We start from the raw sequence: 57,671 nt of genomic DNA on the forward strand, positions 1-57,671 counted from the left end.
AAGCGGCCTCGTGCCGCGATGGGCCGCATAGCGGCCCCAACTACCGCGCCCGAGTGACCCGATCCACCAGATACACCAACCCGTGATAATCGATGCCACTGTGGGTCGACAAGCCAATTTCACAGGTGCGGCTGGTGGAGATACCTTCGCCGCAGTACTGCACGGCATCCTTGAGGCTGCGCAAGGCATGGGCATTGAGCTCCGGGGTGGTGAAGCCCTTGTCGCCGGCAAACCCGCAGCAATGAATCCCTTCAGGTATCACCACCTGCGTGCTGCACCGCCGCGCCAGGTCGATCAGCGCCTGGCTTTCGCCCAGGTGCTGCGTACTGCAGGTCACATGCACGGCGACCGGTTCATCCTGCGGAGTGAAGGTGAGCCGATCGACCAGGTGCGTACGGATGAAACGCACCGGGTCGTACAGGTCCAAACGGGTATCCCCCAGGTCCTGGACCAGGCGCAGGGTGCAGGGGCTGGTGTCGCAATAGATCGGGTCCAGACCGCCCCGGCTGGCGTGCAGCAGGGCATTGATCAGCTCCTGGCGCTTGTGTTCAGCCTGCTCAGGGTAGCCTTTGGAGGCGAAGGGCTGGCCGCAGCACAGGCTTTCGGCATTGTCAGGGAAGACCACCTGATACCCTGCCTTCTCCAGCAGGCTGCGGGTCTTGTCCAGCAACGAGCTCTGCTCGCGATCGGCATACGCCGGGCCCATGACCTTGGACACGCAGGCAGCCAGGTAAACCACGCGAGGGCGCGGGTCGTTGCTCGCCTCACCCACGCGCACAGGGCGCACAGGCTGGGGCATGGCCGGGGTCCAGCGGGGCATGCGCCCTTTGCTGGTCTTGCTCAGGGCGGCGCTCAAGCGGTTCAGGCGCGGCGCGCCCAGCAGCTTGCGGGCGGTATTGGCGGCGGTCAGGGACAGGCGCGCGCCGCCCATGGCCGTCTTGAAGTGTTCGGCCAACCAGTCGGCGGCCTTGCCATGTTCGGCCGCCTGGGCGCGCAGCTTCTTGACCAGCTCGCCGGTGTTGATGCCCACCGGGCAGCGCTGGGCACACAGCCCCGTGGCGGCGCAGGTATCCATGCCCTGGTACTGGAAGGTGTCGCGCAGCGTGCGGGTGTCCTGGCCGTCGCGCTCCCTGGCCTGGATATCCCGCCACATGACGATGCGCTGGCGCGGGCTGAGGGTCAGCCCCTTGGATGGGCACACCGGTTCGCAGAACCCGCATTCGATGCATTTGTCGACGATCGCGTCGGCAGCCGGCAGCGGCTTGAGGTGCTTGAGGTGGATGGCCGGGTCTTCGCTGAGCACCACATCGGGGTTGAGAATGCCGTTGGGGTCGAGCAGGCGCTTGAGCTGCCACATCAGCTGGTAGGCATCCTGGCCCCATTCGAGCGCTACGAAGGGCGCCATGTTGCGGCCGGTGCCGTGCTCGGCCTTGAGCGAGCCGCCGAACTCCACGGCCACCAACTGCGCCACGTCGTCCATGAAGGCCTGGTAGCGCGCCACTTCCTCGGCGCTGTTGAAACCCTGGGTGAAGACGAAGTGCAGGTTGCCTTCCAGCGCATGGCCGAAAATGATTGCCTCGTCGTAGCGGTGCTGGTCGAACAGCTGGATCAGCCGGTTGACGCCTTCGGCCAGTTGCTCGACGGGGAAGGTGACGTCTTCGATGATGACCGTGGTGCCGGTCTGGCGCACGGCGCCCACGGCGGGGAAGGTGTCCTTGCGGATCTTCCACAACTGGTTGTACACCACCGGGTCTTCGCTGAAATCCACTTGCTGTTCCAGGGGGAACTCGGCAATCGAGGCCATCACCTGGTGCATTTGCTCGTGCAGCAGGGTCTGGCTGGCGGCGCGGGATTCGATCAACAGGGCGCAGGCGTTGGCCGACAGGCCCTTGACCCACACCGGCATGCCGGCCATGTCCTGCACCGAGCGCAGGCTGCGCCGGTCCAGCAACTCCACGGCCGATACGGGCTGGCGCTTGAGGATCGGCACGGCGCGGCAGCAGCTTTCGACACTGGGGAACACCAGCAGGGCGCTGGCCTTGTGCGGGTGGTCGGGCACGGTGTCGTAGGTCACCGCGCTGATGAAGCCCAGGGTGCCCTCGGAGCCGACCAGCAGGTGCTGCAGGATATCGAGCGGCTGGTCGAAATCCACCAGGGCATTGAGCGACAGGCCGGTGGTGTTCTTGAGCCGGTACTTGTGCCGGATGCGCTCGGCCAGGGCCGTATTGGCGCGGGTCTCCCGACCCAGGCGGGCGAGGGCGTCGAGCAAGGGGGCGTGGCTGTTCTGGAAGGCCGCGACGCTGGCCGGGTCCTCGCTGTCCAGGCAGGTGCCGTCGGCCAGCACCAGGCGCAGGCCGGCCAGGGTGTGGTAGGTGTTCTGCGCCGTGCCGCAGCACATGCCGCTGGCGTTGTTGGCGACGATACCGCCAATCTTGCAGGCATTGATCGAGGCAGGGTCGGGGCCGATCTTGCGCCCGAACGGCGCCAGCCAGGCGTTGGCCTGGGCGCCGATGACACCCGGCTGCAGCCTGATCTGTTCGCCCTGGCCGCGCACCTCGCGCCCGTTCCAGTTATCGCCCAGCACGATCAGGACCGAATCGCTGATGGCCTGGCCGGACAAGCTGGTGCCGGCGGCGCGGAAGGTGATGGGCACCCGCTCGCGCTGGGCCAGCTTGATCAGCCCGACCACCTCGTCCTCGGACTCCACCCGCACCACCAGCTTGGGGATCAGGCGATAGAAGCTGGCATCGGTGCCGAAGGCCAGGGTAGAGGTCGGGTCGTCGAAGCGACGCTCGGCAGGTATCAGGCGCTCGGCATCGCGCAGAAACGCAGCAGGCAGGCTCATGCAGTCTCCTCGCGGGGCCGCGGCGTCTGGTGCGGCGCGTGCCCCGGTAATCAGGCGGTGTTTCAGGCAGGCGCTCAGGCGCCGAGTTCGCGTACCAGCGAGTCGCGGGTGATCTCGCCGATGGACTTGGTGCCGGTCAGCACCATGGCCACGCGCATTTCTTTCTCGAACAGCTCCAGCAGGTTCTTCACCCCGGCCTGGCCATGAACGGCCAGGGCATACAGGAAGGCCCGGCCGATCAGCACGGTGTCGGCGCCCAGGGCGATCATGCGCACCACGTCCAGGCCGCTGCGAATGCCCGAGTCGGCCAGGATCTTCAGGTCGCCCTTCACCGCGTCGGCAATCGCCGGCAAGGCGCGGGCGCTGGACAGCACGCCGTCGAGCTGGCGGCCACCGTGGTTGGACACGACGATACCGTCGGCGCCGAACTTGACCGCATCGCGGGCATCGTCGGCATCGAGGATGCCCTTGATGATCATCGGGCCGTCCCAGAATTCGCGGATCCACTCCAGGTCGCGCCAGGAAATGGACGGGTCGAAATTGTTGGCCAGCCAGCCGATGTAGTCGGCCAGGCCCGTAGGGTTGCCCCGGTAGGTGGAGATGTTGCCCAGATCGTGCGGGCGGCCCATGACGCCCACGTCCCATGCCCACTGCGGGTGGGTCATGGCTTGCAGCATACGCCGCAGCGGGCCGTTCCTGCCGCTCATGCCCGAGTGGGCATCGCGGTAGCGGGCGCCGGGGGTGGGCATGTCGACGGTGAACACCAGGGTACGAACGCCGGCAGCCTTGGCGCGCTCCAGGGCATTGCGCATGAAGCCGCGGTCCTTGAGCACGTACAGCTGGAACCACATCGGCCGGTCGATGGCCGGGGCCACTTCTTCGATGGGGCAGACCGAAACGGTGGACATGGTGAACGGGATGCCGTGGGCAGCAGCCGCACGCGCCGCCTGCACTTCGCCACGGCGGGCGTACATGCCGGTCAGGCCGACCGGGGCCAGGGCCACAGGCATGCTCAGGGTTTCACCGAACAGCTCGGTCTGCAGGCTGAGTTCGGACATGTTCTTCAGCACGCGCTGGCGCAGGGCGATGCTGGCCAGGTCCGAAACGTTATGGCGCAGGGTGTGCTCGGCGTAGGCGCCGCCATCGGCATAGTGGAACAGAAAGGGCGGCAACTTGCGTTGGGCGGCGGCGCGGTAATCGGTAGAGGCAGAAATGATCATGGGCTCTCGCAGCTTGGCAGGTGAGTAAGGCCGGGCGATGTGGGCTGCCCGGCCCCTTTCACTTTAGTGATGAACCAGCATGCCGGTCAGCCAGTAGGCCTGCACCAAGGTGATCAGGCCGACGATGGTGGCGAAGAACAGGCTGTGCTTGACGGTGAAGCGGAACAGGTCGGACTCCTTGCCCACAAGGCCGGTGGCGGCGCACGCCACGGCGATCGACTGCGGCGAAATCATCTTGCCGGTCACGCCGCCGCTGGTGTTGGCGGCAACCAGCAGGGTGTCGTTCACGCCGATCTGGTGCGCGGTGGTGGCTTGCAACGAGCTGAACAGGGCGTTGGAGGAGGTGTCCGAACCGGTCAGGAACACCCCCAGCCAGCCCAGGAACGGCGAGAAGAACGGGAACGCCGCGCCGGTGCCGGCCAGTACCAGGGCCATGGTCGAGGACATGCCGGAATAGTTGGTCACGAAGGCGAAGGCCAGCACCATGCCGATGGACAGAATGGGCCAGCGCAGCTCGAAGAGTGTTTCCTTGAAAGTGGTCAGACCAGTCTTGACGTTGATCTTGAGCACGGCCATGGAGATCAGTGCCGACAGGAAGATCGCGGTGCCCGTGGCAGAAATCGGGTCGAGCTTGAACACGGCCGGCATGGCCGTAGGTGCAGCCACGATGGGGGCCGTTTTGATCACCAGTTGGTCGAGGTGCGGGATGGCGAAGTTGAACACGAAGTTGTACATCGCACCGCCCGGGGCGAACGCGGCCTTGAAGGGCTTGAGGGTCCAGATCGTCACCAGCACCGTGAGAATCAGGAACGGCGACCAGGCTTTGAAGATTTCACCCAGGCTGTAGGGGCTTGGCTGGCTGCCACCGGTTTGCACCATGGCCGCGCCGACGCTGCCGGTGGCCGCCGCGAACGAACGCTTGGGCTGCCACACTTTCAGGAACAAGGTCAGGGCGATCAGGCTGGCCAGGGCCGAGGTGATGTCAGGGAGTTCCGGGCCGATGAAGTTCGAGGTGAAGTACTGGGTGACGGCGAAGCTCAGGCCGGCCACCAGGGCCGCAGGCCAGGTTTCCTTCACGCCGCGCAGGCCGTCCATCATGAACACCAGCCAGAACGGCACGAACAGTGACAGCAACGGCAGCTGGCGACCGGTCATGGCGCCGATGTGGAAGGCGTCGATGCCGGTGACCTGGCCTGCCACGATGATCGGGATGCCCAGCGCGCCGAAGGCGACCGGTGCGGTGTTGGCGATCAGGCACAGGCCTGCGGCGTACAGCGGGTTGAAGCCAAGGCCCACCAGCAGCGCGGCGGTGATCGCCACCGGTGCACCAAAGCCGGCCGCCCCTTCCAGGAAGGCGCCGAAGCAGAAGCCGATCAGCAACACCTGCAGGCGCTGGTCGTCGGTGATCGACAGCACCGAACTGCGGATCACCTCGAACTGGCCGCTCTTGACCGTGAGTTTGTACAGGAACACGGCCGCGACGATGATCCAGGCGATGGGCCACAGACCATAGAGGAAGCCGTAGCCGGCAGCCGCCAGGGCCATGTCGACAGGCATCTGGAAAGCGAAGATCGCCACCAGGATCGACAAGCCCAAGGTGATGCTGCCGGCGACATGGCCCTTGAGACGGAAGACGGCCAGGGCCAGGAAGAAGAAGACGATGGGGATGACTGCCGCCAGTGCGGACAGGCCGAGACTGCCCAGCGGGCTGTAGAGTTGTTGCCAGGTTTGCATATGGGGTGGCCCCTAATTGTTGTTGGTCATGCGCCGGCCCTGGATAATTGGTAAGACCAATTTACAATGGCTCGCCGCTAGGTTAAAAGCGCACACGGGGGTGTGTCAATTTGTCCGAGGCAGCACTTTGGTCGAATGCCGATGAGCGGGCAGGTGATGTGGCGTGAAAATCGAGCGCTGGTGGGTGTCGGCCGGCTGTGGATCGGCGAGAATGGATGCCCCGGATATCAGCCGGGATTCGTGGAGAGCGTGTGATGGTTTTTGATCAGGTCCGCCAGCGGCGCCTGTCCGACGACATTGTCGATCGGTTGGAAGGGATGATTCTGGAAGGCACGTTGACGTCGGGCCAGCGGCTGCCAGCCGAACGCGTGCTGGCCGAGCAGTTTGGGGTATCACGCCCGTCGTTGCGCGAAGCGATCCAGAAGCTGGTGGCCAAGGGGTTGCTGGTCAGCAAGCAAGGCGGCGGCAACTATGTGGCGCAGTCGCTGGGCTCCACGTTCAGTGACCCGTTGTTGCAACTGCTCGAACACAGCCCTCAGGCGCAACACGACCTGCTGGAGTTTCGCCATACCCTGGAGGCGTCTTGTGCCTACTACGCGGCCCAGCGCGCCACCGCACCCGACCGGGCTCGCTTGAAGGAGGCGTTCGACGTGCTGCAGGACTGCTACGCACGGGTGGGGGAAGTCACGCGGGCCGAAGAAGGCGCCGCCGATGCGCGCTTTCACCTGGCCATTGCCGAGGCCAGTCACAATGCCGTGCTGCTGCACACCATTCGTGGCTTGTTCGACCTGCTCAAGCGCAACGTGGTCACCAACATCGGTGGCATGTACCAGCAACGCAGCGAAACGCGCGACATGCTGATCAGCCAGCACCGGGAGTTGTACCTGGCGATTGTCGAAGGCAGGGCCGAGGATGCGCGTGAGGTGTCCAGCCGGCACATTCTGTACGTGCAGGAGGTGCTCGAAGAGGCGCATGAAGAGGCGCAGCGGGTCGCACGGGCGGAGCGGCGCAACGGGCACTGAGGGTATGTGTGCGGGCGAGTGTACGCATGAACAGGTGGCCGCTGTGGGCGGCGCGCTGTTCACGGCAGGTAAGCTTCCCCTTGATGAAACGATCGGGCAACTAGTTGCCCGTATCATCACTCGGCGGGGAAGAGGGGCAAGCGCTAGTCTTCCTTGCCCTTGTTGCGCACGGCCCGCTGCAGCTCGCGGTTGGAATCGCGTTCGCGCACGGTATCGCGCTTGTCGTATTCCTTCTTGCCCTTACCCAGTGCGATTTCGCACTTGATCAGGTGCTTGCTCCAATACAGCGCCAATGCCACGCAGGTATAACCCTTTTGCGCCACGGCCGCTTCGAGCCGCTCGAGCTCACGCTTGTTGAGCAGCAGCTTGCGGGTGCGGATGGGGTCTGCGATGACGTGGGTGCTGGCGGTGGTCAGCGGGGTGATGTGGCTGCCGAACAGCCAGGCCTCACCGTCCTTGAGCAGCACGTAGCTGTCAACGAGGTGCGCCTTGCCGGCTCGCAGGCTTTTTACTTCCCAGCCGGACAGGACCAGCCCGGCCTCGAACTTGTGTTCGATGAAGTAATCGTGTCGCGCTTTCTTGTTCTGCGCGATGGTCCCGGTCGGATGTTTTTTTTGCTTAGCCATAGGGTCGGCATTATAGGCAAGTCCGCGCGTCGTCCGCTATGGGATTTCTGCGTGCTTGAGCCACTGGAATGAATACCGGACAATGCAGGCACTGTCATAGGTACAGAACCTGTAATCGGAATGCTGCGAAGCACCGCCACCCAGCCTAGGAAGTGACGCCTGGATGACTACCCATATTCAACGCTCCGCCCTGCTGCCGTATCCTGCCCAGGCCTTGTACGACCTGGTAAACGATGTAGCCAGCTACCCGGACTTCTTGCCCTGGTGTTCCGACTCGACGGTGCTCGAAGCCAGCGAAACCCACATGCGCGCCAAGCTCGAGGTGGCCAAAGGCGGTATCAGCCAGCACTTCGTTACCCGCAATGTGCTGGTGCCGGGGGAATCCATCGAGATGAACCTGGAGGAGGGGCCGTTCACCCAGTTGCATGGCATCTGGGTGTTCAAGCCGCTGGGCGAGAAGGCCTGCAAGATCAGCTTGGACCTGTCGTTCGACTATGCCGGCTCATTGGTGCGCGCCACGCTGGGGCCGCTGTTCAATCAGGCAGCCAATACCCTGGTGGATGCGTTCTGCGAGCGTGCCAAGCAGTTGTACGCTGCTTCGTAAGGTCTGCAATCGAGGTATCGCCACGCGCCTCCAGTGGCAGGAGGCGGTGACGTTTGATTGGCAGCGTTTATTGCAGCAATGAAAAAGCCCGGACACTGTCCGGGCTTTTTTGTATCAGCGCGTTTAGCGCGTTTCCAGCGGTGCCGGTGTCGGCACGGGCGTGGTTTCGATGGTGTCGATCTCGCGCTGGATGGATTCCTCGACCGAGCCTGGTTTGGCCGGTTTTTCTTCCGGCTGGGCTGCCGGCTGCTCGCCGTTGGCGCCTGGGCTGACCGTGGTGTCACCGCTGCCACCGAGGATTTCCTGGTCGCGGCTGACGCCCGGCATGAAGTCGCCAGACAGGCTTACCAGCTGGTCGCTTTCATTGAAGAAAATGCTCATGCGTTCCTGTTGGCGCTGACCGCCACCAGGTTGCAGGCTGTAGAGGTAATCCCACCGGTTGGTGTGGAACGTATCCTGAATCAGAGGGTTACCCATGATAAACCGCACTTGCCGCCGGGTCATTCCCGGACGCAATTGGTCTATCATGTCTTGCGTGACGACATTGCCCTGCTGGATGTCGATTTTGTAAACCCCGGGAAACGAGCAACCGGCGAGTGCGAGCAGTCCCACGAAGGTGAGGCTGGTTAGCAAGAGCTTGGTGTTTTGCATCGGTGGGCGACTTCCACTATCTTGGCTGGACAACGTAAACACCGATCATACCCGTATTAAGAGAAGCTGCGAAGCAGCATCGGCGAGAAAGCTGACCATGGTTGAAAATAGCGAATTGCGCAAAGCCGGTCTCAAGGTGACCCTGCCTCGAGTCAAGATCCTTCAAATGCTCGACTCTGCCGAGCAGCGTCACATGAGCGCCGAAGATGTGTACAAGGCCCTCATGGAGGCAGGCGAGGATGTTGGCCTGGCCACCGTGTACCGTGTACTGACCCAGTTCGAAGCAGCAGGTCTGGTGGTTCGCCACAACTTCGACGGCGGTCATGCGGTGTTTGAACTGGCCGATGGCGGTCACCACGACCATATGGTCAACGTGGATACCAGTGAAGTCATCGAGTTCATGGACGCCGAGATCGAGAAGCGTCAGCGTGAAATTGTCGAAGAGCACGGTTTCGAGCTGGTGGACCACAACCTGGTCCTTTATGTGCGTAAGAAGAAGTAACGATTACTTCGTTCTTAAACAGCAAAGGCGACCCTAGGGTCGCCTTTGTTTTTTCTGCAAGCGGTGGTGTTGGCCGTTACCCCGGCCCTTTGCCGAATGACTTCAGGCCTTGCCGCTGACCACCATCTTGCGCGCATGGGCCAGCGATTCCTTGGTCAGGTCGATGCCACCCAGCATGCGCGCCACTTCCTCGACCCGCTCGCGTTTGCCAAGGCTGGCCACAGCCGTGTGCGTGGTATCGCTCTCGCGGGCCTTGTGCACGAACAGGTGATGATGGCCTTGAGCGGCCACCTGGGGCAGGTGGGTGACGGTCAACACCTGGCCGCGCTCGCCCAGGCGACGCAACAGTTGGCCCACGATTTCCGCCGTCGGCCCGCCGATGCCTACGTCCACTTCGTCGAACACCAGGGTAGGGATGCGCGAGGTCTGGGCCGTGATGACCTGGATCGCCAGGCTGATCCGGGACAGTTCGCCGCCCGAGGCGACTTTGGACAGCGCCTTGAGGGGTTGGCCGGGGTTGGCGCTGACCAGCAATTCGATCTGCTCGAGCCCATTGGGTGAAAGGTCGGCCGTCTCATTGGGCGTGAGCTGAATGCAGAAGCGACCGCCGGGCATGCCCAGGCGCTGGATTTCCTGCTCGACAGCCTCTGCCAGCTGCTTGGCGGCATGCTGACGCAGCCCGCTCAGTTCGCGGGCCTTCTCTTTATAGTGCTGAGCGAATGCAGCCATCTCTTCGCCCAGGCGTTCCAGCGATTCGTCGCTGGCGTTGAGCCCTTCGAGTTCCTCCATCAACTGCTGCTGCAGGTGGGGTAGCTCTGTGGGGTGCACCCGGTGCTTGCGCGCCAGGGTATAGATGGTGTCGAGGCGTTCTTCCAGGGCCTGCAGCCGCATGGGGTCGGCATCGAAGTTGTCGAGGAAACGGTTGAGCTCGCCCACGGCTTCTTCCACCTGAATCTGCGCGCTGGCAATCAGGTTGGCCGCTTCCGACAGTGCCTTGGGGGCATTGCTGGCAGCGCCCAACCGGTTGAGGCTGGAGGTGAGCGCGCCAAGCACATTGCCCGAATCGCTTTCACTGCACTGGTCGATGACCTGGCGGCAAATGCCGAACAGGGCCTCAGCGCTGGTGAGATTCTTGTGCTCCTGCTCCAGGTGCTCCAGCTCGTTTTCGCCCAGGCCCAGGTTGTCCAGCTCTTCGAGCTGGTAGCTGAGCAGCTGGTGACGGGCCCGCTGTTCGTCGCCGGAATTGGACAGGCGCTCCAGTTCGAGTCGCGTCTGGTTCCAGCGCTTGGCCGCCATTTGCACCTGCCGGGCCAGGTCGATGGCCCCGGCGTACTCGTCGAGCAGGCGCCGGTGGGTGTCGGCCTTGAGCAGGGACTGGTGCTCATGCTGGCTGTGGATGTCTATCAGCAGCTCGCCCAGGGCCTTGAGGTCGCCGAGCGGGCAGGGCGTGCCGTTGATGTAGCCACGGCTGCGGCCTTCGGCAGTGATGACACGCCGCAGGATGCACAGCCCGTCGCTGGCGAGGTCGCGTTCGGCCAGCCAGGTGTGGGCTTCGGGAATGTCAACCAGGTCGAACGTGGCGAGGATGTCGGCCTTGTCGGTGCCGGGGCGTACCACACCGCTGTCGGCGCGGTCGCCCAGGGCCAGGCCCAGGGCATCGAGCATGATCGACTTGCCCGCACCTGTCTCGCCCGTGATCACGGACATGCCGCGGGCGATTTCCAGGTCGAGGTGTTCGACGATGGCGTAGTTGTGAATGGACAGGTGCACCAGCATGAGGGCGACTCCAGAAAGTCATGTCTGGTTATTTATACAGTAGTTTTTTCCAGCCTGCCAATGCCCTTTTGGCGCAAACGCTTGAAGGCGTAAAAACCGGGTTGCCCCTTGAAGCTGTATTTTCCGGCCCCATATACGCCACATCACCGGCGAGCCTGGCTCGCAGTCCACCAAATTGCGCAGGAGATATCCCATGGCTGATGAGCAGCTGAACGAGAAAGACCTCAACGTCGAGCAAACCGGTGCCGACAACGCAGCTGATGCCCGCGTGCTGGAACTCGAAGAACAGCTGGCCGCGGCCAAGGACCAGTCGCTGCGTACCGTGGCCGAACTGCAGAACATCCGCCGTCGTGCCGAGCAGGATGTGGAAAAGGCGCACAAGTTCGCCCTGGAAAAATTCTCCACCGACCTGCTGCCTGTGATCGACAGCCTGGAACTGGCCCTGGCTCACTCCAGCGCCCAGGACGAACACGTCAAGCAGATCCGCGAAGGCGTCGAGCTGACCCTGAAGATGTTCCAGGACACCCTCAAGCGCTACAACCTCGAAGCCATCGACCCGCACGGCCAGCCGTTCAACCCTGAGCATCATCAGGCCATGGCCATGCAGGAAAACGCCGAGGTCGAACCCAACAGCGTATTGAACGTGTTCCAGAAGGGCTACCTGCTCAACGGCCGCCTGCTGCGCCCCGCCATGGTGGTGGTCAGCAAGGCGCCGAGCGCAGCGCAACCTTCTATCGATGAAAAGGCTTGAAATCCTTCCGGGCATCCCCATCTAGGTGTCAAGCCTTCAAGTATTACCGCAGTTGGCCACAGTAGCCGCTGCTACCTCATTCAAGTTTCGGGAGAGTTAACATGGGCAAGATCATCGGTATCGACCTGGGGACCACCAACTCGTGCGTCTCTGTGCTGGAAAACGGTAACGTCAAAGTCATCGAGAACGCCGAGGGTGCGCGTACCACCCCCTCGATCGTGGCCTACGCCAACGACGGCGAAATCCTGGTCGGCCAGTCGGCCAAGCGCCAGGCCGTGACCAACCCGCACAACACGCTGTTTGCCGTCAAGCGCCTGATCGGCCGTCGCTTCGAAGAAGACGTCGTGCAGAAAGACATCAAGCTGGTGCCTTACAAGATCGTCAAGGCCAACAACGGCGACGCCTGGGTTCAGGCCAGCGGCAAAGACATGGCGCCGCCGCAGATCAGCGCTGAAGTGCTGAAGAAAATGAAGAAGACCGCCGAAGACTACCTCGGCGAGCCTGTGACCGAAGCGGTCATCACTGTGCCGGCCTACTTCAACGACAGCCAGCGTCAGGCCACCAAGGACGCCGGCCGCATCGCCGGTCTGGACGTCAAGCGCATCATCAACGAGCCGACCGCCGCTGCACTGGCCTACGGCATGGACAAGGCCAAGGGCGACCACACTGTCATCGTCTATGACCTGGGTGGTGGTACCTTCGACGTATCGGTCATCGAAATTGCCGAAGTCGACGGCGAGCATCAGTTCGAAGTACTGGCCACCAACGGCGACACCTTCCTGGGTGGCGAAGACTTCGACATGCGCCTGATCGACTACCTCGTCGACGAGTTCAAGAAAGAGTCCGGCATGGACCTGAAGAACGACCCGCTGGCCCTGCAGCGCCTGAAGGAAGCTGCTGAAAAGGCCAAGATCGAGCTGTCCTCGGCCCAGTCGACCGACGTCAACCTGCCGTACATCACTGCAGATGCAACCGGTCCGAAGCACTTGAACGTGAAGATTTCCCGCGCCAAGCTGGAATCGCTGGTCGAAGACCTGGTCAGCCGCACCATCGAGCCTTGCCGCATTGCGCTCAAGGACGCCGGTATCGACGCCAGCAAGATCGACGACGTGATCCTGGTCGGTGGCCAGACCCGTATGCCGCTGGTTCAGAAAGCCGTTGCCGACTTCTTCGGCAAGGAAGCGCGCAAGGACGTGAACCCGGACGAAGCCGTTGCCATGGGTGCCGCCATCCAGGGCGCAGTATTGGCCGGTGACGTGAAGGACGTTCTGCTGCTGGACGTCAGCCCGCTGACCCTGGGTATCGAAACCATGGGCGGCGTGATGACCTCGCTGATCGAGAAGAACACCACCATCCCGACCAAGAAGTCGCAGGTGTTCTCGACGGCCGACGACAACCAGGGCGCCGTGACCATTCACGTGCTGCAAGGCGAGCGCAAGCAGGCGGCACAGAACAAGTCGCTGGGCAAGTTCGACCTGGCTGACATTCCGCCAGCACCACGTGGCGTGCCGCAGATCGAAGTGACCTTCGACATCGACGCCAACGGCATCCTGCACGTCAGCGCCAAAGACAAGGCCACTGGCAAGTCGCAGTCCATCGTCATCAAGGCCAACTCCGGCCTGTCGGACGACGAAATCGAGCGCATGGTGCGTGACGCCGAGGCCAACGCCGAGGAAGACCGCAAGTTCGAAGAGCTGGCCGCTGCCCGTAACCAGGGTGATGCACTGGTTCACTCGACCCGCAAGATGGTCGCCGACGCGGGTGACAAGGTCACCGCCGAAGAAAAGACTGCCATCGAAGCGGCCGTGGTCGCCCTGGAAACCGCCGTCAAAGGCGACGACAAGGCTGCCATCGACGCCAAGGTCGAAGAGCTGTCCAAGGTCTCTGCACCGGTTGCCCAGAAGATGTACGCCGAGCAGTCGGCTGAACAGCCTCAGGGCGGCGCGCAGCAGGCCGAGCCGGAAGCCAAGCACGATGACGTGGTGGACGCCGAGTTCGAAGAAGTGAAAGACAACAACAAGCAGTAATTCCTGCAAGTTGTCGGCCAGTGCACCGCCGTTTGGCGGTGAACTGGTAGGATGTCGCCGCGCGGGGGCTTGCTCCCGCGTTGACGTATCTGGAATTCGAGAATTTTTGCAGCATTTGTCAGCCCCTCATGGGGAGCAGGTGCTGACGGCGCGGCGCAGATGCCGGACGCCCAACAAGGTGCAAATGACCTATGTCCAAGCGTGATTATTATGAGGTCCTGGGTGTCGAGCGCGGCGCCACGGATGCTGACCTCAAGAAAGCCTATCGCCGGTTGGCGATGAAGTACCACCCTGACCGCAACCCGGGTGACAAAGAGTCCGAAGACAAATTCAAGGAAGCCAACGAGGCCTACGAGGTCCTGTCGGACGCCAGCAAGCGCGCAGCGTTCGACCAGTATGGCCATGCCGGTGTCGACCCGAGCATGGGTGGCGGCGGGGCCGGTTTCGGGGGCGCCAACTTCTCCGATATCTTCGGTGATGTGTTCAGCGATTTCTTCGGCGGCGGCCGGGGTGGTGGGCGCGGTGGCGCCCAGCGCGGCAGCGACCTGCGCTACACCCTGGAGCTGAACCTGGAAGAAGCCGTACGCGGCACCACGGTCAGCATTCGCGTGCCGACGCTGGTCAACTGCCAGCCGTGCGATGGCAGCGGTGCGAAGAAAGGCTCCACTCCGTCGACGTGCCCGACCTGCGGCGGCATCGGCCAGGTGCGCATGCAGCAGGGCTTCTTCTCGGTGCAGCAGACCTGCCCGCGCTGCCATGGCCAGGGCAAGATCATCACCGACCCTTGTGGCGCCTGCCATGGCGAAGGCCGCGTCGAGGAATACAAGACCCTGTCGGTCAAGGTGCCAGCAGGCGTCGACACCGGTGATCGCATACGCCTGTCGGGCGAGGGCGAAGCCGGCGCGCACGGTGGGCCGACCGGTGACCTGTACGTGGTGATCAACGTGCGTGAGCACGAGATCTTCCAGCGTGATGGCAAGCACTTGTACTGCGAAGTGCCGATCAGCTTCACCGATGCTGCGCTCGGTGGCGAACTCGAGGTGCCAACCCTCGACGGTCGGGTCAAGCTGCGCATTCCCGAAGGCACCCAGACCGGCAAGCAGTTCCGCCTGCGTGGCAAGGGCGTGGCGCCTGTGCGCGGTGGTGGTGCGGGCGATCTACTGTGCCGCGTGGCGGTGGAGACGCCGGTCAACCTCAGCCGTCGCCAGCGCGAGCTGCTTGAAGAGCTGCGTGATTCGCTCGAAGGCGACAGCTCCCATTCGCCCAAGGCCAATGGCTGGTTCGATGGCGTGAAGCGCTTCTTCGGCGATCTCTGACAAGGAAAAGGCTATGCGACGTATTGCAGTGATGGGCGCGGCAGGGCGAATGGGCAAGACCCTCGTCGAAGCCGTGCAGCAAACCGCAGGTGCCGGACTTACGGCTGCCATCGACCGCCCGGACAGCACGCTGGTGGGTGCGGATGCAGGCGAGTTGGCGGCCCTGGGGCGCATTGGCGTGCTGCTGTCAGACGACCTGGCCAAGGTTGCCGATGACTTCGACGTGCTGATCGACTTCACCCATCCATCGGTCACCCTGAAGAACCTGGCGTTCTGCCGCAAGCATGGCAAGGCCATGGTCATCGGCACCACCGGGTTCACCGTGGAAGAAAAGCACCTGCTGGCCGAAGCGGGCAAAGACATCCCGATCGTGTTCGCGGCCAACTTCAGTGTGGGCGTCAACCTCAGCCTCAAGCTGCTGGACATCGCGGCGCGTGTGCTGGGCGATGACGTCGATATCGAGATCCTCGAGGCGCATCACCGCCATAAGGTCGATGCGCCTTCGGGCACCGCGCTGCGCATGGGTGAAGTGGTGGCCAATGCGCTGGGGCGCGACCTGCAGGAAGTGGCGGTGTATGGCCGCGAAGGGCAGACCGGTGCGCGTGATCGCAAGACCATCGGCTTTGCCACGGTGCGCGCCGGCGATGTGGTCGGTGATCACACGGTGCTGTTCGCTGCCGAGGGCGAGCGCCTGGAGATCACCCACAAGGCCTCCAGCCGCATGACATTCGCCAAGGGTGCCGTGCGAGCGGCTTTGTGGCTGGACGGGCGCGAGCCTGGCCTGTACGACATGCAGGATGTGCTCGAGCTGCACTGAGCCATCGGTCGTGACCAGGGCAACCTGCCGCCGCTGACGCGCACCTGTGCGGGTCTAGGCGGTGGGGCTCGCTTCTGGCGCGTGGCTCTGGCAGCGGTCTGTCGCATTCATGTGTTTAAGAGGCACATATGCGGTAGACCCAAAACGCACTTTTCTGTAAGCTACAGCTTTAGTGTGTCCACTAAAAGCGCGCAGCGAATTGAATTCAGCACATAAAAGCGGGGTGACGTGTCCATACGTCACTCCGCTTTTTTGCAACCTGCGATCGCCCTTTCATGCTTGATTTTCGGGAGGTCTTCTTGACAAAGCCAGCCATACTCGCCCTTGCCGACGGCAGTATTTTCCGCGGTGAGGCAATCGGTGCCGACGGCCAGACCGTTGGTGAGGTGGTATTCAACACCGCTATGACCGGCTACCAGGAAATCCTTACAGACCCTTCCTACGCGCAGCAAATCGTTACCCTGACCTACCCGCACATCGGCAACACCGGCACCACGCCGGAGGACGCAGAATCCAACCGCGTCTGGTCGGCCGGCCTGGTCATTCGCGATCTCCCGCTGCTGGCCAGCAACTGGCGCAACACTCAGTCGCTGCCCGAATACCTCAAGGCCAACAATGTGGTGGCCATTGCGGGTATCGACACCCGCCGCCTGACCCGAATCCTGCGTGAAAAGGGCGCTCAGAACGGCTGCATCCTGGCCGGTGACGACATCAGCGAAGAAGCCGCGATCGCTGCTGCGCGCGGCTTCCCAGGCCTTAAAGGCATGGACCTGGCCAAGGTGGTTTCCACCAAGGAACGCTACGAATGGCGCTCCAGCGTGTGGGAGCTCAAGACCGACAGCCACCCCACCCTCGAAGCTGCCGACCTGCCTTACCATGTGGTTGCGTTCGACTACGGCGTCAAGCTGAACATCCTGCGCATGCTGGTTGCCCGTGGCTGCCGCGTCACCGTGGTACCGGCCCAGACGCCGGCGAGCGAAGTGCTGGCCCTCAACCCGGACGGCGTTTTCCTGTCCAACGGCCCGGGCGACCCTGAGCCTTGCGACTACGCCATTCAGGCGATCAAGGAAATCCTGGAAACCGACATCCCGGTCTTCGGCATCTGCCTGGGTCACCAGCTGCTGGCCTTGGCCTCCGGCGCCAAGACCGTGAAGATGGGCCACGGCCACCACGGTGCCAACCACCCGGTTCAGGACCTCGATACCGGTGTGGTCATGATCACCAGCCAGAACCACGGCTTTGCGGTAGACGAAGCGACCTTGCCTGGCAACGTGCGCGCCATTCACAAGTCGCTGTTCGACGGCACCTTGCAGGGTATCGAGCGCACCGACAAGAGCGCGTTCAGCTTCCAGGGCCACCCTGAAGCGAGCCCAGGCCCGACCGACGTCGCGCCCCTGTTCGATCGTTTCACCGATGCCATGGCCAAGCGCCGCTGAGTCTCCTGCTTCAAGGCCCCGGGCGGCATGTGCCATGCCCGGATGCGCCTGACCCAGATTGTTCAATGCGGCTTGCCGACTGACCCCGGATTTGAGTGACAACCATGCCAAAACGTACAGACATCAAAAGCATCCTGATTCTCGGCGCTGGCCCGATCGTGATCGGCCAGGCCTGCGAATTCGACTACTCCGGCGCCCAGGCTTGCAAAGCCCTGCGCGAGGAGGGGTTCCGCGTCATCCTGGTGAACTCCAACCCAGCCACCATCATGACCGACCCGGCCATGGCCGACGCCACCTACATCGAGCCGATCAAGTGGCAGTCGGTGGCCAAGATCATCGAGAAAGAGCGCCCTGACGCCGTCCTGCCGACCATGGGTGGCCAGACTGCGCTGAACTGCGCCCTGGATCTGGAGCGCCATGGCGTTCTGGAGAAGTTCGGCGTGGAAATGATCGGCGCCAATGCCGACACCATCGACAAGGCCGAAGACCGTTCGCGCTTTGACAAGGCCATGAAGGACATCGGCCTGGAGTGCCCGCGCTCCGGTATCGCCCACAGCATGGAAGAAGCCAATGCGGTGCTCGAGAAGCTTGGCTTCCCGTGCATCATCCGTCCGTCGTTCACCATGGGCGGCACTGGCGGCGGCATCGCCTACAACCGCGAAGAATTCGAAGAAATCTGCACCCGTGGCCTGGACCTGTCGCCGACCAAGGAACTGCTGATCGACGAGTCGCTGATCGGCTGGAAGGAATACGAGATGGAGGTGGTCCGCGACAAGAAGGACAACTGCATCATCGTCTGCTCCATCGAAAACTTCGACCCGATGGGCGTGCACACCGGCGACTCGATCACCGTCGCCCCGGCGCAGACCCTGACCGACAAGGAATACCAGATCATGCGCAACGCCTCCCTGGCGGTGCTGCGTGAAATCGGTGTCGAGACCGGCGGTTCCAACGTGCAGTTCGGCATTTGCCCGAACACCGGCCGCATGGTCGTCATCGAGATGAACCCGCGTGTGTCGCGCTCCTCGGCCCTGGCTTCGAAAGCTACCGGCTTCCCGATCGCCAAGATCGCCGCCAAGCTGGCCATCGGCTACACCCTGGACGAGCTGCAGAACGACATCACCGGTGGCCGCACCCCGGCTTCCTTCGAGCCGTCGATCGACTACGTGGTGACCAAGCTGCCACGCTTTGCTTTCGAGAAATTCCCGAAGGCCGACGCTCGCCTGACGACCCAGATGAAATCGGTCGGTGAAGTCATGGCCATCGGCCGTACTTTCCAGGAATCCTTGCAGAAAGCCCTGCGCGGCCTGGAAGTCGGCGCCTGCGGCCTCGACCCGAAAGTCGACCTGGCCAGCCCCGAGGCTGCCAGCATCCTCAAGCGCGAGCTGACCGTGCCGGGCGCCGAGCGCATCTGGTATGTGGCCGACGCCATGCGTTCGGGCATGACCTGCGAGCAGATCTTCGACCTGACCGGCATCGACATGTGGTTCCTGGTGCAGATGGAAGACCTGATCAAGGAAGAGGAAAAGGTCAAGACCCTGGCCCTCACCGCGATCGACAAGGACTGCATGCTGCGCCTCAAGCGCAAGGGCTTCTCTGACCAGCGTCTGGCCAAGCTGCTGGGCATCACCGACAAGACCCTGCGCCGTCACCGCCACAAGCTGGAAGTGTTCCCGGTGTACAAGCGCGTCGACACCTGCGCCGCCGAGTTCGCCACCGACACCGCCTATCTGTATTCCACCTACGAGGAGGAGTGCGAGGCGAACCCGTCGACCCGCGACAAGATCATGATCCTCGGCGGTGGCCCCAACCGCATCGGGCAGGGCATCGAGTTCGACTACTGCTGCGTGCACGCCGCCTTGGCGCTGCGTGACGACGGTTACGAGACCATCATGGTCAACTGCAACCCGGAAACCGTTTCCACCGACTACGACACCTCCGACCGTCTGTACTTCGAGCCGCTGACGCTGGAAGACGTGCTGGAAGTCTGCCGCGTCGAGAAGCCCAAGGGCGTGATCGTGCACTACGGCGGCCAGACCCCGCTCAAGCTTGCCCGCGCCCTGGAAGAAGCCGGCGTGCCGATCATCGGCACCAGCCCCGACGCCATCGACCGTGCCGAAGACCGTGAGCGCTTCCAGCAGATGGTGCAGCGCCTGAACCTGCTGCAGCCGCCAAACGCCACCGTGCGCAGCGAAGAAGAGGCCATCAGCGCCGCTGGCACCATCGGCTACCCGCTGGTCGTGCGTCCATCCTACGTCCTGGGTGGTCGTGCCATGGAGATCGTCTACGAACTGGACGAGCTCAAGCGCTACCTGCGCGAAGCCGTTCAGGTGTCCAACGACAGCCCGGTGCTGCTGGACCACTTCCTCAACTGCGCCATCGAGATGGACGTGGATGCGGTCTGCGACGGTACCGATGTGGTCATCGGCGCCATCATGCAGCACATCGAGCAGGCCGGCGTTCACTCCGGTGACTCGGCATGTTCGCTGCCACCTTACTCGCTGAGCAAGGAAGTGCAGGATGAAGTGCGTGTGCAGGTCAAGAAAATGGCCCTGGAGCTGGGCGTAGTTGGCCTGATGAACGTGCAACTGGCCCTGCAGGGCGACAAGATCTACGTGATCGAAGTCAACCCGCGTGCCTCGCGTACCGTACCGTTCGTGTCCAAGTGCATCGGCACGTCGCTGGCCATGATCGCCGCCCGCGTCATGGCAGGCAAAACCCTGAAGGAGCTGGGCTTCACCCAGGAAATCATCCCCAACTTCTACAGCGTGAAGGAAGCCGTCTTCCCGTTCGCCAAGTTCCCAGGGGTTGACCCGATCCTCGGCCCTGAGATGAAATCGACCGGTGAAGTAATGGGTGTCGGTGACAGCTTCGGTGAAGCCTTCGCCAAGGCCCAGATGGGTGCCAGCGAAGTACTGCCGACCGGTGGCACTGCGTTCATCAGCGTGCGCGACGACGACAAGCCGCAAGTGGCCGGCGTTGCCCGCGACCTGATCGCCCTGGGCTTCGAAGTGGTGGCAACCGCAGGTACCGCCAAGGTCATCGAGGCGGCCGGCTTGAAGGTACGCCGCGTGAACAAGGTGACCGAAGGCCGTCCTCATGTGGTCGACATGATCAAGAACGACGAAGTGTCGTTGATCATCAACACCACCGAAGGCCGTCAGTCGATCGCCGATTCCTACTCGATTCGCCGCAATGCGCTGCAGCACAAGATCTACTGCACCACGACCATTGCGGCCGGTGAAGCCATCTGCGAGGCGCTGAAATTCGGTCCGGAAAAAACCGTTCGCCGCCTGCAGGATCTGCACGCAGGACTCAAAGCATGAGCATGACCAAATACCCGATGACCGTCCAGGGCGCTCGCGCCCTGGAAGAAGAACTGCTCTTTCTGAGCAAGACCGAGCGCCCGCGCCTGAGCCAAGCCATTGGTGAAGCGCGTGAGCTGGGCGACTTGAAGGAGAACGCCGAGTACCATGCCGCCCGCGAGGAGCAGGGCATGGTCGAGGCCCGTATCCGCGACATCGAAGGCCGTTTGCAGAACTCGGTCGTGATCGACGTGACCACCATTGCCCATACGGGCAAGGTCATTTTCGGTACTACCGTCGATCTGGAAAACACCGAGACGGGTGATCAGGTCACCTACCAGATCGTTGGCGAGGATGAAGCCGACGTGAAGAAAGGCAAGCTGTCCAGCAGTGCGCCGATCGCTCGCGCCATCATTGGCAAGGAAGAGGGTGACACCGTTGTCGTCAAGACGCCAAACGGTACGGTCGAGTACGAGATTGTCGAAGTCAAGCACATCTGACCGGCGCCTGCGGGCGCCTTCCCTCGAGGGGATCCTCTGGCAGCTGGCCCAGGTATTCTGGGTCGGTGGCCTGTGGGTGTTCCACGTGGGGTTGGTGCCTGCGTTGAAAGTCAGCGGCCTTGCGCCATTGCTTGTCCAGGACATTGCCGGGCAGATCGACCGTTGGTTGATCGGCGTGGCACTGCTCGGCCTGATCACCCAGCTGGCGGTATTGGCGAGGGTGGAAGGCCTGGCTGCCTGGTGGCGCCAGTTCCGTGGCCAGATGCTGTTGCTGGGCCTTGGGGCCTGCATCGGCTACTACACCTTGCGCTACGGGATCTCCGTGGGCGAGCGCTGGCAGATGTTCTGTTTCCTGGTGCTGGGCTTTTCCGGCATCGTGCTGGTCGCCCAGCCCGTTCCACTCAGGGCGCGACATTCGCGCCACTGAGCGGCGCCACCGTTACTTGTAACGGTGGACGTTGGACAGCTGCTTGTTCGGCTGAGGGTTCTTGCGGTAGATCAGCGCCTTCTTGCCGATGGTCTGAACCAGCTCGGCGCGGCCGGCCTTGCACAGCGCGGCAATGGTCTCGGCACGCTCTTCGCGGTCTTCGGAGCGAATTTCGACCTTGATCAGCTCGTGGTCGGCCAATGCGCGTTCCAATTCGGCGACGACGCCTTCATTCAAACCGTTGCCAGCAACGATCAGGACCGGCTTAAGGTCATGACCAATGGATTTGTATTGCTTCTTCTGCTCGTTATTGAGCGGCATAATCTGACCCTTTCCGTCTGATTCTGTAAAATTGACCGGCATTTTACCCGAGGGCCACCGGCTCCGCCCAGTCAATCACCACGCATATCATCGAGGTGCCCCGTGGTACAACGTTCCAAAAGCAGCGCAAACTGGCTGCGAGAGCATTTCAACGACCCTTTCGTCAAACAGGCGCAGAAGGACGGCTACCGCTCGCGAGCAAGCTACAAGCTGCTTGAGATCCAGGAAAAGGACCGCCTGATCCGTCCTGGCATGAGTGTCATCGACCTGGGCGCAGCGCCGGGCGGCTGGTCCCAGGTGACCAGTCGTCTGATTGGTGGTCAGGGTCGACTGATCGCCTCCGACATCCTGGAGATGGACTCAATCCCCGATGTCACCTTCATTCAGGGGGACTTCACCCAGGACGAGGTGCTACGGCAAATTCTCGAAGCCGTCGGCGATTCACACGTAGACCTTGTGATTTCGGACATGGCCCCCAATATGAGTGGTACGCCCGCGGTCGACATACCGCGAGCCATGTTCCTTTGCGAGCTGGCCCTGGATTTGGCAACCCGCGTGCTTCGGCCCGGCGGTGATTTCCTGATCAAGATCTTCCAGGGTGAAGGTTTCGATGTGTACCTCAAGGACGTGCGCACCAAGTTCGACAAGGTACAGATGCGCAAACCGTCTTCATCGCGGGATCGCTCCCGCGAGCAGTACCTGCTTGGCAAGGGGTTCAAGGGCGCGTGAACGGTACTAAGCGCAGCGGCCGATAGTTAATTCCAATCGGCCACGGCGTCAGGATCGTCCGAACTTCGTGTAGTCTGGATTTCACAAAGGGTTACAGACGGTGCCTGCGGTTGCGTGGGCAATGTAGTAAGTTAGGGCGATGAATATCATGCGAGGCACGGCTGCGTCGTGCGCCGGCCTCAGAGGGTAGCGAATTGAACGACATGGCAAAGAATCTGATCCTGTGGTTGATCATCGCAGCTGTCCTGGTGACGGTGATGAACAACTTCTCCAGCCCTAACGAGCCGCAGACCCTCAACTACTCCGACTTCATCCAGCAGGTCAAGGATGGCAAGGTCGAGCGAGTGACCGTCGACGGTTACATCATCACCGGCAAGCGCTCCGACGGCGACAGCTTCAAGACCGTGCGCCCGGCGATCACCGACAACGGCCTGATCGGCGACCTGGTGGACAACCACGTTACCGTTGAGGGCAAGCAGCCCGAGCAGCAGAGCATCTGGACCCAGTTGCTGGTTGCCAGCTTCCCGATCCTGGTCATTATTGCCGTGTTCATGTTCTTCATGCGCCAGATGCAAGGCGGGGCAGGTGGCAAGGGTGGCCCCATGAGCTTTGGCAAGAGCAAGGCGCGCCTGCTCTCCGAGGACCAGGTCAAGACCACCCTGGCTGACGTCGCCGGTTGCGACGAGGCCAAGGAAGAAGTGGGCGAGCTGGTCGAGTTCCTGCGCGACCCGGGCAAGTTCCAGCGCTTGGGCGGCCGCATTCCGCGCGGTGTGCTGATGGTGGGCCCGCCCGGTACCGGTAAGACCCTGCTGGCCAAGGCCATTGCAGGCGAGGCCAAGGTGCCGTTCTTCACCATTTCCGGTTCGGACTTCGTTGAAATGTTCGTCGGTGTCGGTGCCAGCCGTGTGCGCGACATGTTCGAGCAGGCCAAGAAGCACACCCCGTGCATCATCTTCATCGACGAGATCGACGCCGTCGGCCGTCACCGTGGGGCTGGCATGGGCGGGGGTCACGACGAGCGTGAGCAGACCCTCAACCAGTTGCTGGTAGAGATGGACGGCTTCGAGATGAACGATGGCATCATCGTCATCGCCGCGACCAACCGCCCTGACGTGCTCGACCCTGCGCTGCTGCGCCCCGGTCGCTTCGACCGTCAGGTCGTCGTTGGCCTGCCGGACATTCGGGGTCGTGAGCAGATTCTTAAAGTGCACATGCGCAAGGCGCCGATCGGCGACAACGTCAACCCGGCCGTCATCGCCCGTGGTACGCCGGGCTTCTCCGGTGCAGACCTTGCCAACCTGGTCAACGAAGCCGCGCTGTTCGCCGCTCGCGCCAACAAGCGCTTGGTCGATATGAAGGAGTTCGAGCTGGCCAAGGACAAGATCATGATGGGCGCTGAGCGCAAGACCATGGTCATGTCCGAAAAGGAAAAGCAGAACACGGCCTACCACGAAGCGGGTCACGCGATCGTCGGTCGCCTGGTGCCCGAGCACGATCCGGTCTACAAGGTGTCGATCATCCCGCGGGGTCGTGCACTGGGTGTGACCATGTTCCTGCCCGAAGAAGACCGCTACAGCCTGTCCAAGCGTGCGCTGATCAGCCAGATCTGCTCCCTCTACGGCGGTCGTATCGCCGAGGAGATGACCCTGGGCTTCGACGGCGTCACCACCGGCGCTTCCAACGACATCATGCGTGCCAGCCAGATCGCGCGGAACATGGTCACCAAGTGGGGCCTGTCCGAGAAGCTGGGCCCGCTGATGTATGCCGAAGAAGACGGCGAAGTGTTCCTGGGTCGTAGCGCAGGCAGCCAGCAGACCAGTGTTTCCGGTGAGACGGCCAAGCTGATCGATTCCGAAGTGCGCAGCATCATCGACCAGTGCTACGCCACTGCCAAGCAGCTGCTGACCGAGAACCGCGACAAGCTCGATGCAATGGCCGAAGCCTTGATGAAGTACGAAACCATCGACGCCGAGCAGATCGACGATATCATGGCCGGCCGTACGCCTCGCGAACCTCGCGATTGGGATGATGATTCGGCTTCCGGTACACCGGCTGCCCAGGGTGACCGCCCGGAATCGCCCATCGGTGGTCCAGCGGCTCAACACTAAGGGCACCTATGAGCTCAGTGCAGCACCCGACCCGATTGCCTTGCGGCAATCGGGTTCTTGATTTGTCGCGTACCCATGTCATGGGTATTCTCAATGTCACGCCCGATTCCTTCTCCGACGGTGGCCGCTTCAGTCAGCGCGACGAGGCTTTGCGCCACGCCGAGGCAATGGTGGCCGCAGGCGCCACGCTGATCGATGTGGGCGGGGAGTCCACCCGCCCGGGTGCGCGGCCCGTTTCGGTCACCGAAGAGCTTGAGCGCGTGGCGCCGATGGTCGAGGCCATCCACCGTCATCTCGATGTGGTGGTGTCGGTCGATACGTCCACGCCTGCCGTCATGCGCGAAGCCGCCCGCCTGGGCGCTGGCCTGATCAACGATGTGCGCGCCCTCGAGCGCGATGGGGCGCTGGATGCCGCTGCTGCAACCGGGCTGCCGGTGTGCCTGATGCACATGCGCGGCGAGCCGGGCACCATGCAGGACGACCCGCATTATGAGAATGTCACCCAGGACGTGGCGCGCTACCTCCAGCAGCGCATGGTGGCCTGTGCGGACGCGGGCATCGAGGCCGACCGCGTCGTGCTCGATCCAGGCTTCGGTTTCGCCAAGACCCTGGCCCACAATCTCAGCCTGTTCAAGCACCTCGAAGCGCTCCATCGCCTGGGGCGTCCGCTGCTGGTAGGCGTTTCCCGTAAAAGCATGATCGGCCTGACGCTCGAGCGTCCTGTGGATGAGCGTCTTTATGGCAGCCTGGCGCTCGCGGCGCTGGCCGTGACCAAGGGCGCAAGTATCCTGCGCGTGCATGATGTAGCGCAAACCGTTGACGTGGTCCGCATGATCGCCGCCGTTCAGCACGCCGAATAAGAACATTGGAGTCCCTATGAGCAGAAAATATTTTGGTACCGACGGCATTCGTGGCCGCGTCGGCGAATACCCGATCACCCCGGAGTTCATGCTCAAGCTTGGCTGGGCGGCTGGCATGGCGTTCCGCAAGCAAGGCCATTGCCGCGTGCTGGTGGGCAAGGACACGCGGATCTCCGGCTACATGTTCGAATCCGCGCTCGAAGCTGGTCTTTCGGCCGCAGGCGCCGATGTGATGCTGCTGGGCCCGATGCCCACGCCTGCCATCGCCTACCTGACCCGCACCTTCCATGCCGAAGCCGGTATCGTCATCAGTGCCTCGCACAACCCGCACGATGACAATGGCATCAAGTTCTTCTCGGGGCAGGGCACCAAGCTGCCGGACGAAGTGGAGCTGATGATCGAGGAACTGCTCGATCAGCCCATGACCGTCGTGGAGTCGAGCAAGCTGGGCAAGGTTTCGCGCATCAACGACGCAGCCGGTCGCTACATCGAGTTCTGCAAGAGCAGCGTGCCCAGCAGCACCAGCTTCGCCGGCCTCAAGCTGGTGGTCGACTGCGCCCATGGCGCCACGTACAAGGTGGCGCCCAGCGTGTTCCGTGAGTTGGGTGCCGATGTGACTGTGCTGCACGCCCAGCCTGATGGCCTGAACATCAACGAGGGCTGTGGTTCGACCCACATCGAGTCGCTGCAGGCCGCCGTGCTGGTCGGCCACGCAGACCTGGGCATCGCTTTCGACGGTGATGGCGACCGTGTGTTGATGGTCGATCACACCGGCGCGATCGTCGACGGTGACGAGCTGCTGTTCATCATTGCGCGCGACCTGCATGACCGCGGCAAGCTGCAAGGGGGCGTGGTAGGCACGCTCATGAGCAACCTGGGGCTGGAGCTTGCGCTCAAGGACCTGGATATCCCATTCGTGCGTGCCAAGGTCGGTGACCGCTACGTCATGGCCGAGCTGCTCGAGCGCGAGTGGCTGGTGGGTGGGGAGAATTCCGGCCACGTGGTGTGCTGCAACTACACCACCACGGGGGATGCGATCATCGCTGCGCTGCAGGTGCTGATGGCGCTCAAGCGCCGTGGCGAGACCCTGGCCCAGGCGCGCCAGGCGCTGCGCAAATGCCCGCAAGTGCTGATCAACGTGCGCTTCAGTGCAGGCGACGTGGACCCCCTCGAGCACCCGGACGTCAAGCAAGCCAGCGCGCAGGTCACAGAGGCCCTGGCAGGCCGTGGGCGGGTGTTGCTGCGTAAATCCGGGACCGAGCCGCTGTTGCGCGTCATGGTCGAAGGTGAGGATGAACACCAGGTGCGTCTGCATGCCGAAGCACTGGCAAAGCGCGTCGCAGAAGTTTGTGCCTGAAGCCGCTTGCCAGCGCGAATCTGGTTGGGTAAGATCTGCGCCCACTTTGACCGACGAGGTAAAGCATGCGTCGCCCTATGGTTGCTGGTAACTGGAAGATGCACGGTACCCGCGCCAGCGTCGCTGAGCTGACCGAGGGTTTGCGCAATCTTGCCCTGCCGAGCGGAGTGGAAGTCGCGGTATTCCCGCCAACCTTGTTCATCAACCAAGTGGTTGCCGAACTCGACGGCAAGGGTATTATCGTCGGCGCACAGAATTCTGCGGTAATGCCCGAACAGGGCGCGCTGACCGGTGAAGTTGCTCCGGAACAGCTGGTTGAAGCAGGTTGCAAGTTGGTGTTGATTGGCCATTCGGAACGTCGCCAGGTAATCGGCGAAGATGACGAAGTGCTGAATCGCAAGTTTGCAGCGGCTCAGGCCAAAGGTTTGAAGCCCGTGCTCTGTATTGGGGAAACCCTTGAAGAGCGCGAGGCCGGCAAAACGCTCGAAGTTGTTGGGCGTCAACTCAACAGTATCATCGAAGCTTTCGGTGTTAGTGTGTTTGCCAATGCGGTAATTGCCTATGAGCCTGTATGGGCCATCGGCACTGGCCTAACGGCCACGCCTCAGCAGGCCCAGGATGTGCACGCCGCCATCCGCGGCCAGCTGGCGGCAAAAGATGCTGAAGTGGCTGCGAAGGTGCAGTTGCTCTACGGCGGCAGCGTGAAGGCGGCCAATGCGGCCGAACTGTTCGGCATGCCGGATATCGATGGGGGTCTCATTGGTGGGGCTTCCCTGAACGCAGACGAATTCGGTGCAATTTGTCGCGCCGCAGGAAACTGAACAAATGCTGGAAACAGTCATCGTTGTTTTTCATCTGTTGGCAGCGCTGTCGCTGGTAGTGCTGGTACTGTTGCAACAGGGTAAGGGGGCGGAAGCCGGTGCATCTTTTGGTGCGGGTGCTTCCAATACCGTCTTCGGAAGTCAGGGCTCTGCCACCTTCCTAAGTAAATTCACTGCAATACTCGCTGCCACTTTCTTTTTGACAGCACTTGGGTTAGGATACTTCGCGAAGCAACAAGCTCACCAGCTTAGCCAAGCAGGTCTTCCAGATCCAGCCGTGCTAGAAGTGAAAGAGCAGCCAAAACCGGCCATCAATGATGATGTACCGGTGCTCCAAGAACAGAAGAGCGAAGCCACTCCTAATTCGGGTGATGTACCTCCTCCGGCAGAAGAGCAGAAGTAACGGGTTTCAAAGTAGTATTGCCGAGGTGGTGGAATTGGTAGACACGCAACCTTGAGGTGGTTGTGCCCATAGGGTGTAGGGGTTCGAGTCCCCTTCTCGGTACCATTTAAAGCTTGAGAGCCCGCCTTGGCGGGCTTTCTTGCAGGTGAAGGTTTGGATTTGACCCTCAAGTGGGTTCGGTCTTATACTTTCGCCCCAGCTTTGTCGCGGGGTGGAGCAGCTTGGTAGCTCGTCGGGCTCATAACCCGAAGGTCGTTGGTTCAAATCCAGCCCCCGCAACCAGCTTCAGCGAAGCCCCTTTTCAGGGGCTTTTTGCTAACCGAACAGTTCAGGCGTCGTTGTCCAACGGCGCTTTCAGGGATGGGCGCTTCGCCCATTTTTTATTTGCACAGCATGCACGAGGGGGTTCAGGTGTCGAGCAAGCTAGAACAGTTGCAGGCCTTGTTGGCCCCGGTTGTCGAGGGTCTGGGCTATCAATGCTGGGGGATCGAATTCGTTTCCCAGGGCAAGCATTCGGTATTGCGTATCTACATCGACAAGGAAGGCGGCATTCTGGTGGAGGACTGCGAAGCTGTCAGCCGTCAAGCCAGCGCCATCCTGGATGTCGAGGATCCGATCAGCAGCGAGTACACCCTCGAGGTGTCTTCTCCAGGCATGGATCGCCCACTGTTCACACTGGAACAGTTTGCCTCGCATGCCGGCGAACAAGTGAAGATCAAGCTGCGCTCACCCTTCGAGGGTCGTCGTAACTTCCAGGGCCTTCTCCGCGGTGTGGAGGAGCAGGATGTGGTGGTCCAGGTGGACGACCAGGAGTTCCTACTGCCGATCGATTCGATCGACAAGGCCAATATTATTCCCAGTTTTGACTGAGACGTGCCGGGCCCGACGGATTATCCGGGCCCAATGGCTTGCGCAAGGCGAGGCGTACGATGAGCAAAGAAGTACTGCTGGTTGTTGAATCGGTATCCAACGAAAAAGGTGTACCGCCCGGCGTCATTTTCGAAGCGCTGGAGGTGGCCCTGGCCACCGCAACCAAAAAACGTTTTGAAGACGAAGTCGACCTGCGTGTGGAAATCAACCGCCACACCGGTAGCTACGAGACTTTCCGTCGTTGGACCGTGGTCGATGAAGCCGACCTCGATGATCCGGCCATCGAAACCTGGCTGGACAAGATCAAGGACACGCATCCCGAAGCCAAGATTGGCGACGTGATCGAAGAAAAGATCGAATCCATCGAGTTCGGCCGCATCGCCGCGCAGACCGCCAAGCAGGTCATCGTGCAGAAGGTCCGTGAGGCCGAGCGTGCGCAGGTGGTCGATGCCTACCGTGAGCGTGTGGGCGAAATCATCTCCGGTACCGTCAAGAAGGTCACCCGCGACAACGTCATCGTCGACCTGGGCAACAATGCCGAGGCGTTGCTGGCCCGCGAAGACATCATTGCCCGCGAAACTTTCCGTGTGGGTGTGCGCCTGCGTGCACTGCTCAAGGAAATTCGCACCGAAAACCGTGGTCCTCAGCTGATCCTGTCGCGCACCGCGCCGCAGATGCTGATCGAGCTTTTCCGCATCGAAGTGCCGGAAATCGCTGAAGGCCTCATCGAAGTCATGGCCGCTTCCCGTGATCCGGGTTCGCGAGCCAAGATCGCCGTCCGCTCCAAGGACAAGCGCATCGACCCGCAAGGCGCCTGCATCGGCATGCGTGGGTCGCGCGTCCAGGCCGTATCCGGAGAGTTGGGTGGTGAGCGTGTGGATATCGTTCTCTGGGACGATAACCCGGCGCAGTTCGTCATCAACGCCATGTCGCCGGCTGAAGTCGCGGCGATCATCGTTGATGAAGATGCCCATGCCATGGACATCGCCGTCGCCGAAGACAACCTGGCTCAAGCCATTGGCCGTGGCGGTCAGAACGTTCGCCTGGCCAGTCAGTTGACTGGCTGGACCCTGAACGTGATGACCGAGAAGGACATCCAGGCCAAGCAGCAAGCCGAAACTGGCGACATCCTGCGCAATTTCATCGATGAACTGGAAGTCGACGAGGAGCTGGCCCAAGTGCTGGTCGACGAAGGCTTCACCAGCCTTGAAGAAATTGCCTACGTACCGTTGGAAGAAATGCTCAACATCGATGGCTTTGACGAAGATATCGTCAATGAGCTCCGCGCTCGAGCCAAGGACCGTTTGTTGACCAAGGCCATCGCTACCGAAGAAAAACTGGCAGACGCCCATCCGGCCGAAGACCTGCTCTCCCTTGAGGGCATGGACAAGGACCTGGCGGCGGAACTGGCGGTGCGCGGCGTGGTTAACCGCGAAGACCTGGCCGAGCAGTCGATCGACGACCTGCTCGACATCGACGGCATCGACGAAGAGCGTGCCGGCAAGTTGATCATGGCCGCCCGAGCCCACTGGTTCGAGTAATTAGGCGCGGCCTGAGGAGAGAAGTGCATGACGCAAGTCACGGTGAAAGAACTGGCCCAAGAGGTCGAGGCACCGGTAGAGCGCCTGCTGCAGCAGATGCGTGAGGCAGGTCTGCCGCACACCGACGCCGGTCAGGTAGTGACCGACAATGAGAAGCAGACCTTGCTGACTCATTTGAAGAGCAGCCACAAGAGCAAGGCGGAAGAACCGCGCAAGATTACCTTGCAGCGCAAAACCACCAGCACCCTGCGTGTCGCCGGTAGTAAGAGTATCAGCGTAGAAGTACGCAAGAAGAAAGTATTCGTGCAGCGCAGCCCGGAAGAAATCCAGGCTGAGCAGAAGCGTGAGCTCGAAGAGCGCCGTGCAGCTGAAAACGCTGCCCGCGACAAGGTTGACGCTGAAGTGCGTCAGCGCAACGAAGAGCAGGCGCGTCGCCAGGCTGCTGATGCCGCCGCTTCCGCTCCGGCTCCGGCTGCCAAGGCAGAACAGGCTTCTGCCCCTGCCGCTGCGCCGGTCGTAGCCAATGCGCCGACGTCGGAAGACGCTGCCGCCCGTGCGGCCGAGCGCAAGAAAGACGAGACCCGTCGCAACGAAAGCCGCACCCGTGATGACGACCGTCGTCGTGGCGAGGCGCCACGTGTGTCGATCAAGGTCAAGGTCAAGGAAAAGGAAAAGGCTCCGACGCCTCGTGCCGCGCCGCGTACCACCGACGAAGAGAGCGATGGCGCTCGTCGTGGTCGTGGTGGCAAGAGCAAGCTGAAGAAGCGTAACCAGCACGGCTTCCAGAACCCGACCGGTCCGGTCATTCGTGACGTGACCATCGGCGAGACCATCACCGTCTCCGAGCTTGCCAACCAGATGTCCGTCAAGGGCGCTGAAGTGGTCAAGTTCATGTTCAAGATGGGCACCCCGGTGACCATCAACCAGGTGCTCGATCAGGAAACCGCTCAGCTGATCGCCGAAGAGCTGGGCCACAAGGTCACGCTGATCAGCGATTCCGCCCTGGAAGACTCCCTGGCCGAATCCCTGAAGTTCGAAGGCCAGACCGAGTCCCGTGCGCCGGTCGTCACTGTCATGGGTCACGTCGACCATGGTAAGACCTCGCTGCTCGACTACATCCGTCGTGCCAAGGTTGCTGCTGGCGAAGCCGGTGGTATCACCCAGCACATCGGTGCCTACCACGTGGAAACCGACCGCGGCATGGTCACCTTCCTCGACACCCCTGGCCACGCTGCGTTTACCCAGATGCGTGCCCGTGGTGCCAAGGCGACCGACATCGTCATCCTGGTGGTGGCGGCGGACGACGGCGTGATGCCACAAACCCGCGAAGCCGTTCAGCATGCCAAGGCAGCTGGCGTACCGCTGGTGGTTGCGGTCAACAAGATCGACAAGCCTGGTGCTGACCTTGATCGCATCCGTAACGAGCTGTCCGTCGAAGGCGTGACCTCCGAGGACTGGGGTGGTGACACGCCATTCGTCAAGGTTTCGGCCAAGATGGGTACCGGCGTGGACGAGCTGCTCGAAGCGGTGCTGCTGCAGGCCGAGATCCTCGAGTTGACCGCTACGCCGACCGCCCCAGGGCGCGGTGTGGTCGTCGAATCGCGTCTGGACAAGGGCCGCGGCCCAGTCGCTACCATCCTGGTTCAGGACGGTACGCTGCGTCAGGGCGACATGGTGCTGTGCGGCTCCAACTATGGCCGCGTTCGCGCCATGCTGGACGAGAACGGCAAGCCTGTGAAGGAAGCTGGCCCGTCCATCCCGGTCGAAATCCTTGGCCTGGACGGCACACCGGAAGCCGGCGACGAGCTGTCGGTAGTGGCTGACGAGAAGAAAGCCCGCGAAGTTGCCATGTTCCGTCAAGGCAAGTATCGCGAGGTCAAGCTGGCCCGTGCTCACGCAGGCAAGCTGGAAAATATCTTCGAGACCATGGGTCAGGAAGAGAAGAAAACGCTCAACATCGTTCTCAAGACCGATGTGCGCGGTTCTCTCGAAGCGCTGCAGGGTTCGCTCGGCGGCCTGGGCAACGACGAAGTGCAGGTCCGTGTCATTGGTGGCGGCGTAGGTGGTATCACCGAGAGCGATGCCAACCTGGCGCTGGCTTCGAACGCAGTACTGTTCGGCTTCAACGTGCGTGCCGATGCCGGTGCGCGCAAGATCGTCGAGCAGGAAGGTCTGGATATGCGTTACTACAACGTGATCTACGACATCATCGAAGACGTCAAGAAAGCCCTGACCGGCATGCTCGGCAGCGATGTTCGCGAGAACATTCTGGGCGTCGCCGAAGTGCGTGACGTGTTCCGTTCGCCGAAGTTCGGCGCCATCGCTGGCTGTATGGTCATCGAAGGTACCGTCTACCGTAACCGTCCGATCCGCGTACTGCGCGACGACGTGGTCATCTTCGAGGGCGAGCTGGAATCGCTGCGCCGCTTCAAGGACGATGCCGCCGAAGTGCGTAACGGCATGGAGTGTGGTATCGGCGTGAAGAGCTACAACGACGTCAAGGTCGGCGACAAGATCGAAGTGTTCGAGAAAGTCCAGGTGGCTCGTACCCTCTGAGGGTGAGCAGGCTGCAAGCGCCTTGGCGGGCGCTTTGCAGCACCTCTTCAGGCAGCGCCCGGTCAGGCATCGTTCTGACCGGGCGTTTGCCGCTTTACGTTACAGGTAACAAGAATGGCCAAAGAATATAGCCGTACCCAACGCATTGGCGATCAGATGCAGCGCGAGCTGGCTGAGCTGATCCGTCGTGAAGTCAAGGATCCGCGTGTCGGTCTGGTCACCATCACTGCTGTGGATGTGAGCCGCGACCTGGGCCATGCCAAGGTGTTCATCACCGTGATGGGTGAAGAAACCTCCGATGCCGTGCAGCAGTCGCTCAAGGCCCTGAACAGCGCCGCCAGCTTCCTGCGCCTGCACCTGGGTCGCTCCATGCAGCTGCGCAGCGTGCCGCAACTGCATTTCCACTTCGACGAAAGCGTCAGCCGTGGCGTGCACCTGTCGGCATTGATCGAGCGTGCAGTGGCCGAAGACCGCCTGCACAAGGATGCCGACGAGTCTGGCACCAAGGAGTAATCGGTGGCCCAGGTCAAACGCATTCGCCGCAATGTCAGCGGCATCATCCTGCTGGACAAGCCCTTGGGCTTCACCTCCAACGCTGCCTTGCAAAAGGTGCGCTGGTTGCTCAATGCAGAGAAGGCCGGTCACACCGGTAGCCTCGACCCGCTGGCCACTGGCGTCTTGCCGCTGTGCTTCGGCGAGGCCACCAAGTTTTCGCAATACCTGCTCGACTCCGACAAGGGTTACGAGACGGTCATGCAACTGGGCCAGACGACCAACACCGGCGACGCCGAGGGCGAGGTGCTGCGCACCCGCGAGGTGACCGTTGGTCGCGCCGAACTGGAAGCCGCATTGCCCGGTTTTCGTGGCCCGATCAGCCAGATACCGCCCATGTACTCGGCTCTCAAGCGTGACGGTCAGCCGTTGTACAAGCTGGCGCGTGCAGGAGAGGTAGTGGAGCGCGAGGCGCGTTCTGTTACTATTAGCCGTCTTGAACTGCTCGAGTGCGAAGGCACCCGTGCACGCTTGAGCGTTGGCTGCAGCAAAGGCACCTATATTCGTACCCTGGTGGAGGATATCGGTGAAGTGCTGGGCTGCGGTGCGTATGTCGCAGAGCTGCGCAGGACGCAGGCCGGGCCTTTCGCGCTGGCACAGACGGTCACCCTCGAGGAGCTCGAGCAGGCCCACGCCGAAGGCGGCAACGAAGCGCTCGATCGTTTCCTCATGCCGTCAGACAGCGGGCTGCAGGATTGGCCGATGGTGAGCCTGTCCGAGCACAGCGCGTTCTACTGGCTGCATGGGCAGGCAGTGCGTGCACCGGACGCGCCGCAATTCGGCATGGTTCGTGTACAGGATCACAATGCCCGCTTCATCGGTATCGGTGAAGTGAGCGAGGACGGGCGGATCGCGCCACGTCGATTGATTCGGTCGGAATGACCGAAACCATGGGCCTAGGCAGGTGCCGAGGTCCGTGGAGCAGAGGGTGGCTGTCAGTAGGCACGGTCACACCTCTTTCTATTGATACAGGGTTAAGTCCCTGGCCTATTGGAACCCGTTCGCGGGGTCCGTTTAATCAGGAGAAGCCTCATGGCCCTCAGCGTTGAAGAAAAAGCTAAGATCGTTGCCGAACACCAGCAAGCCGCCGGCGACACCGGTAGCCCGGAAGTACAGGTTGCTCTGCTGACCGCCAACATCAACAAGCTGCAAGGCCACTTCAAGGCCAACGACAAAGACCACCACTCCCGTCGTGGTCTGATTCGTATGGTCAACCAGCGTCGTAAGCTGCTGGACTACCTGAAGGGCAAAGACACCACCCGTTACAGCGCGCTGATCGCTCGCCTGGGCCTGCGTCGCTAATAGCGGCCTGGTTGGTGGTGTGCATGGCGTGCCGCTGGCTTCGACAGGGCTGTTTCACAGCCTTGTCGTGGGGCACGCCACGCATGACTTCGAGGCTGGCAGCCTGGTAACTCGAGCGGTTTTTTCGTTCGGTTCCAGGCTCCCGGCCTCGAGTTGTATCTGGACGGTAGACAGGGCCGATTCCCTGCACTGCCCAAGCATTCGCAAGAAAACAGTTCCCCCAAGAGCCACTGAAGAAGGTAGGAAACCGTGAACCCGGTAATCAAGACATTCCAGTTCGGTCAATCGACCGTTACTCTCGAAACGGGCCGCATTGCCCGTCAGGCAACCGGCGCCGTGCTGGTCACCGTCGACAACGACGTCACCGTGCTGGTGACCGTGGTCGGTGCCAAGCAAGCTGATCCAGGCAAGGGCTTCTTCCCGTTGTCGGTTCACTACCAGGAAAAAACCTACGCTGCCGGCAAGATCCCCGGTGGTTTCTTCAAGCGTGAAGGCCGTCCTTCCGAGAAAGAAACCCTGACCTCGCGCCTGATCGACCGTCCGATCCGTCCGCTGTTCCCTGAAGGGTTCATGAACGAAGTGCAGGTCGTCTGCACCGTGGTTTCCACCAGCAAGAAGACCGACCCCGATGTCGCCGCGATGATCGGTACCTCGGCGGCCCTGGCCATCTCCGGCATTCCATTCGAAGGCCCGATTGGCGCGGCGCGCGTTGCCTTCCACGAAAGCACCGGCTACCTGCTGAACCCAACGTACGAGCAACTGGCGGCTTCGAGCCTGGACATGGTCGTCGCCGGTACCGAAACCGCCGTGCTGATGGTTGAATCGGAAGCCAAAGAGCTCACCGAAGACCAGATGCTGGGCGCCGTGCTGTTCGCCCACGATGAGTTCCAGGCCGTCATCCAGGCCGTCAAGGAACTGGCTGCCGAAGCCGGCAAGCCAACGTGGGACTGGCAGCCCGCTGCCGCCAACACCGAGCTGATGAACCTGGTACGTGCCGAGTTCGGCGAGCAGGTGTCGCAGGCCTACACCATCACCCAGAAAGCGGACCGCTACACCCGCCTGGGCCAGCTGCGCGATGAAGCCATTGCCCGCCTGAGCAACGAAGAAGCCGGCCCGACCGCTGGCCAGATCAAGGAAATCTTCGGCGAGCTGGAATACCGCACCGTGCGCGAGAACATCGTGAACGGCAAGCCGCGCATCGACGGCCGTGACACCCGCACCGTGCGCCCGCTGAACATCGAAGTCGGTGTTCTGCCCAAAACCCACGGCTCGGCACTGTTCACCCGTGGCGAAACCCAGGCGCTGGTCGTTGCCACCCTCGGTACTGCCCGTGACGCACAGTTGCTGGACACCCTGGAAGGCGAAAAGAAAGACCCCTTCATGCTGCACTACAACTTCCCACCGTTCTCGGTCGGTGAGTGTGGTCGCATGGGCGGCGCTGGCCGTCGTGAAATCGGCCACGGTCGTCTGGCGCGTCGCGGCGTGCAGGCGATGCTGCCAAGCGACAGCGAGTTCCCGTACACCATCCGTGTCGTCTCGGAAATCACCGAGTCCAACGGTTCCAGCTCCATGGCTTCGGTCTGCGGTGCCTCGCTGGCCCTGATGGATGCCGGTGTACCGATGAAAGCACCGGTTGCCGGTATCGCTATGGGTCTGGTCAAGGAAGGCGAGAAGTTTGCCGTTCTGACCGACATCCTGGGTGACGAAGACCACCTCGGCGACATGGACTTCAAGGTAGCCGGTACCGCCAAGGGCGTCACCGCCCTGCAGATGGACATCAAGATCAACGGCATCACCGAAGAGATCATGGAAATCGCCCTGGGCCAGGCCTTGGAAGCGCGCCTGAACATCCTCGGCCAGATGAACCAGATCATTGCCCAGTCGCGTACCGAGCTGTCGGCCAACGCGCCGACCATGATCGCCATGAAAATCGACTCGGACAAGATCCGCGACGTGATCGGCAAGGGCGGCGCCACCATTCGCGCCATCTGCGAAGAGACCAAGGCTTCGATCGATATCGAAGACGACGGCTCGATCAAGATCTTCGGCGAAACCAAGGAAGCGGCAGACGCTGCCAAGCAGCGCATCCTGGGCATCACTGCCGAGGCCGAGATTGGCAAGATCTACGTGGGCAAGGTCGAGCGTATTGTCGACTTCGGCGCCTTCGTCAACATCCTGCCTGGCAAGGATGGCCTGGTGCACATCTCCATGCTGAGCGATGCGCGCGTCGAGAAAGTCACCGACATCCTCAAGGAAGGTCAGGAAGTCGAAGTGCTGGTACTGGACGTGGATAACCGCGGCCGTATCAAGCTGTCCATCAAGGACGTCGCGGCTGCGAAGGCTTCTGGCGTCTGATCGCCTAGCGCTTCACAAAGGGCTCCCGCGGGAGCCCTTTTTTTTGGATCTATACTGGGCTGTGCCCGTGTAAATACAAAAACAGACACGGAACTTTTAGCGGACTTGCATCTTGCATGCAGGTTTATCGCGCAGGTTGCAGAATGCACGAGCGGTGAACGATGCGATGATACGTAAGTCATTGATTTAAAAGAAATCAAGCGAAGCGTAAAACCTGGCACAAGCCATGCAACTACCTGTTTACCTGCCGCCAGACACATGGCGCAGACCTTTCGAAAAACAGGAGTGACTCACATGAAGAAGTTCGCCATTGCTGCCGCTACTGCTACCGCTCTGACCCTGACCATGGCCAACGCCGCTTTCGCAGCCCAGGCCACCCAGGCTCCGGTAATGCTGGCTGCCAACACTATGGATGACGCTAAGCAAGAAGGCTCTGACACCTGGATCACCACCAAGGTCAAAGCGGATCTGCTGACCGAGAAAGGCGTACCAGGCAGCGACATCAAAGTAGAAACCAGCCACGGCGTAGTCTCTCTGTCCTCGGACGTCAAAGTGACCGAGTCGCAAAAAGAAGTGGCCGTGCGCGTTGCCAAGAACATCAAAGGCGTCAAGAGCGTAATGGCTGACGGCCTGAAAGCTGAATAAGGATCGTCCTGTCGGCCAAATGGATTTGGCCAGCTACAACAAAAGTCCCGGCCTGTGCCGGGGCTTTTTCGTGGAAGCTTTCATTGAGCCGCATAGGCTTGGCATCAAGCCTTAGGAGTCACGATCAGTCGGCATCCAGGTGCATTGGCGTGACAACGCGGCCATCTTTTTCGGGCTGCCCCAGGTGGGTGTCGATGAAGTACACCCTATCGTCTTCAAGCTTGGCTTTGTCCACCAGGTAATCCTTGATACTGCTGGCCCGCTCCTGCCCCAGAGTGCGTAACAGAGCCGTGCTTTCGGCCCAGAACTTGAGCACGGCGTTGCGAAGGTTGGCAGTGCGCGCGTCGCGGTCAAGCTGCTCCCATTCGGCAGGCGGTTGCTGCTTGAGGCGGCTGCGGTAAATGCCTTCGAGCATCGCTGGCTTGTCGGCCTCGTCGACCACCATCAGGGACGCACTGGCCGGTACCTTGTCACCGCGCCGCTGCAGAATCTTGTACCAGGTGGCCTGATATTCCCGCTCCAGACGCTGTTGGGCAAGAATGGGGCCGTCGCTTGCCTGAGCGCTGGTGCCTTCGATTTCCAGGCGCAGTTCCGGCCGCTTTCTCAGCCCTTCGGCAAGTTTATCCAAGGATGCTTGGGCATCGCCTGCCAGCTCGCTGGACCCGGGTGCAAAGGCCACAGTGCCCAAGTCTTCGGCGCCGCCTCCGGCAACAAGGCCACCGATGAGCTTGAACGGTGCCTGCGCGGCGCGCAGCACCAGGTTGCGCAAGGTTTGCCACACGATCGGCATCACGCTGAACTGCGGGTTGTTCAGATCGCCCGCAACGGGCAACTCGATGGAAATCTTGCCGTGAGTGTCTTTGAGCAGCGCCACTGCGAGGCGAATCGGCAGATCGACCGCGTCCGGGCTGTCCACTTTCTCCCCAAGTTGCAACTGCTCAACGACCACCTTGTTCTCGGCTTTGAGTTGGCCCTTGGTGATCAGGTAGTGCAGGTCCAGGTTCAGCCGGCCTTTGCGGATGCGGTAGCCGGCAAACTTGCCCGAGTAGGGCGTCAGGGTGGTCAGTTCGACGCGTTTGAACACGGCGGCGATGTCCAGGCTCGCGAGTGGGTCGAATGGGTTGAGGCCACCTTTGATGGTGACGGGTGCGTACCGGTCAACCTTGCCTTGCACATCCACCGGGGCAGGGAGGGGCTTGCGGTTATCGATGGTCCCCACCTGGCCGTTGAGCTGTTGCACGGCCGTGGCGAAATTGGGCGTGAGCGACAGGTCGGCGAAGTTGGCCGAACCGTCCTTGATCACGATCTGGCCAATGTGGATACCCAGCGGCTTTTCCTCGGTGGCACTTGCAGGCTGGGGCTGGACCTTGGCAGGCGCATCGTTTGGCTGTGGAATCAACAGGTCATTGATGTTGGTAGTACGGTCTTCGTTGATGATGAAGCGTGCATAAGGCTGTTGCAGTGTCACCTTGTCGATCGACAGGGCATCGCCATGCACATACGTCAGGCCATCGAGGTTGACCTGCTGCCATTTGACGAAGTCCCGGCTCTTGATGGTGTCGAGGGTATGCAACTGATTCACCTGCGCTTTGCCGCTTACCGTCAAGGCCAACGGCGAGGTGCTTTTCAGGTCCACCTTCAGGTCGCTGTCGAGCATACCGCTGCGCAGCTCCAACAGAATGAAGGGGCTGATGTAGGCTTGGGCTAACCGCAGGTCGATGTCCCGGGTGCCGACATCCAGCTTGGCCCACACCGGCGCCAGGTTGACCTGGCCCTGGCCCTGCAGGGTGCCTTGCTTGCCGATGCCGGTGTCGAACTTGACCGTGAAGGGCTTCTGGTTGAGGCTGTCGAAGCCCTTCAAGTCAGCGTTCAAGGGGCCTACGTCCAGGGTGACCGGTTCTTTTTGCGTGCGGTCTGCCAGGTGAACACGGTAGTTCCTGAGCTGGACATCATTAAGCAACACCTGCCAGGGCTTGCTTGGGGCCGCTGGCGTCTGCGGTGCAGCTGAAGCCCCTGCAGTGGGCGGCTCGGCCTTTTCAGCTGGTGTTGGCTTGCCAGGCTCGCCGGCAAACAGCACCTGCCAATCGAGCTGACCGTCCTTCTCCAGCGCTGCCCAGGTTTCCAGTTTTTCACTGCGTACCTTGCCGATCGTGACCTGCTGCTTGACCAGGTCGACGGAGGCATCACTCAACTCCAGATTGGCGAGCCTTGCCAACGGACGACCATTCGGAGCCTTGATGGCAAAGGGCGCCACCCGCACCGAGGCTTTTTCCAGACGCAGTTCGGTCTTATCTGCCAGGTTGAGCCGATAATGCGTGCTCAGGCTGAGCTTGCCGTCTTCCAGCACCAAGGGCACCGCATCGCGCACATAGGGCCAGAACAGCTTCATTTTGCTGTCGGTGACCTTGAGCGTGCCTTCGGACGCGATAGGCGCTAGGCTCAACGTGCCCTGCCAGTCGATGCGCCCACCGTTGGGACCGTTGGCCACCATGGTCATGTCGGCATTGTCATTGGCGAGGGTGCTGAGGTTCTTCAATTCCAGGCCAAGGTTGTCGTAGAGAAACTCGATCGGCTCGCTGGGACGCAGGTCTTCGAAACGCACGAAACCCTGCTCAAGCTTGATACTGCCGATACGCAGCGGGAAAGGATCGCCTGGGGGTGTATCGGGCTCGCTTTTGCTGGCAGGCAGTTGGAAAAGGCGAGCGAGGTTGAGCGTGCCATCTTTGGCAAATAGCACTTCGGTGCGTGGTTTGACCAACTCGAGGGCGTCAAGGTGCAGCGCGCCGGTCCATAGGCTGTCCAGCGACAGGTTGGCGTACAGTTTTTCGAAGCCAACCTGCTCTTTACCGGGCTCGCCGATCTGCAAGCCCCACAAGGTCAACTCAAGGCTGAAGGGGTTGAACTCGGCCCGCTGGAGGTGGGCCGGCACCGTGGCGTAGTGGGCGAGCTGCTGGTTGGCGATACGCAGCGCGACGCCCGGAAGAATGAAAAAGCCAAGCAGGCTGTACAGGGCGAGCAACGCCAGCAGTGCGCCGATGGCGCGAGTCAGTCCTTTGTACATGAATCGCTTCGTCTGTCCGGGCCGGGATGCCTTGGAGTATGGCACGTTAAATCAGTTCCGCTGAGGTGCGCTCAGTGCTTATTCGATGCCCATGCGGCGCCTGGCCCGGTGCGCAGACCCGTCGCGCATGGCCCAGCGCAATACCGGTGCGGTGCCTTGCACGCCCAGGCGGATCAACCGTTTTTGCCAATGGCCCGGTTCGAGGCCAAGCTGCTGTTGTGCCCACTGGGGCAGCAGCTCGATACCGGCGTGCAGCATCAGCTTGCCCACCGGTTTTGCCAGCCGGCTGGGCGCAGGGGCGTCGAGCAGAATACTCATGACTTCCTGACTGCGGGCATCGCAGCTCAGTTGTGGGCGCATCGCATGCAGGTAGTGTTCGACCTCACGGCGCGAGCGTGGCACGTCCAGGGCGCCCAGGCGTTCGGCGATCAGGGCGATTTCCTGGTAGTAAGCGTCTTGGTCGGCCAGGGACAAGCGGGGGTTGCGGTAACGCAAGTGAGCGGCCAGAAAGCTGCTGACCTCGGCCACATGCACCCAGGTCAGCAGGTGAGGGTCGCTGGCCGCATAGGGGCGGCCATCCGGCGCGGTGCCTTCGACTTGCAGGTGTATCCGGCGCACTTTTTCGATCAGCCAGTGCGCATCTTCGGTCGCACCGAACGTGGTCCCTGAAATGAACTGGCTGGTGCGCCGCAGGCGCCCGATCAAGTCATGGCGAAAGTTGGAATGGTCCCAGACCCCAGCGAGCGCCAGCGGGTGCAGCAACTGCAGCATCAGTGCGCTGATGCCGCCGACCAGCATGCTGGGGAAGTCGCCATGCACCCGCCAACTGACACTGTCGGGCCCGAACAGGCCAGGGTCGCCCTTGGGCGACTCCAGGTCGAGCTGCCCCAACGCCAGGCCGGTGAGGCTCATGGCTTGTTGTTCGATACGGCGGCGAAGCGCTTCCATGGTGACCTGCAGGGCTGGGCAGCCTGGGTAGCGGCCGCCGGTTATCGGTTCAGGCGAGTGTCGATCAACCCTTGGACGACGCTCGGGTCGGCCAGGGTAGAGGTGTCGCCCAGGCTGTCGAGCTCGTTACAGGCGATCTTGCGCAGTATACGCCGCATGATCTTACCCGACCGTGTCTTGGGCAGAGCCGGAGCCCATTGCAGCAGCTCGGGCTTGGCGAAGCTGCCGATCTCCTTGCCGACGAGCGCCAGTAACTGGGCCTTGAGGTCTTCATCGGGGCTGACACCGTTCATGGTGGTCACGAAGGCGTATACACCCTGGCCCTTGAGATCGTGGGGGTAACCCACCACGGCTGCTTCGGCCACGCTGTCGTGAAGCACCAGGGCGCTTTCGACCTCCGCCGTGCCGATGCGATGTCCGGACACGTTGATCACATCGTCCACGCGCCCAGTGATCCAGTAATGCCCGTCGGCATCGCGCCTGGCGCCATCCCCGGTGAAGTAGTAGCCGGGCATGGGCTTGAAGTAGGTGTCGACCATGCGTTGGTGATCGCCATGGACGCTGCGAATCTGCCCCGGCCAGCTGGCCTTGATCGCCAGCAGCCCAGCCCCTGGACCCTCGATGACCTGGCCCTTGTCGTCAAGCAGCACCGGCTGCACGCCGAACATGGGTTGGGTGGCGCAGCCAGGCTTGAGGGTCTGGGTGCCGGGCAGTGGCGTGAGCATGATGCCGCCGGTTTCGGTCTGCCACCAAGTGTCGACGATGGGGCAGCGGCGCTGTCCGACCTCATCGAAATACCAATGCCAGGCTTCCGGGTTGATCGGTTCACCCACGCTGCCCAGCAAGCGCAGGCTCGCACGGGAGGTACTTTGCAGGGGCGCAAGCCCTTCGCGCATCAGGGCGCGCAGGGCGGTGGGTGCGGTGTAGAAGATGTTGACCTGATGCTTGTCCACCACTTGCCAGAACCGCGAGCTGTCGGGGTAGTTGGGCACGCCCTCGAACATCAGCGAGATGGCGCCATTGGCCAGAGGGCCATACACGATGTAACTGTGGCCGGTGACCCAGCCGACGTCGGCGGTGCACCAGAAGACTTCCCCCTGCCGGTAGTCGAACACCACGTCGAATGTCATGGCCGCTTGCAGCAAGTACCCCGCCGTGGTGTGCAGCACGCCTTTGGGTTTGCCGGTGCTGCCGGATGTGTAGAGGATGAACAGCGGCGCCTCTGCCTCCATGGGTTCGGGCGGGCAAGTCTCGTCGACCTGCTCGATGGCGTGGTGGTACCAGACGTCACGACCGTCGTCCCACGCGACATCACCCCCAGTGCGCCGCACGACCACGACGGTGCTGACGGCTGGGCAACTGGCCAGCGCCTTGTCGACATTCTGTTTGAGGGCGATGCGCTTGCCGCCGCGTACGCCTTCGTCAGCGGTGATGACGGTGCGGCAGTCGGCATCGAGGATACGGTCACGCAGCGCGTCGGGGGAAAAACCACCGAACACCACGGAGTGAACAGCGCCTATGCGCGCGCACGCGAGCATGGCGAACGCGGCTTCGGGGATCATCGGCATGTAGATGCATACCCGGTCACCTTTGGCCACGCCTCGCGACTTCAATACATTGGCCAGGCGACATACCTGGCGGTGCAGTTCACGGTAGCTGATGGCCTTGGTGTCGCTAGGGTCGTCGCCTTCCCACAGCAGGGCGGTCTGCTCGGCCCGCGTGGCCAGGTGGCGATCGATGCAGTTGTAGCTGACGTTCAGTTGGCTTCCGTCGAACCAACGGGCGTGGCCGGTGCGCAGGTCCGACCGTTGAACCTGGGACCATGGCTTCATCCAGGTCAGGCGTTGCGCTTGAGTGGTCCAGAAGGTATCCGGGTCTTCGACCGACTGGCGGTACAGGCGGTCATAGTCGTCCTGGGAAAGGGCTGCCGCCTGACTGACGGCGAGGGCCTGCGGGTAATGTCGGAGATCGAACATGGCGGTGGTCCTGCTCTTGTAAGGGGCGAGGCACGGCAACGGCTATTGAGTAGGACAGTTTTGGGGGGAGGGGTGTTCAACCGGTCCGGCGATCGGGCGGTCACGGGCTACAGGGACGGTGGAGCTGCAGACTGGCTTGCTGCGCAGGCTTCACTCACGTGCGATAGGCGCTGCGCGGCAGCCCCGCCAATCGCCCGGAAGCGAACTGCAGAAGCTACGGCGCACTTTTTTCACGCCCTGCCTGACAAGCAGGATGCACTGCCAGGCAGAGGGTGGGATCAGCCGCGATGGCGGCCGCGGAAGTAATTGATCAGGCCCTGGGTAGAACCGTCCTCGGCAACCTCTTCCTGGCTGCCCACAAGACGCTGGTACACACCCTTGCCCAGCTCCTTGCCCAATTCCACGCCCCATTGGTCGAAGGCATTGATACCCCAGACCACGCTCTGCACGAACACCTTGTGCTCATACATGGCCACCAGGGCGCCCAGCCGGCGTGGGCTGATACGCTCGACCACCAAGGTGTTGCTCGGACGATTGCCCGGAATGACCTTGTGCGGGGCGAGCTTTTGCACATCGGCTTCGCTCATGCCCTTGGCACGCAGTTCGGTCTCGGCTTCCTCGCGCGTCTTGCCCAGCATCAGCGCCTGGCTCTGGGACAGGCAGTTGGCGTAAAGCCACTGGTGGTGGTCGGCCACCGGGTTGAAGCTGACGACCGGCACGATGAAGTCGGCCGGGATCAGCTGTGTGCCCTGGTGCAGCAATTGGTGATAGGCATGCTGGCCGTTGCAGCCCACGCCGCCCCAGATCACCGGGCCGGTCTCGGTTTTCACCGGGGTGCCGTCCTGCAGCACGCTCTTGCCGTTGGACTCCATGTCCAGCTGTTGCAGGTGCTTGGTGATGTTGCGCAGGTAGTGATCGTACGGCAGGATCGCGTGGCTGCTGGCACCCCAGAAATTGCCGTACCACACGCCCAGCAGCGCCAGCAGCACGGGCATGTTCTTCTCGAACGGCGCGCTCTGGAAATGCTGGTCCATGGTGTAGGCACCGGAGAGCAGTTCCTTGAAGTTGGCGGTGCCGATGGCAAGCGCAATCGGCAGGCCGATGGCGGACCACAGCGAATAGCGCCCACCGACCCAGTCCCACATCGGGAAGATGTTCTCTTCGCGGATGCCAAACGCCACGGCGGCGGCCTTGTTGCTGGAAACGGCGATGAAGTGGCGGTACAGCTCGGCTTCCGAGCCGCCCTGGGCCAGGTACCAGGTACGCGCGGCCATTGCGTTCTTCAGGGTCTCGAGGGTGTTGAACGACTTGGACGAGACGATGAACAGGGTGGTTTCGGCGCGCAGGCTGGCCGACAGTTCGTGGAACTCGCTACCGTCGATGTTCGCCAGGTAATGGCAGCGTACACCGCGCTGGGCGTAAGGCATCAGCGCTTCGGATACCAGTTCCGGGCCCAGGAACGAGCCACCGATACCAATGTTGACTACGTCGGTGATGGGCTTTTCGCTGTAGCCACGCCATAGGCCATCATGGATGCGGCCTACCAGCTCGGTGATCTGGTTGAGCACCTTGTGCACTTCCGGCATGACGTTCACGCCGTTGACGCTGAGCTTGTCACCCACCGGGCGGCGCAGGGCGGTGTGCAGCACCGGCCGGCCTTCGGAGGCGTTGATGATCTCGCCGCTGAACATCGAGGTGATGGCGTCCTTGAGGCCCACTTCGTCGGCCAGGTTTACCAGCAGGTCACGTGTCTGTTCGGTGATCAGGTTCTTGGAATAATCCAGGAACAGGCCACAGGAGCTCAGGGAGAATTGTTCGAAGCGCTGAGGATCGGCGGCGAAGGCTTCACGCATGCTGAAGCCTTGCATGGCATCGCGGTGCTGCTTGAGCGCCTGCCAGGCGGGTAGAGCCGTGACATCGTGGGGGGTACGGTAATACGCCATTGCGCGGGGGTCCCTTGGTCCGTGGTGATGCGTTGGACACGGCAGTCATTGCCGGGTTCAGGCTGGCATCATTATAGGCAAAGGTCCGGCGCTGGGAATGGGGGGCGTTCAAGTAGATGAGGTGCCTGGGCACCCCAGGCCGTTCAGGCAGTCGTGTCCTGCACTTGCACGTACAGGTTGTCGATCAGGCGGGTGTTGCCCAGGTAAGCCGCCGCGATGACCACCAGGTCTCGGTCATCGACCACGGCCGGGCGCAGGGTCAGGGCATGCCGTACTTCCAGATAATCGGTGCGCAGACCGGCTGTACTCAACTGGGCCTGGCCGTCGGCCACCAGCGTGGCGAAGTCCTTTTGGCCATGGGCGATGGCAGCTGCCAGTGTCTGGAGTACCCGATACAGCACTGGCGCTGTTGCCCGCTGCTCTGGGGTGAGGTAGCCGTTGCGCGATGACAGTGCCAAACCGTCTGCGGCGCGCACCGTAGGCAGGCCCATCACCTGGATCGGCATGTTCAGGTCGCGCACCATGGCGCGGATGACTGCCAGCTGCTGATAGTCCTTTTCGCCAAAGACCGCGAGGTCAGGCTGCACCATGTTGAACAATTTGCTGACCACGGTGGCCACGCCTTCGAAGTGCCCTGGCCGACTGGCGCCGCACAGCCCTTGCGACAGGGTGGGCACGCTGACCCGCGTCTGCACGCTCATCCCGTCCGGATACATTTCATCCACGCCAGGGGCAAACAGCAGGTTGCAGCCCGATTCAACCAACAGCTGCTGGTCGGCTGCCAACGTGCGAGGGTATTTGTCCAGGTCTTCATTGGCCCCGAACTGCAGCGGGTTGACGAAGATGCTGGCAACGACGAAGTCGGTGCATTGCGCGGCCTTGACCACCAGGGCCGCATGGCCGCTGTGCAGGTTGCCCATTGTCGGCACGAAGCCGATGCGCTTGCCTTCGTTGCGGGCGCGGGCTACGGCGGCGCGCAGCTCCCGCACGTTCTTGACTGTATTCATGCGCTGAACCCGTGTTCACTGGCGGGGAAGGTGACCTGCTTGACGGCCTGGACATAAGCGGCGAGGGCGCTGGCGATGTCAGGTTGGCCGTCCATGAAGTTCTTCACGAACTTGGGCACCCGACCGCTGAGAGACAGGCCGAGCATGTCGTGCAGCACCAGTACCTGACCATCGGTGGCGTTGCCGGCACCAATGCCGATGACCGGGATGCGCACGGCCTGGGTGATCGCTGCGGCCAGATCGCTCGGCACGCACTCGAGCAACAGCATCGCGGCGCCCGCGGCTTCAAGGGCGATGGCATCGGCCTGCATCTGCCGGGCTTGTGCCTCAAGGCGGCCTTGTACTTTATAGCCGCCGAGCACGTTTACGGTCTGAGGTGTCAGGCCCAGGTGGGCGCACACAGGCACGCCGCGCTCGGCCAGCAGCCGAATGGTCTCGGCCAGCCAGGCTGCACCTTCGATCTTGACCATGTGGGCGCCGGCCTGCATCAGCGCCGCGCTGTTGGCAAAGGCCGATTCGGGCGTGGCGTGGGCCATGAAAGGCAAGTCGGCGAGAATCAATGCGCCGTGATTGCCGCGCTTGACCGAGGCGGTGTGGTAGGCCATGTCTGCCGTGGTGACCGGCAAGGTGCTGTCATGGCCTTGCAAGACCATGCCCAAGGAGTCGCCCACCAGCAGGACGTCGACGCCAGCCTGGCTGGCTGCCTTGGCGAACGTCGCGTCATAGCAGGTCAGCATGGCGATTTTTTCACCCTTGGCCTTCAGGCCATTGAGGGTGGAAAGGGTTACTTCAGGCATGTAGAGAGTTCCTCATTCTGGCGCCAGGGGAAACGACTGCATGCAACCTGAGTAGTCATCTTCCGCAGCGGCACATCATCGCGCGTGATGTTCTGGCACAGGTCCGTCCGGGCCTCGATAGGGGTGCGCAACACGGGGGTGCCACGCGGGTCGCCTATAGTCGTGAGCGGAATGAGGGAAGTCAATCACCCTGTTACCGCATTGTTACGATCAGGGTGTTACTGGCGTTACTGCCCTAACGAACGGCCGGTTACAGGCGTTCGAGGCCAATGCAAGGGCAGGCGGCGAGCAGTTGGGACAGTTGGCGGCCATCGGCAAGCCGGAAGTCTGCAGGTACCAGTTCGGCCAGCGGATAAAGCACGAAGGGCCTGGCATGCATGTGGTAGTGCGGTACCTGCAGGCGCGGCAGGTCCAGCACCTGGTCGCCGTACAGCAGGATGTCCAGGTCGAGGGTGCGCGGCCCCCAGCGTTCCTTGCGCACCCGGCCCTGGTCGTTTTCGATGGCCTGCAAGGCATCGAGCAGGTCAAGTGGCGCCAAGGCGCTGTCGAGCGCGGCGACCGCATTGGTGTAGCGGGGCTGACCCGGCAGTAGCGAATCGCTGGTATACAGCGCCGAAGCAGCCACCAGTCGCGTTGCCTGGACCTGATCGAGGGCGTCCAGGGCGCTGCGCAACTGCTCGGCCGGGGCATCCAGATTGCTGCCCAAGCCGACGTACACGCGGATGCTCACTCGAAGGCCTCTTCACCACCGCGCTTGCGCTTGCTGTTGCTGCGCTTGCGTTTGCGGGACGCACCGCCTTCATCACGGCTGCCCAGGTCGCGAATCATGTCGCGGCGCTCGCTGTCATTGGCTTCCTGATACTCGGTCCACCACTGGCCAAGGTCATCGGTTTCTTCGCCAGCGCTTTCGCGCAGCAGCAGGAAATCGTAACCGGCACGGAAGCGCGGATTGTCCAGCAGCATGTCGGCGCGTTTACCGCTGCGGCGCGGCAGGCGTTCCTGCATATCCCAGATTTCGCGGATCGGCAGCGTGAAGCGCTTGGGGATGGCGATGCGCGCGCATTGCTCGGCGATCAGGTCATGGGCTGCGCCGTTCATGGCCGGAATCGGTGGCACCCCTTGATTCTGCAGGTGCAGAACGCGTGCTGGCAGGGCAGGCCACAACAGGGCTGCGAACATGAAGGCAGGCGTTACCGGCTTGCCTTGCTTGACGCGCAGGTCCGTGTTGCTCAGCGCCTGGCTGATCAGCGTGTGGGTATAAGTGGGGCGGTCTTCCAGCGCCTGGGCACTGGCGGGGAACAGGGGCTCGAACAGCTGCAGGTCGACCAGCATTTCGAACACCATGGCGCCCTGGCCCGAAAGGAACAGCTTCAGGCTCTCTTCGAACAGCCGCGCCGGCGGTATTTCGCGTAGCAACGGCGCCAGTTCGCGGATCGGCTGTACGGTGTGCTTTTCGATACCGAAGTCGAGCTTGGCTGCGAAACGCACCGCACGCAGCATGCGTACTGGGTCTTCCTGGTAGCGATGGGTAGGATCGCCGATCAGGCGCAACAGGCGATTGCGCACATCGTGCACGCCGTTGGCGTAATCGAGGATGCGCTCGCTGACCGGATCGTAATACAGCGCGTTGATGGTGAAGTCGCGGCGCTGCGCGTCTTCTTCCAAGGTGCCATATACGTTGTCGCGCAAGATTCGCCCGCTGGCATTATGGGACGAGCGGTGGCTGTCGCCCTGATCGTCCTCGGAGTGAGGGGCACGGAAGGTGGCGACTTCAATGATTTCACGGCCGAAATGCACGTGAACCAACTTGAAGCGGCGGCCGATGATCCGCGCGTTACGGAACTCGGCGCGTACCTGTTCGGGGGTGGCGCTGGTGGCCACGTCGAAGTCTTTCGGCGTGATGCCCAGCATCAGGTCGCGGACACAACCACCGACCAGATAAGCCTGGTAACCGGCGCTCTGCAGGCGCTCCACGATGTTCACCGCATGGCGGCTGAACTGGTGGCGCTGCAGCGAATGCTGGCTTTTGTTGATCACCTCGGGCGTGGTACGCCGGTGGTGCTGGCCCGGTACGGGCGGGCGGAACGACTGGAACAGCTTCTTCAGCATGGGATGCACTGTTTGAAGGAATGTTCGGCCAAGAATATGAGAATGGCCGCATGATGGGCGGGGATTCTAGCATTTACTCGCGGGATGGTGTAGGCGGTCGCAGAATGCCTGCCCAAAGGCAGAAACGACAAGGGGAGCCTAAGCTCCCCAAGAAGTCGTTGCGTGTGCTCTTATTGTTTTTTTTGCGGGCTTCTTGTTTTTGTTGAGCGCCCTGCCACTAAGCGCGAAGCTTGTGGACGACCCCCAAGCCAGGGGTAAAGAGCAAACGGATTGCTTTGGCCGCTGATGTCACGTTGATCGTCGATCCATCCAGTTCAGGTGCTGCTTTTTAGTGCAGTTTTTGTTGTTCTCTGCCTGGGTGTGGGGCAAGCCCCAAACATGCATCCTCTCCAAAAGAATCAGTTAGCTGCGCCTCCGCCGTCTTGTTCTTATTGTGCGTGAGTCGTTTCGTCTTGTTCTTATTGTGGGTTGCAGTGCTTGTTATTGTTTTTGTACTAAGCATATAGCAGAAGGCGTGCCAACTTTGGCTGGCCCAGCAAATCCGGGGGTTTGGTCATTTCTGCAGGGTTGCATCCCAGGGGCGCAACGTGTTTTTCGTTACCGTTTGCCTCGGTAACTGTTACGTGCCAGCAGGCAGGTAACAGATTTTGCAGAGGGGGAGGGTGCGGGGAATCGGTTTGAGCCCTATTACGAGGAAGGGCTTTGCAGCGTGACCGAAGACGGGCAGGAGATGACGCCTGCCCGGTTGAATCAGTTCTCGCTGGTGGCGTTGGTTTTACGGCGTGGAATACCCAGGCGCTGCCTGCGCTCCCAAAGGCATTTACGGCTGACGCCCAGCTTGCGTGCCAGCTCGGTCTCGGTCATGTGGTCCTGATGCTCCAACACGAAATGCTGGAAGTAGTCCTCCAGCGACAGGTCTTCGGTCGGCTCATGACTGGCCGTGGCGGCACCGGCCACGGTCAGCGTACTGTCGAGCAGCTCGTCCTCGTCCAGCTCGCTGAGCTCGATGTCGATGCCCAACAGCTCCGCCGAAATTTCCGGGCTCTCGCTCAGGATCACCGCGCGCTCCACGGCGTTTTCCAGTTCTCGCACGTTGCCGGGCCAGCTGTAGTGACGAATGGCCTGCTCTGCCTCGGAAGAGAAGTGCAGATCGTCGCGCCCGATCCGCGCGCACTGGCGGGCCAGGAAGGCACTGGCAATTTCGTTCACATCGCTGCCACGCTCGCGCAGGGCAGGTAGCTTGAGCGCGATCACGTGCAAGCGGTAATACAAGTCTTCACGGAACTGACCGGCCTTGGCCAGGTTTTTCAGGTCTCGGTGAGTGGCCGCGATCAGGCGCACGTCGACCTTTTGCGACTGCACCGAACCCACCCGGCGAATTTCCCCTTCCTGAAGCACGCGCAACAGGCGCGCCTGAGCTTCGAGTGGCAGTTCGCCGATCTCGTCAAGGAACAAGGTGCCGCCGTCAGCAGCCTCCACCAGCCCGGCCCGGCCTGCGCTGGCGCCGGTAAAGGCGCCCTTTTCGTGACCGAACAGCTCGGACTCGATGAGCGTTTCGGGAATCGCCGCGCAGTTGACCGAAATCATCGGTGCCTTGGCCCGCCGAGACAAGTTGTGCAGCGCGCGGGCGACCAGTTCCTTGCCGGTGCCTGATTCACCCTGGATCAGCACATTGGAATCGGTAGGGGCGACCTTGCGGATCTTGTTGAACATGTCCTGCATGGGGGCGCAGGAACCGATGATGCCGATATCTCCGTTGGTCGCCGGTGCGCTGGCTTTGTCCGCCGGGGCAGACTTGCCGGAAACCGGGCGTGGCTCAGGGGCTGCGGGAGGCGCGCTTGGCCGATCACGCAGGATGCGCGCAACCGCCTGGAGCATCTCATCATGATCGAACGGCTTGGCGATGTAGTCGACCGCGCCCATTTTCATCGAGTCCACGGCCGAGCGCAGGCTGGCGTAGCTGGTCATGATCAGCACAGGCCTGCCCTCGCCGAGCTTGATCAACTCGGTGCCAGGGGCACCCGGCAGGTGCAGGTCGCTGACGATCAGGTCGAAGGTCGCAATGCTGAAGCGTTCCTGTGCTTCCTGCACCGAGCCGGCTTCGCTGACCTGGTACTGGTTCCGTTCGAGCAGGCGTCGCAGGGCCGAGCGGATGATGGTTTCGTCTTCGACGATCAGAATATGCGGCATTGATTCAATTCTCTCGACGGTCTCGATTTTCAGGGGACGTCGCTACGACATGCCGGGGCAGGGTCACGCGGATCCGTGTGCCACGTTGCCGTTCGATATCGGCCGGGCTGTCGATGGTGATTTGTCCATAATGCTCTTCCACGATGGAATAGACCAGCGCAAGGCCCAGCCCGGTTCCCTCGCCAGGGTCCTTGGTGGTGAAGAAGGGTTCGAACAAGCGATCCATGATGTTCTTCGGAATGCCGCTGCCCTCATCCTCCACGATCAGGTCGACCGTGTGCTCGCAGCCCACGGTGCGCACGCGGATCGCGCTGCCGGGTGGGGAAGCGTCCCGCGCATTGGACAGCAGGTTGATCAGCACTTGGGCCAGGCGCTGCGGGTCGCCCTCTGCCCAGTGGTCGGGGTCGCACAGGTTGAAGAACTGCACGTCGAAGTTGCGCCGATTCAAGGCCAGCAGGCCAATGGCGTCCTGGGCCACTTCGGCCAGGCACACGGGTTCTTCGCTGTTCTGATGACTGCCGCCTGCATGGGCGAAGCTCATCAGCGACTGCACGATGCGCGACACCCGCTTGGTCTGTTCGAGGATCTGGCTGGACAGCTCGATGATTTCCCCATCCCCTTCGCGCTCCTCGCGAAGGTTCTGCGCAAGGCAGGCGATGCCGGTGATCGGATTGCCGATCTCGTGGGCCACACCCGCCGCCAGGCGACCGATGCTGGCCAGGCGTTCGGAGTGCACCAGCTTGTCTTCCAGGGCCTGGGTGTCGGTCAGGTCTTCCACCAGCAGCACCAGGCCACTGTTGCCTGGGGCCAGCGGTTCGTCGATGGCGGCCTTGTGCAGGTTCAGCCAGCGCGGCTGGCCGTCCAGCGCCAGGCGCTGCTTGTGCAAGTGTTCATCCGGCACATTGATGAAGCCTTGCAACAGGCCCCGCCAGGGTTCGGCAATGGTGATCAGGCGCGAACCGACCACGTGCTTGGCCGCAATGCCGGTCAGCTCTTCCATGGCCTTGTTCCACATGAGGATTTCCTGGTCCTTGGCCAGGGAACATACCCCCATCGGCAGCTCCTGAAGCGTCTGGCGGTGATAGCGGCGCAACGCGTCGAGTTCGGCAGCCAGGCCGGTCAGGCGCGAGTGGTAGTCTTCCAACCGGCTTTCGATGAAGTGGATGTCTTCGGTCACATAGTTTTCATTGCCCGACTTATAGGGCAGGAAGGTCTCCACCATGTCCTGGGCGACGCTTGGGCCCATCAGGCCGGACAGGTTGGCCTCGATGCGGTCGCGCAACCGACGCAGGGCGTAGGGGCGCCGCTCGTCGAAGGGCAGATACAGGTCGCGCAGGGCTTGCTCCACTTCTTTCTGCGCGGCCTTGGCGCCCAGTGGCTTGGCCAGCTGGGTGGCGAACTCCTGTGGCGAGGCGGCGTGCAGTTCGCGGCGCTGGGGACGGCGGACGTTGTCGACGGCGCAGGCTTCGGCGGCGGCCACCTCTTCGTTGCTGGCATTGGTGAACAGGGAGATCAAGGTGAACAGCAGCACGTTGGCGGCCAGCGATGCAATGGCTGCCATGTGCCAGCTGGTGTCGTCGAGCACGTAGATCATGTCCAGCAAGGGGATGTAGAAACCCTGCAGGTTACCCAGCAGCGGCAGCAGCATGGTGCCCATCCACACCAGGGTGCCCGCCACTAAGCCGGCAATGAACCCCCGCCTATTCGCCGTGGGCCAGTACAGCACCGACAGGACCCCTGGCAGGAACTGCAAGGTGGCCACGAACGCGACGATGCCCAGGTTGGCCAGGCTCTGGTGGTTGCTCTGGGTGAGGTAGAACATGAAGCCGGCGGTGATGATGGCCACGATCAAGGCCCGGCGTGTCCACTTCAGCCAGCGGTAGATGTTGCCCTCGGCAGGCGGCTGGTACAGCGGCAGGACCAGGTGATTGAGCGCCATGCCCGAGAGGGCGAGGGTGGTCACGATGATCAACCCGCTGGCTGCCGAAAGCCCGCCGACATAGGCCAGCAGGGCCAAGGCCTGGTTGTTGGCCGCGATGCCCAACCCCAAGGTGAAGTATTCCGGGTTGGTACTGGCGCCCAGGCGCAAGCCGGCCCACAGCACCAGGGGCACGGCCAGGCTCATCAGCAGCAGGAACAGCGGCAGCCCCCAGCTGGCGCTGACCAGCGAACGCGGGTTGAGGTTTTCGGTGAACGCCATGTGGTACATGTGCGGCATGACGATCGCCGAGGCGAAGAACACCAGCAGCAAGGTGCGCCACGGGCCTTCCTGCAAGGGCGTGTGCAGGGCCGCGAGCGCCGTCTGGTTCTGCAGCAGCCAGACCTCCAGGCCGTGGGGCCCGCCAAAGACACCATACAGGGCATAAAGGCCGATGCCGCCCAGGGAGATGAGCTTGATCACCGACTCGAAGGCGATGGCGAAGACCAGCCCCTCGTGCTTCTCACGGGTAGCGATGTGCCTTGAACCGAAGAAGATGGTGAACAGGATGATGAGGGCACAGAAGGCGAACGCTACCCGGGCCTTGACCGGCTCCCCGGTGAGGATGCTGATGGAGTCGGCCACGGCCTGGATCTGCAGGGCAAGCAGCGGCAACACCCCGATTAGCATGATCACCGTGGTCAGAGCCCCGGCCCAGGTGCTGCGAAAGCGAAAAGCCAGCAGATCGGCCAGGGACGATAGCTGGTAGGTCCGGGTGATCTTCAGGATCGGATACAGCAACACCGGTGCCAGCAGGAACGCCCCGGATACCCCCAGGTAACAGGCCAGAAAGCCGTAGCCGTACTGGTAGGCCAGCCCGACCGATCCGTAGAACGCCCAGGCGCTGGCATAAACCCCCAGCGACAAGGTGTAGGTAAGGGGGTGGCGGATGATCGAGCGCGGTATCAAGCCGCGTTCGCTGACCCAGGCCACGCCGAACAGCACCAGCAGGTAGCCGGCACTGATCAGGATCATCTGGGTCAGGCTAAAGCTCATCGGCATCTCGTTGGCTCTGCAGGATGAAAGTGACGACGATCAGGATGAGCCAGAGCAGGTACGGGCGGTACCAGGCTCCGGTGGGCTCGATCCACCAGTCCATGATGGCCGGGGAGAACAGGTAGATCCCCACGACCAGAAGCAGGACCAAACGATAGATGTACATGCGGGCCTCGACGGTTGGGCGCTGCGGGTGTGGATCTATTATTGGCGCATATGGCGTGGCGGATGCTAGCGGGAATCGGCAGCGTTGGCCAAGGGTTTGAATTTCATGGCCTTTTGATTCAGGTTGGCGGGTTATCGAAACCCGGCCTAGCGCAAGTCGGCCTCAGGGACCGTGGTGCGCTGGGCAATGCGTTCGGGCCGCCACTGCGCACGTGCCAGGGCCAGCACTTCGGCCGGGGTGGCGCTTGCGAGCTGCGCGGGCGTGTCCTGGCCCAGTGCCCTGAGCGCGCGCAGCAGCAGCGGGGTAGCCTGGTCGGCCTGCAAGGGCGGGGAGCGGTACGACTTGCCCAGCTTGTGGCCGTCAGGCTGGACGATCAGCGGGACATGCAGGTAGCGCGGCTGCGTGAAGCCGAGCAACTCCTGCAGGTACAGTTGACGGGGAGTGTTGTCGAGCAAGTCGGCGCCGCGCACGATGTCGGTGATGCCTTGCCAGGCGTCATCGAGCACCACCGCCAACTGATAGGCATAGAGCCCGTCGCGGCGCTGAATGACGAAGTCGCCGACGTCGCGGCCCAGGTGCTGCTCGTACTCACCTTGAACCCGGTCGGTGAAGCGGTAGGTCAGCTCCGGTACCCGGATACGAATCGCCGCACCTTCGCGGGCATGCCCGGCGTTGCGACAAAAGCCGGGGTAGATGCCGCCGTACGCTTCCAGCTGCTTGCGCGAACAGGTGCAGGCGTATGCCAGGCCCATGTTGAACAGGCGGTCGACCACGCTGGCATAGACATCAAAGCGCAGGCTCTGGAAAGCCACTTCGCCATCCCATTCCAGGCCGTAGCGCTCCAGGGTTTGCAGGATGGCATCGCGCGCGCCGGGCATTTCCCGTGGCGGGTCGGTGTCCTCCATGCGCAGCAGCCAACGCCCGCCCACGGCTCGGGCGTCCAGCCAGGACGCCAGGGCGGCTACCAGGGAGCCAAAATGCAGGAAACCGCTGGGGGTGGGGGCAAAGCGGCCGATGTAACGGGACTGGGTCATGATCGGGCAGGGCATATAAATGAAGCGGGGCGCATGATGCGCCCCGTTTGGAGAAGAAGACGATCAGCCTTTGCCGACGGTCTTTTCTTTCTTCTCGGCAATTTCCTTGCAGTCAAAGCACAGGTCGGCGGTAGGACGGGCCTCCAGACGGCGCAAGCCAATCTCGATCCCGCAGGAATCGCACCAGCCGTATTCTTCGTCCTGAATCTTTTGCAGGGTTTTGTCGATTTTCTTGATCAGCTTGCGCTCGCGGTCGCGGTTGCGCAGCTCGAGGGCGAATTCTTCTTCCTGGCTGGCACGGTCGGCCGGGTCGGGGAAGTTCGCCGCTTCGTCCTTCATGTGGTCCACGGTGCGGTCCACGCTCTGCATGAGCTCGCCTTTCCAGGCATTGAGAAGCTTGGTGAAGTGCTTCTTCATGGGCTCACCCATGTATTCTTCGCCCTTGGTCTCTTGATAGGGCTCGACACCGTACATGGTTTGACCGGTTTTTTGCTTTTCTACGGTGGACATGAATAGACCGCCTCTCACTCATCTGATCCTATGCGCAGGATGCTCCATCTCCGGCGACCGCCGGCCCTGCGACTGCGAGCCGCCGAACTTACCAGATAGATCGGGGGTGCGCTAGCCCGCCCGATCCTGCTTACTGACACCGGCGCGAACCGTACGTTCGATTGCGCGCAAGGGTAGAATCCCAAGTTTAGACCCGATTGAGAGAAGGACATGGCCCAACCCTACAGTGCGCGCAGTCGCGCCATCGAACCCTTCCATGTCATGGCGCTGCTGGCGCGTGCCAATGAGCTGCAGGCAGCCGGGCATGACGTGATCCACCTCGAGATCGGCGAGCCGGACTTCACCACGGCGGCGCCCATCGTTGCCGCTGGGCAAGCCGCGCTTGCCGAAGGTCACACCCGGTACACGGCCGCCCGTGGTCTGCCGGCACTGCGCCAGGCAATCGCCGGTTTCTATGGTCAGCGCTACGGCCTTGACGTCGATCCGGAGCGCATCCTGATCACGCCAGGTGGTTCCGGGGCGCTGCTGCTGGCCAGCAGCCTGCTGGTCGATCCCGGCAAGCATTGGCTGCTGGCCGACCCGGGCTACCCGTGCAATCGCCACTTCTTGCGCCTGGTCGAGGGCGGGGCGCAGTTGGTGCCCGTAGGGCCTGAGGTGAACTATCAGCTCGATGCAGAGCTGGTGCACAAACACTGGAATGCCGATACGGTCGGCGCCTTGGTGGCATCACCTGCCAACCCGACGGGGACGGTGCTGGGGCGCGAGGCGTTGGCCAGCCTTGCCCAAGCCACGCGCGCCCGCGCCGGTCACCTGGTCGTGGACGAGATCTACCACGGCCTGACCTATGGCATGGACGCGCCCAGCGTGCTTGAGGTGGACGATTCGGCGTTTGTGCTAAATAGCTTTTCCAAATATTTCGGCATGACCGGTTGGCGCCTGGGTTGGTTGGTGGCACCCGAAGATGCGGTGGCTGACCT

Annotated in this window: 46 protein-coding genes and 2 tRNA genes (1 of these 48 running past the window's edge); 28 read left to right on the forward strand and 20 right to left on the reverse strand. The window is 62.1% G+C overall.

Going from position 1 to position 57,671, the window contains the following annotated elements; genetic code table 11:
• Positions 1-40 precede the first annotated feature (40 nt).
• The 3 genes from PFU01S_RS19540 to PFU01S_RS19550 form a co-directional block, all read right to left on the reverse strand.
• Complete coding sequence (locus PFU01S_RS19540; protein WP_028687802.1) at positions 41-2,845, reverse strand: FAD-binding and (Fe-S)-binding domain-containing protein; 2,805 nt, start codon at positions 2,843-2,845, stop codon at positions 41-43.
• A gap of 74 nt (positions 2,846-2,919) precedes the next feature.
• On the reverse strand, positions 2,920-4,065 hold the full coding sequence (gene lldD / locus PFU01S_RS19545) for an FMN-dependent L-lactate dehydrogenase LldD (RefSeq protein WP_028687803.1): 1,146 nt from the start codon (positions 4,063-4,065) through the stop codon (positions 2,920-2,922).
• 63 nt (positions 4,066-4,128) lie between these two features.
• Positions 4,129-5,799, reverse strand: a complete 1,671-nt coding sequence (locus tag PFU01S_RS19550) for a lactate permease LctP family transporter (RefSeq protein ID WP_028687804.1) — start codon at positions 5,797-5,799, stop codon at positions 4,129-4,131.
• Between the two features lie 254 nt (positions 5,800-6,053).
• Between PFU01S_RS19550 and PFU01S_RS19555 the strand changes: the two genes are divergently transcribed.
• Positions 6,054-6,821 carry an FCD domain-containing protein gene (locus tag PFU01S_RS19555; protein WP_027915425.1) on the forward strand — a complete coding sequence of 256 codons (768 nt, stop codon included), beginning with the start codon at positions 6,054-6,056 and terminating at the stop codon, positions 6,819-6,821.
• Between the two features lie 143 nt (positions 6,822-6,964).
• Here PFU01S_RS19555 and smpB read toward each other — a convergent pair whose 3' ends face one another.
• On the reverse strand, positions 6,965-7,447 hold the full coding sequence (gene smpB, locus PFU01S_RS19560) for an SsrA-binding protein SmpB (RefSeq protein ID WP_023533119.1): 483 nt from the start codon (positions 7,445-7,447) through the stop codon (positions 6,965-6,967).
• 163 nt (positions 7,448-7,610) lie between these two features.
• Here smpB and PFU01S_RS19565 point away from each other — a divergent pair, with 163 nt between their 5' ends.
• Positions 7,611-8,051 (forward strand): type II toxin-antitoxin system RatA family toxin, encoded by a 441-nt coding sequence (locus PFU01S_RS19565; RefSeq protein ID WP_028687805.1) that lies wholly within the window; start codon positions 7,611-7,613, stop codon positions 8,049-8,051.
• A gap of 123 nt (positions 8,052-8,174) precedes the next feature.
• On the opposite strand, the gene PFU01S_RS19570 is transcribed toward PFU01S_RS19565, so the two are convergent.
• On the reverse strand, positions 8,175-8,702 hold the full coding sequence (locus PFU01S_RS19570; protein ID WP_023533140.1) for an outer membrane protein assembly factor BamE: 528 nt from the start codon (positions 8,700-8,702) through the stop codon (positions 8,175-8,177).
• 97 nt (positions 8,703-8,799) lie between these two features.
• On the opposite strand from PFU01S_RS19570, the gene fur reads away from it, so the two are divergent.
• Entirely contained in the window at positions 8,800-9,204 is a 405-nt protein-coding gene (fur, locus tag PFU01S_RS19575; RefSeq protein ID WP_023533128.1) for a ferric iron uptake transcriptional regulator, read from the forward strand.
• A gap of 102 nt (positions 9,205-9,306) precedes the next feature.
• On the opposite strand, the gene recN is transcribed toward fur, so the two are convergent.
• Positions 9,307-10,980: a DNA repair protein RecN gene (gene recN, locus PFU01S_RS19580; RefSeq protein ID WP_028687806.1), complete on the reverse strand. Its 1,674-nt coding sequence runs from the start codon at positions 10,978-10,980 to the stop codon at positions 9,307-9,309.
• A 193-nt stretch (positions 10,981-11,173) separates the two neighbouring features.
• Between recN and grpE the strand changes: the two genes are divergently transcribed.
• The 8 genes from grpE (at position 11,174) to PFU01S_RS19620 (ending at position 21,559) form a co-directional block, all read left to right on the forward strand.
• Positions 11,174-11,731, forward strand: a complete 558-nt coding sequence (grpE, locus tag PFU01S_RS19585) for a nucleotide exchange factor GrpE (protein WP_027915422.1) — start codon at positions 11,174-11,176, stop codon at positions 11,729-11,731.
• A gap of 101 nt (positions 11,732-11,832) precedes the next feature.
• Positions 11,833-13,758 carry a molecular chaperone DnaK gene (gene dnaK, locus PFU01S_RS19590; protein ID WP_023533180.1) on the forward strand — a complete coding sequence of 642 codons (1,926 nt, stop codon included), beginning with the start codon at positions 11,833-11,835 and terminating at the stop codon, positions 13,756-13,758.
• A gap of 191 nt (positions 13,759-13,949) precedes the next feature.
• Positions 13,950-15,074, forward strand: coding sequence for a molecular chaperone DnaJ (gene dnaJ / locus PFU01S_RS19595; protein WP_027915421.1), 1,125 nt, complete (start codon positions 13,950-13,952; stop codon positions 15,072-15,074).
• A 13-nt stretch (positions 15,075-15,087) separates the two neighbouring features.
• The gene (dapB, locus tag PFU01S_RS19600) at positions 15,088-15,891 is read left to right on the forward strand and encodes a 4-hydroxy-tetrahydrodipicolinate reductase (protein ID WP_028687807.1); all 804 of its coding nucleotides are present in this window, start codon (positions 15,088-15,090) and stop codon (positions 15,889-15,891) included.
• Positions 15,892-16,190: 299 nt separating this feature from the next.
• Positions 16,191-17,327, forward strand: a complete 1,137-nt coding sequence (gene carA, locus PFU01S_RS19605) for a glutamine-hydrolyzing carbamoyl-phosphate synthase small subunit (RefSeq protein ID WP_027915419.1) — start codon at positions 16,191-16,193, stop codon at positions 17,325-17,327.
• 104 nt (positions 17,328-17,431) lie between these two features.
• Positions 17,432-20,653: a carbamoyl-phosphate synthase large subunit gene (gene carB / locus PFU01S_RS19610; protein ID WP_027915418.1), complete on the forward strand. Its 3,222-nt coding sequence runs from the start codon at positions 17,432-17,434 to the stop codon at positions 20,651-20,653.
• Entirely contained in the window at positions 20,650-21,132 is a 483-nt protein-coding gene (gene greA, locus PFU01S_RS19615; RefSeq protein ID WP_173645884.1) for a transcription elongation factor GreA, read from the forward strand. The genes carB and greA overlap by 4 nt, the downstream gene beginning before the upstream one ends.
• Positions 21,110-21,559: an MFS transporter gene (locus tag PFU01S_RS19620; RefSeq protein ID WP_080992917.1), complete on the forward strand. Its 450-nt coding sequence runs from the start codon at positions 21,110-21,112 to the stop codon at positions 21,557-21,559. Before greA ends, PFU01S_RS19620 begins: the two co-directional genes overlap by 23 nt.
• A gap of 12 nt (positions 21,560-21,571) precedes the next feature.
• Here PFU01S_RS19620 and yhbY read toward each other — a convergent pair whose 3' ends face one another.
• The gene (yhbY, locus tag PFU01S_RS19625) at positions 21,572-21,880 is read right to left on the reverse strand and encodes a ribosome assembly RNA-binding protein YhbY (protein ID WP_023533185.1); all 309 of its coding nucleotides are present in this window, start codon (positions 21,878-21,880) and stop codon (positions 21,572-21,574) included.
• Positions 21,881-21,982: 102 nt separating this feature from the next.
• Between yhbY and rlmE the strand changes: the two genes are divergently transcribed.
• The 16 genes from rlmE (at position 21,983) to PFU01S_RS19705 (ending at position 37,979) form a co-directional block, all read left to right on the forward strand.
• Positions 21,983-22,609, forward strand: coding sequence for a 23S rRNA (uridine(2552)-2'-O)-methyltransferase RlmE (rlmE, locus tag PFU01S_RS19630; protein WP_027915415.1), 627 nt, complete (start codon positions 21,983-21,985; stop codon positions 22,607-22,609).
• A gap of 203 nt (positions 22,610-22,812) precedes the next feature.
• Positions 22,813-24,717: an ATP-dependent zinc metalloprotease FtsH gene (gene ftsH / locus PFU01S_RS19635; protein ID WP_028687808.1), complete on the forward strand. Its 1,905-nt coding sequence runs from the start codon at positions 22,813-22,815 to the stop codon at positions 24,715-24,717.
• 8 nt (positions 24,718-24,725) lie between these two features.
• Positions 24,726-25,577 carry a dihydropteroate synthase gene (gene folP, locus PFU01S_RS19640; RefSeq protein ID WP_028687809.1) on the forward strand — a complete coding sequence of 284 codons (852 nt, stop codon included), beginning with the start codon at positions 24,726-24,728 and terminating at the stop codon, positions 25,575-25,577.
• 16 nt (positions 25,578-25,593) lie between these two features.
• Positions 25,594-26,934, forward strand: a complete 1,341-nt coding sequence (gene glmM / locus PFU01S_RS19645; RefSeq protein WP_027915412.1) for a phosphoglucosamine mutase — start codon at positions 25,594-25,596, stop codon at positions 26,932-26,934.
• A gap of 65 nt (positions 26,935-26,999) precedes the next feature.
• The gene (gene tpiA / locus PFU01S_RS19650; protein ID WP_027915411.1) at positions 27,000-27,755 is read left to right on the forward strand and encodes a triose-phosphate isomerase; all 756 of its coding nucleotides are present in this window, start codon (positions 27,000-27,002) and stop codon (positions 27,753-27,755) included.
• Positions 27,756-27,759: 4 nt separating this feature from the next.
• A complete protein-coding gene (gene secG / locus PFU01S_RS19655) occupies positions 27,760-28,158 on the forward strand; it encodes a preprotein translocase subunit SecG (RefSeq protein WP_027915410.1) in 399 nt (132 codons plus the stop codon).
• A gap of 19 nt (positions 28,159-28,177) precedes the next feature.
• A tRNA-Leu gene (locus PFU01S_RS19660) sits at positions 28,178-28,263 on the forward strand.
• Positions 28,264-28,363: 100 nt separating this feature from the next.
• Positions 28,364-28,440 (forward strand) — tRNA-Met (locus PFU01S_RS19665).
• Between the two features lie 129 nt (positions 28,441-28,569).
• Entirely contained in the window at positions 28,570-29,028 is a 459-nt protein-coding gene (gene rimP / locus PFU01S_RS19670; protein WP_027915409.1) for a ribosome maturation factor RimP, read from the forward strand.
• Between the two features lie 59 nt (positions 29,029-29,087).
• Positions 29,088-30,569: a transcription termination factor NusA gene (gene nusA, locus PFU01S_RS19675; protein ID WP_023533184.1), complete on the forward strand. Its 1,482-nt coding sequence runs from the start codon at positions 29,088-29,090 to the stop codon at positions 30,567-30,569.
• A gap of 27 nt (positions 30,570-30,596) precedes the next feature.
• Positions 30,597-33,125, forward strand: coding sequence for a translation initiation factor IF-2 (gene infB / locus PFU01S_RS19680; RefSeq protein ID WP_027915408.1), 2,529 nt, complete (start codon positions 30,597-30,599; stop codon positions 33,123-33,125).
• Positions 33,126-33,239: 114 nt separating this feature from the next.
• On the forward strand, positions 33,240-33,638 hold the full coding sequence (gene rbfA, locus PFU01S_RS19685; RefSeq protein ID WP_028687810.1) for a 30S ribosome-binding factor RbfA: 399 nt from the start codon (positions 33,240-33,242) through the stop codon (positions 33,636-33,638).
• A 3-nt stretch (positions 33,639-33,641) separates the two neighbouring features.
• Positions 33,642-34,559, forward strand: coding sequence for a tRNA pseudouridine(55) synthase TruB (truB, locus tag PFU01S_RS19690; protein ID WP_027915407.1), 918 nt, complete (start codon positions 33,642-33,644; stop codon positions 34,557-34,559).
• A 150-nt stretch (positions 34,560-34,709) separates the two neighbouring features.
• Positions 34,710-34,979: a 30S ribosomal protein S15 gene (gene rpsO / locus PFU01S_RS19695; RefSeq protein WP_023533188.1), complete on the forward strand. Its 270-nt coding sequence runs from the start codon at positions 34,710-34,712 to the stop codon at positions 34,977-34,979.
• Positions 34,980-35,228: 249 nt separating this feature from the next.
• Positions 35,229-37,334: a polyribonucleotide nucleotidyltransferase gene (gene pnp, locus PFU01S_RS19700; protein ID WP_023533183.1), complete on the forward strand. Its 2,106-nt coding sequence runs from the start codon at positions 35,229-35,231 to the stop codon at positions 37,332-37,334.
• A gap of 294 nt (positions 37,335-37,628) precedes the next feature.
• Entirely contained in the window at positions 37,629-37,979 is a 351-nt protein-coding gene (locus PFU01S_RS19705; protein WP_027915406.1) for a BON domain-containing protein, read from the forward strand.
• Positions 37,980-38,103: 124 nt separating this feature from the next.
• Here the strand turns inward: PFU01S_RS19705 and PFU01S_RS19710 are convergent, their stop codons facing one another.
• From PFU01S_RS19710 to dksA, 13 genes are all read right to left on the reverse strand, one after another.
• Positions 38,104-41,040 (reverse strand): DUF748 domain-containing protein, encoded by a 2,937-nt coding sequence (locus PFU01S_RS19710; protein ID WP_028687811.1) that lies wholly within the window; start codon positions 41,038-41,040, stop codon positions 38,104-38,106.
• A gap of 78 nt (positions 41,041-41,118) precedes the next feature.
• Positions 41,119-41,988: an oxygenase MpaB family protein gene (locus PFU01S_RS19715; protein ID WP_028687812.1), complete on the reverse strand. Its 870-nt coding sequence runs from the start codon at positions 41,986-41,988 to the stop codon at positions 41,119-41,121.
• Between the two features lie 41 nt (positions 41,989-42,029).
• Positions 42,030-43,964 (reverse strand): acetate--CoA ligase, encoded by a 1,935-nt coding sequence (gene acs / locus PFU01S_RS19720; protein WP_028687813.1) that lies wholly within the window; start codon positions 43,962-43,964, stop codon positions 42,030-42,032.
• 278 nt (positions 43,965-44,242) lie between these two features.
• A complete protein-coding gene (gene pgi, locus PFU01S_RS19725) occupies positions 44,243-45,907 on the reverse strand; it encodes a glucose-6-phosphate isomerase (protein ID WP_027915403.1) in 1,665 nt (554 codons plus the stop codon).
• Between the two features lie 143 nt (positions 45,908-46,050).
• Positions 46,051-46,914, reverse strand: a complete 864-nt coding sequence (gene panC / locus PFU01S_RS19730) for a pantoate--beta-alanine ligase (protein ID WP_028687814.1) — start codon at positions 46,912-46,914, stop codon at positions 46,051-46,053.
• Positions 46,911-47,711: a 3-methyl-2-oxobutanoate hydroxymethyltransferase gene (gene panB, locus PFU01S_RS19735; protein WP_027915401.1), complete on the reverse strand. Its 801-nt coding sequence runs from the start codon at positions 47,709-47,711 to the stop codon at positions 46,911-46,913. The genes panC and panB overlap by 4 nt, the downstream gene beginning before the upstream one ends.
• Positions 47,712-47,961: 250 nt before the next feature.
• The gene (folK, locus tag PFU01S_RS19740) at positions 47,962-48,441 is read right to left on the reverse strand and encodes a 2-amino-4-hydroxy-6-hydroxymethyldihydropteridine diphosphokinase (RefSeq protein ID WP_027915400.1); all 480 of its coding nucleotides are present in this window, start codon (positions 48,439-48,441) and stop codon (positions 47,962-47,964) included.
• A complete protein-coding gene (locus PFU01S_RS19745; RefSeq protein ID WP_027915399.1) occupies positions 48,438-49,820 on the reverse strand; it encodes a polynucleotide adenylyltransferase PcnB in 1,383 nt (460 codons plus the stop codon). The genes folK and PFU01S_RS19745 overlap by 4 nt, the downstream gene beginning before the upstream one ends.
• A gap of 750 nt (positions 49,821-50,570) precedes the next feature.
• Positions 50,571-52,010, reverse strand: a complete 1,440-nt coding sequence (locus PFU01S_RS19750; protein ID WP_028687815.1) for a sigma-54-dependent transcriptional regulator — start codon at positions 52,008-52,010, stop codon at positions 50,571-50,573.
• 4 nt (positions 52,011-52,014) lie between these two features.
• A complete protein-coding gene (locus PFU01S_RS19755) occupies positions 52,015-54,990 on the reverse strand; it encodes a sensor histidine kinase (RefSeq protein WP_027915397.1) in 2,976 nt (991 codons plus the stop codon).
• Entirely contained in the window at positions 54,974-55,150 is a 177-nt protein-coding gene (locus PFU01S_RS22205; RefSeq protein ID WP_003250005.1) for a hypothetical protein, read from the reverse strand. The genes PFU01S_RS19755 and PFU01S_RS22205 overlap by 17 nt, the downstream gene beginning before the upstream one ends.
• 146 nt (positions 55,151-55,296) lie before the next feature.
• Positions 55,297-56,184, reverse strand: a complete 888-nt coding sequence (gene gluQRS / locus PFU01S_RS19765) for a tRNA glutamyl-Q(34) synthetase GluQRS (protein WP_028687816.1) — start codon at positions 56,182-56,184, stop codon at positions 55,297-55,299.
• Positions 56,185-56,247: 63 nt separating this feature from the next.
• On the reverse strand, positions 56,248-56,694 hold the full coding sequence (gene dksA / locus PFU01S_RS19770; RefSeq protein ID WP_023533176.1) for an RNA polymerase-binding protein DksA: 447 nt from the start codon (positions 56,692-56,694) through the stop codon (positions 56,248-56,250).
• Between the two features lie 210 nt (positions 56,695-56,904).
• Between dksA and PFU01S_RS19775 the strand changes: the two genes are divergently transcribed.
• Positions 56,905-57,671: the 5' portion of a pyridoxal phosphate-dependent aminotransferase gene (locus PFU01S_RS19775; protein WP_028687817.1), read on the forward strand. It continues 406 nt past the right edge of the window; only the first 767 of its 1,173 coding nucleotides appear in the window; its start codon is at positions 56,905-56,907; its stop codon lies beyond the right edge, outside the window.

The sequence above is a fragment of the Pseudomonas fulva NBRC 16637 = DSM 17717 genome (assembly GCF_000730565.1).
Lineage (GTDB): Bacteria > Pseudomonadota > Gammaproteobacteria > Pseudomonadales > Pseudomonadaceae > Aquipseudomonas > Aquipseudomonas fulva.

What these genes read in the sequence shown, in the direction of transcription:
- PFU01S_RS19710 (WP_028687811.1), bottom strand. Translation starts at nt 41,040, where the DNA reads ATGTACAAAGGACTGACTCGCGCCATCGGCGCACTGCTGGCGTTGCTC.
- PFU01S_RS22205 (WP_003250005.1), bottom strand. Translation starts at nt 55,150, where the DNA reads ATGTACATCTATCGTTTGGTCCTGCTTCTGGTCGTGGGGATCTACCTG.
- PFU01S_RS19550 (WP_028687804.1), bottom strand. Translation starts at nt 5,799, where the DNA reads ATGCAAACCTGGCAACAACTCTACAGCCCGCTGGGCAGTCTCGGCCTG.
- tpiA (WP_027915411.1), top strand. Translation starts at nt 27,000, where the DNA reads ATGCGTCGCCCTATGGTTGCTGGTAACTGGAAGATGCACGGTACCCGC.
- pgi (WP_027915403.1), bottom strand. Translation starts at nt 45,907, where the DNA reads ATGGCGTATTACCGTACCCCCCACGATGTCACGGCTCTACCCGCCTGG.
- rpsO (WP_023533188.1), top strand. Translation starts at nt 34,710, where the DNA reads ATGGCCCTCAGCGTTGAAGAAAAAGCTAAGATCGTTGCCGAACACCAG.
- fur (WP_023533128.1), top strand. Translation starts at nt 8,800, where the DNA reads ATGGTTGAAAATAGCGAATTGCGCAAAGCCGGTCTCAAGGTGACCCTG.
- greA (WP_173645884.1), top strand. Translation starts at nt 20,650, where the DNA reads ATGAGCATGACCAAATACCCGATGACCGTCCAGGGCGCTCGCGCCCTG.
- yhbY (WP_023533185.1), bottom strand. Translation starts at nt 21,880, where the DNA reads ATGCCGCTCAATAACGAGCAGAAGAAGCAATACAAATCCATTGGTCAT.
- PFU01S_RS19750 (WP_028687815.1), bottom strand. Translation starts at nt 52,010, where the DNA reads ATGCCGCATATTCTGATCGTCGAAGACGAAACCATCATCCGCTCGGCC.
- gluQRS (WP_028687816.1), bottom strand. Translation starts at nt 56,184, where the DNA reads ATGACCCAGTCCCGTTACATCGGCCGCTTTGCCCCCACCCCCAGCGGT.
- PFU01S_RS19745 (WP_027915399.1), bottom strand. Translation starts at nt 49,820, where the DNA reads ATGCTGAAGAAGCTGTTCCAGTCGTTCCGCCCGCCCGTACCGGGCCAG.
- recN (WP_028687806.1), bottom strand. Translation starts at nt 10,980, where the DNA reads ATGCTGGTGCACCTGTCCATTCACAACTACGCCATCGTCGAACACCTC.
- PFU01S_RS19715 (WP_028687812.1), bottom strand. Translation starts at nt 41,988, where the DNA reads ATGGAAGCGCTTCGCCGCCGTATCGAACAACAAGCCATGAGCCTCACC.
- PFU01S_RS19540 (WP_028687802.1), bottom strand. Translation starts at nt 2,845, where the DNA reads ATGAGCCTGCCTGCTGCGTTTCTGCGCGATGCCGAGCGCCTGATACCT.
- glmM (WP_027915412.1), top strand. Translation starts at nt 25,594, where the DNA reads ATGAGCAGAAAATATTTTGGTACCGACGGCATTCGTGGCCGCGTCGGC.
- acs (WP_028687813.1), bottom strand. Translation starts at nt 43,964, where the DNA reads ATGTTCGATCTCCGACATTACCCGCAGGCCCTCGCCGTCAGTCAGGCG.
- dnaJ (WP_027915421.1), top strand. Translation starts at nt 13,950, where the DNA reads ATGTCCAAGCGTGATTATTATGAGGTCCTGGGTGTCGAGCGCGGCGCC.
- folP (WP_028687809.1), top strand. Translation starts at nt 24,726, where the DNA reads ATGAGCTCAGTGCAGCACCCGACCCGATTGCCTTGCGGCAATCGGGTT.
- secG (WP_027915410.1), top strand. Translation starts at nt 27,760, where the DNA reads ATGCTGGAAACAGTCATCGTTGTTTTTCATCTGTTGGCAGCGCTGTCG.
- lldD (WP_028687803.1), bottom strand. Translation starts at nt 4,065, where the DNA reads ATGATCATTTCTGCCTCTACCGATTACCGCGCCGCCGCCCAACGCAAG.
- dksA (WP_023533176.1), bottom strand. Translation starts at nt 56,694, where the DNA reads ATGTCCACCGTAGAAAAGCAAAAAACCGGTCAAACCATGTACGGTGTC.
- PFU01S_RS19570 (WP_023533140.1), bottom strand. Translation starts at nt 8,702, where the DNA reads ATGCAAAACACCAAGCTCTTGCTAACCAGCCTCACCTTCGTGGGACTG.
- panC (WP_028687814.1), bottom strand. Translation starts at nt 46,914, where the DNA reads ATGAATACAGTCAAGAACGTGCGGGAGCTGCGCGCCGCCGTAGCCCGC.
- PFU01S_RS19565 (WP_028687805.1), top strand. Translation starts at nt 7,611, where the DNA reads ATGACTACCCATATTCAACGCTCCGCCCTGCTGCCGTATCCTGCCCAG.
- dapB (WP_028687807.1), top strand. Translation starts at nt 15,088, where the DNA reads ATGCGACGTATTGCAGTGATGGGCGCGGCAGGGCGAATGGGCAAGACC.
- PFU01S_RS19555 (WP_027915425.1), top strand. Translation starts at nt 6,054, where the DNA reads ATGGTTTTTGATCAGGTCCGCCAGCGGCGCCTGTCCGACGACATTGTC.
- grpE (WP_027915422.1), top strand. Translation starts at nt 11,174, where the DNA reads ATGGCTGATGAGCAGCTGAACGAGAAAGACCTCAACGTCGAGCAAACC.
- carB (WP_027915418.1), top strand. Translation starts at nt 17,432, where the DNA reads ATGCCAAAACGTACAGACATCAAAAGCATCCTGATTCTCGGCGCTGGC.
- PFU01S_RS19705 (WP_027915406.1), top strand. Translation starts at nt 37,629, where the DNA reads ATGAAGAAGTTCGCCATTGCTGCCGCTACTGCTACCGCTCTGACCCTG.
- rbfA (WP_028687810.1), top strand. Translation starts at nt 33,240, where the DNA reads ATGGCCAAAGAATATAGCCGTACCCAACGCATTGGCGATCAGATGCAG.
- panB (WP_027915401.1), bottom strand. Translation starts at nt 47,711, where the DNA reads ATGCCTGAAGTAACCCTTTCCACCCTCAATGGCCTGAAGGCCAAGGGT.
- smpB (WP_023533119.1), bottom strand. Translation starts at nt 7,447, where the DNA reads ATGGCTAAGCAAAAAAAACATCCGACCGGGACCATCGCGCAGAACAAG.
- dnaK (WP_023533180.1), top strand. Translation starts at nt 11,833, where the DNA reads ATGGGCAAGATCATCGGTATCGACCTGGGGACCACCAACTCGTGCGTC.
- infB (WP_027915408.1), top strand. Translation starts at nt 30,597, where the DNA reads ATGACGCAAGTCACGGTGAAAGAACTGGCCCAAGAGGTCGAGGCACCG.
- nusA (WP_023533184.1), top strand. Translation starts at nt 29,088, where the DNA reads ATGAGCAAAGAAGTACTGCTGGTTGTTGAATCGGTATCCAACGAAAAA.
- PFU01S_RS19755 (WP_027915397.1), bottom strand. Translation starts at nt 54,990, where the DNA reads ATGCCGATGAGCTTTAGCCTGACCCAGATGATCCTGATCAGTGCCGGC.
- ftsH (WP_028687808.1), top strand. Translation starts at nt 22,813, where the DNA reads ATGGCAAAGAATCTGATCCTGTGGTTGATCATCGCAGCTGTCCTGGTG.